General features: G+C 39.2%; 41 protein-coding genes. 35 read left to right on the plus strand and 6 right to left on the minus strand.

Features of this window, described 5'->3' with window-relative positions; all coding sequences use genetic code 11:
• Positions 1 to 85: 85 nt before the first annotated feature.
• Positions 86 to 565 carry an S-ribosylhomocysteine lyase gene (locus tag LI112_RS14315; RefSeq protein WP_005422460.1) on the minus strand — a complete coding sequence of 160 codons (480 nt, stop codon included), beginning with the start codon at positions 563 to 565 and terminating at the stop codon, positions 86 to 88.
• Positions 566 to 731: 166 nt separating this feature from the next.
• Between LI112_RS14315 and LI112_RS14320 the strand changes: the two genes are divergently transcribed.
• On the plus strand, positions 732 to 1,493 hold the full coding sequence (locus LI112_RS14320) for a peptidylprolyl isomerase (protein ID WP_117593616.1): 762 nt from the start codon (positions 732 to 734) through the stop codon (positions 1,491 to 1,493).
• A gap of 96 nt (positions 1,494 to 1,589) precedes the next feature.
• Here LI112_RS14320 and LI112_RS14325 read toward each other — a convergent pair whose 3' ends face one another.
• Positions 1,590 to 2,153 carry a class I SAM-dependent methyltransferase gene (locus tag LI112_RS14325; RefSeq protein WP_055065603.1) on the minus strand — a complete coding sequence of 188 codons (564 nt, stop codon included), beginning with the start codon at positions 2,151 to 2,153 and terminating at the stop codon, positions 1,590 to 1,592.
• 205 nt (positions 2,154 to 2,358) lie between these two features.
• On the opposite strand from LI112_RS14325, the gene coaBC reads away from it, so the two are divergent.
• The 3 genes from coaBC (at position 2,359) to LI112_RS14340 (ending at position 5,097) form a co-directional block, all read left to right on the plus strand.
• The gene (gene coaBC / locus LI112_RS14330; RefSeq protein ID WP_227190930.1) at positions 2,359 to 3,567 is read left to right on the plus strand and encodes a bifunctional phosphopantothenoylcysteine decarboxylase/phosphopantothenate--cysteine ligase CoaBC; all 1,209 of its coding nucleotides are present in this window, start codon (positions 2,359 to 2,361) and stop codon (positions 3,565 to 3,567) included.
• Positions 3,568 to 3,664: 97 nt separating this feature from the next.
• Entirely contained in the window at positions 3,665 to 4,303 is a 639-nt protein-coding gene (locus tag LI112_RS14335; protein WP_022388464.1) for an ECF transporter S component, read from the plus strand.
• Between the two features lie 26 nt (positions 4,304 to 4,329).
• Complete coding sequence (locus LI112_RS14340; protein ID WP_022388463.1) at positions 4,330 to 5,097, plus strand: type III pantothenate kinase; 768 nt, start codon at positions 4,330 to 4,332, stop codon at positions 5,095 to 5,097.
• A 60-nt stretch (positions 5,098 to 5,157) separates the two neighbouring features.
• Here LI112_RS14340 and LI112_RS14345 read toward each other — a convergent pair whose 3' ends face one another.
• Positions 5,158 to 6,039, minus strand: a complete 882-nt coding sequence (locus LI112_RS14345; protein WP_173904165.1) for an RluA family pseudouridine synthase — start codon at positions 6,037 to 6,039, stop codon at positions 5,158 to 5,160.
• Between the two features lie 211 nt (positions 6,040 to 6,250).
• Between LI112_RS14345 and gnpA the strand changes: the two genes are divergently transcribed.
• Both gnpA and LI112_RS14355 read left to right on the plus strand, forming a co-directional pair.
• The gene (gene gnpA / locus LI112_RS14350; protein WP_178529659.1) at positions 6,251 to 8,413 is read left to right on the plus strand and encodes a 1,3-beta-galactosyl-N-acetylhexosamine phosphorylase; all 2,163 of its coding nucleotides are present in this window, start codon (positions 6,251 to 6,253) and stop codon (positions 8,411 to 8,413) included.
• 20 nt (positions 8,414 to 8,433) lie between these two features.
• On the plus strand, positions 8,434 to 9,786 hold the full coding sequence (locus tag LI112_RS14355) for a PIG-L family deacetylase (RefSeq protein ID WP_227190931.1): 1,353 nt from the start codon (positions 8,434 to 8,436) through the stop codon (positions 9,784 to 9,786).
• Positions 9,787 to 9,814: 28 nt separating this feature from the next.
• Here LI112_RS14355 and LI112_RS14360 read toward each other — a convergent pair whose 3' ends face one another.
• Positions 9,815 to 12,196 (minus strand): YfhO family protein, encoded by a 2,382-nt coding sequence (locus LI112_RS14360; RefSeq protein WP_186290964.1) that lies wholly within the window; start codon positions 12,194 to 12,196, stop codon positions 9,815 to 9,817.
• A 145-nt stretch (positions 12,197 to 12,341) separates the two neighbouring features.
• On the opposite strand from LI112_RS14360, the gene LI112_RS14365 reads away from it, so the two are divergent.
• The gene (locus LI112_RS14365) at positions 12,342 to 14,480 is read left to right on the plus strand and encodes a glycosyltransferase (protein ID WP_179978716.1); all 2,139 of its coding nucleotides are present in this window, start codon (positions 12,342 to 12,344) and stop codon (positions 14,478 to 14,480) included.
• A 69-nt stretch (positions 14,481 to 14,549) separates the two neighbouring features.
• Here LI112_RS14365 and LI112_RS14370 read toward each other — a convergent pair whose 3' ends face one another.
• Entirely contained in the window at positions 14,550 to 15,857 is a 1,308-nt protein-coding gene (locus tag LI112_RS14370) for an OB-fold nucleic acid binding domain-containing protein (protein WP_173904160.1), read from the minus strand.
• A gap of 156 nt (positions 15,858 to 16,013) precedes the next feature.
• On the opposite strand from LI112_RS14370, the gene LI112_RS14375 reads away from it, so the two are divergent.
• The 16 genes from LI112_RS14375 (at position 16,014) to tagD (ending at position 32,656) form a co-directional block, all read left to right on the plus strand.
• On the plus strand, positions 16,014 to 16,664 hold the full coding sequence (locus LI112_RS14375) for a hypothetical protein (RefSeq protein ID WP_044924886.1): 651 nt from the start codon (positions 16,014 to 16,016) through the stop codon (positions 16,662 to 16,664).
• Positions 16,661 to 18,559, plus strand: coding sequence for a DUF2142 domain-containing protein (locus tag LI112_RS14380; protein ID WP_173908373.1), 1,899 nt, complete (start codon positions 16,661 to 16,663; stop codon positions 18,557 to 18,559). The genes LI112_RS14375 and LI112_RS14380 overlap by 4 nt, the downstream gene beginning before the upstream one ends.
• Entirely contained in the window at positions 18,556 to 19,977 is a 1,422-nt protein-coding gene (locus tag LI112_RS14385) for a lipopolysaccharide biosynthesis protein (RefSeq protein WP_227190932.1), read from the plus strand. Before LI112_RS14380 ends, LI112_RS14385 begins: the two co-directional genes overlap by 4 nt.
• A gap of 18 nt (positions 19,978 to 19,995) precedes the next feature.
• Positions 19,996 to 20,925, plus strand: coding sequence for a glycosyltransferase family 2 protein (locus LI112_RS14390; RefSeq protein ID WP_173908369.1), 930 nt, complete (start codon positions 19,996 to 19,998; stop codon positions 20,923 to 20,925).
• 41 nt (positions 20,926 to 20,966) lie between these two features.
• Positions 20,967 to 21,959: a glycosyltransferase family 8 protein gene (locus tag LI112_RS14395; RefSeq protein WP_129795842.1), complete on the plus strand. Its 993-nt coding sequence runs from the start codon at positions 20,967 to 20,969 to the stop codon at positions 21,957 to 21,959.
• 4 nt (positions 21,960 to 21,963) lie between these two features.
• Complete coding sequence (locus LI112_RS14400; RefSeq protein WP_173908367.1) at positions 21,964 to 22,668, plus strand: glycosyltransferase family 2 protein; 705 nt, start codon at positions 21,964 to 21,966, stop codon at positions 22,666 to 22,668.
• The gene (locus LI112_RS14405; protein ID WP_129795844.1) at positions 22,668 to 23,054 is read left to right on the plus strand and encodes a DUF2304 domain-containing protein; all 387 of its coding nucleotides are present in this window, start codon (positions 22,668 to 22,670) and stop codon (positions 23,052 to 23,054) included. Before LI112_RS14400 ends, LI112_RS14405 begins: the two co-directional genes overlap by 1 nt.
• Positions 23,051 to 23,854 carry a glycosyltransferase gene (locus LI112_RS14410; RefSeq protein ID WP_173908365.1) on the plus strand — a complete coding sequence of 268 codons (804 nt, stop codon included), beginning with the start codon at positions 23,051 to 23,053 and terminating at the stop codon, positions 23,852 to 23,854. The genes LI112_RS14405 and LI112_RS14410 overlap by 4 nt, the downstream gene beginning before the upstream one ends.
• 78 nt (positions 23,855 to 23,932) lie before the next feature.
• Positions 23,933 to 24,985, plus strand: a complete 1,053-nt coding sequence (locus tag LI112_RS14415; protein ID WP_173908363.1) for an acyltransferase family protein — start codon at positions 23,933 to 23,935, stop codon at positions 24,983 to 24,985.
• A 675-nt stretch (positions 24,986 to 25,660) separates the two neighbouring features.
• Positions 25,661 to 26,608, plus strand: coding sequence for a glycosyltransferase family 2 protein (locus tag LI112_RS14420; protein ID WP_005422527.1), 948 nt, complete (start codon positions 25,661 to 25,663; stop codon positions 26,606 to 26,608).
• Between the two features lie 172 nt (positions 26,609 to 26,780).
• Entirely contained in the window at positions 26,781 to 27,932 is a 1,152-nt protein-coding gene (locus LI112_RS14425) for an ATP/GTP-binding protein (RefSeq protein ID WP_227190933.1), read from the plus strand.
• On the plus strand, positions 27,925 to 28,323 hold the full coding sequence (locus LI112_RS14430; protein WP_227190934.1) for a hypothetical protein: 399 nt from the start codon (positions 27,925 to 27,927) through the stop codon (positions 28,321 to 28,323). Before LI112_RS14425 ends, LI112_RS14430 begins: the two co-directional genes overlap by 8 nt.
• Positions 28,324 to 28,385: 62 nt before the next feature.
• Positions 28,386 to 29,489 carry a glycosyltransferase gene (locus tag LI112_RS14435; protein ID WP_144369607.1) on the plus strand — a complete coding sequence of 368 codons (1,104 nt, stop codon included), beginning with the start codon at positions 28,386 to 28,388 and terminating at the stop codon, positions 29,487 to 29,489.
• 34 nt (positions 29,490 to 29,523) lie between these two features.
• Positions 29,524 to 30,648: a UDP-galactopyranose mutase gene (gene glf / locus LI112_RS14440; RefSeq protein WP_144369608.1), complete on the plus strand. Its 1,125-nt coding sequence runs from the start codon at positions 29,524 to 29,526 to the stop codon at positions 30,646 to 30,648.
• Between the two features lie 161 nt (positions 30,649 to 30,809).
• A complete protein-coding gene (locus LI112_RS14445; RefSeq protein ID WP_227190935.1) occupies positions 30,810 to 32,207 on the plus strand; it encodes an InlB B-repeat-containing protein in 1,398 nt (465 codons plus the stop codon).
• Positions 32,208 to 32,245: 38 nt separating this feature from the next.
• Positions 32,246 to 32,656 (plus strand): glycerol-3-phosphate cytidylyltransferase, encoded by a 411-nt coding sequence (gene tagD, locus LI112_RS14450; protein ID WP_055065621.1) that lies wholly within the window; start codon positions 32,246 to 32,248, stop codon positions 32,654 to 32,656.
• A 16-nt stretch (positions 32,657 to 32,672) separates the two neighbouring features.
• Here tagD and LI112_RS14455 read toward each other — a convergent pair whose 3' ends face one another.
• On the minus strand, positions 32,673 to 33,497 hold the full coding sequence (locus tag LI112_RS14455; protein ID WP_117627782.1) for a polysaccharide deacetylase family protein: 825 nt from the start codon (positions 33,495 to 33,497) through the stop codon (positions 32,673 to 32,675).
• Between the two features lie 537 nt (positions 33,498 to 34,034).
• Between LI112_RS14455 and eno the strand changes: the two genes are divergently transcribed.
• From eno to LI112_RS14515, 12 genes are all read left to right on the plus strand, one after another.
• The gene (gene eno / locus LI112_RS14460; protein ID WP_055055626.1) at positions 34,035 to 35,363 is read left to right on the plus strand and encodes a phosphopyruvate hydratase; all 1,329 of its coding nucleotides are present in this window, start codon (positions 34,035 to 34,037) and stop codon (positions 35,361 to 35,363) included.
• 137 nt (positions 35,364 to 35,500) lie between these two features.
• Positions 35,501 to 35,740: a preprotein translocase subunit SecG gene (secG, locus tag LI112_RS14465; protein ID WP_022389006.1), complete on the plus strand. Its 240-nt coding sequence runs from the start codon at positions 35,501 to 35,503 to the stop codon at positions 35,738 to 35,740.
• 70 nt (positions 35,741 to 35,810) lie between these two features.
• Positions 35,811 to 37,868 carry a ribonuclease R gene (rnr, locus tag LI112_RS14470; RefSeq protein ID WP_227190936.1) on the plus strand — a complete coding sequence of 686 codons (2,058 nt, stop codon included), beginning with the start codon at positions 35,811 to 35,813 and terminating at the stop codon, positions 37,866 to 37,868.
• Positions 37,869 to 37,881: 13 nt separating this feature from the next.
• Complete coding sequence (gene smpB, locus LI112_RS14475; RefSeq protein WP_022389004.1) at positions 37,882 to 38,349, plus strand: SsrA-binding protein SmpB; 468 nt, start codon at positions 37,882 to 37,884, stop codon at positions 38,347 to 38,349.
• Between the two features lie 144 nt (positions 38,350 to 38,493).
• Positions 38,494 to 39,459, plus strand: a complete 966-nt coding sequence (locus LI112_RS14480) for a hypothetical protein (RefSeq protein ID WP_022389003.1) — start codon at positions 38,494 to 38,496, stop codon at positions 39,457 to 39,459.
• Positions 39,460 to 39,502: 43 nt separating this feature from the next.
• Complete coding sequence (gene pyrH / locus LI112_RS14485) at positions 39,503 to 40,198, plus strand: UMP kinase (RefSeq protein WP_005422549.1); 696 nt, start codon at positions 39,503 to 39,505, stop codon at positions 40,196 to 40,198.
• Between the two features lie 47 nt (positions 40,199 to 40,245).
• Positions 40,246 to 40,797, plus strand: a complete 552-nt coding sequence (gene frr / locus LI112_RS14490) for a ribosome recycling factor (RefSeq protein ID WP_005422551.1) — start codon at positions 40,246 to 40,248, stop codon at positions 40,795 to 40,797.
• 85 nt (positions 40,798 to 40,882) lie between these two features.
• Positions 40,883 to 41,605 (plus strand): isoprenyl transferase, encoded by a 723-nt coding sequence (locus LI112_RS14495; protein WP_227190937.1) that lies wholly within the window; start codon positions 40,883 to 40,885, stop codon positions 41,603 to 41,605.
• A 3-nt stretch (positions 41,606 to 41,608) separates the two neighbouring features.
• The gene (locus tag LI112_RS14500; RefSeq protein WP_055055623.1) at positions 41,609 to 42,403 is read left to right on the plus strand and encodes a phosphatidate cytidylyltransferase; all 795 of its coding nucleotides are present in this window, start codon (positions 41,609 to 41,611) and stop codon (positions 42,401 to 42,403) included.
• Positions 42,404 to 42,416: 13 nt separating this feature from the next.
• Entirely contained in the window at positions 42,417 to 43,559 is a 1,143-nt protein-coding gene (gene dxr, locus LI112_RS14505) for a 1-deoxy-D-xylulose-5-phosphate reductoisomerase (RefSeq protein WP_055055622.1), read from the plus strand.
• Position 43,560: 1 nt separating this feature from the next.
• Entirely contained in the window at positions 43,561 to 44,850 is a 1,290-nt protein-coding gene (gene rseP, locus LI112_RS14510; protein ID WP_022389001.1) for an RIP metalloprotease RseP, read from the plus strand.
• 118 nt (positions 44,851 to 44,968) lie between these two features.
• The gene (locus tag LI112_RS14515) at positions 44,969 to 46,237 is read left to right on the plus strand and encodes a peptidoglycan-binding protein (RefSeq protein WP_022389000.1); all 1,269 of its coding nucleotides are present in this window, start codon (positions 44,969 to 44,971) and stop codon (positions 46,235 to 46,237) included.
• Positions 46,238 to 46,429 lie beyond the last annotated feature (192 nt).

Consider the following 46,429-nt stretch of genomic DNA (forward strand, 5'->3'; position numbering starts at 1 on the left):
TTTTTTGCACCAAAAAGAGGCTGCGCACTAATTACTTAGTGCGACAGCCCCTTTTTTTATGTTACTAAGTAACGATATTGAAAGATTATTCCGGATAAGTCAGACGTTCTGGCCTGATATCGTAAAGAACATTTTTCAGATATTTGTCAGCAAGATATTTTGCCATACCGAGATTCATATCCAGATAATTGCCGCAGTCCTTTGCGGAAGCACCCGGAATCTCACCTTCAAAATCCCGGATGAATTCAAACATCTCAGTCATGAGAGGGACGATATCTTTGGATTCATAATCGCCTGCCAGCAGAAGATAGTTTCCAGTGCGGCAGCCCATCGGACCCCAGTAAATTACTTTTGGACCGAATTCAGCATGATTGCGGAGAAACGTAGCTGCCAGATGTTCCATAGCGTGGAGTTCGGCTGTGTTCATGACTGGTTCCTCATTTGGGGAAGTCATGCGGATATCGAAAGTTGTAATGACCTGATCGCCGAGGTAATCTTTACGGGAAACGTAAATGCCAGGCTGCAGCTTGATGTGGTCTATGGTAAAACTTGCAATTTTTTTCATAATAAAAGTCCTTTCTTTTTTGCTTTTTATTGTAGCAGAGCTGAACGTCTGATACAAGTCAGGATTTGACTTTAAGTTTATAGGGTGTTACACTGTGAATACTATCAGAAAAAAGATGTTGCTGGGAATGAAGTGAACAGTAACAAAAAAACAGGAGGAACAGAACATGAAATCCAGAATTCTGGCAGTGCTTTTTGCCGTTGTGCTGACTGCAGGTACACTTGCAGGATGTGGCAGCAGCAAGAAAGCAGATGATACAAAAGCAGAAACTACAGATGAAAAATCAGAAGATAAAGCTTCTTCTGATGAAGATACGAAAGATGTAAATGTGGCAAGTGAAGAAGAAGCGGAAGAGGCCGGCTTCAGTGATGGTACTGATACAGATGGTGCGACTGTGGAAAATACAGTGCTTGATACCAGTCAGGAGCTGACAGGAATCCACCATGCGGATATCAGCATCCGTGATTATGGGGACATTAAAGTGGAACTCGATGCAGATACAGCACCGATCACTGTTACCAATTTCGTGAAACTGGCACAGGAAGGATTTTATGACGGACTTACATTCTGGCGTATTATAGATGGCTTTATGATGCAGGGTGGGGATCCGAAAGGAAATGGTACCGGAGGATCCGGAGAGACTATTAAGGGAGAATTCTCAAGTAATGGTGTAAAGAATGATATCTCTCATGTGAGAGGAATCATTTCCATGGCAAGATCTACGGATCCGGACAGCGCAAGTTCACAGTTTTTTATCGTCCAGTCAGACAGCACTTTCCTGGATGGCGATTACGCAGCATTTGGTAAAGTGACAGAAGGTATGGATATCGTTGATGAAATCTGCAAAAATGCCAACCCAACGGATGATAATGGAACAGTCAAAGCAGACGAACAGCCGGTGATCGACAGCATTCAGATCACAGACTGATAAAATAAAAATTTTATGTAACGTAAAAAAGACCGATGCAGCGTGAGGTGTGCGACATCGGTCTTTTACTTTGCAATAAAACATAGCGGACCTGTTTTACTGACGAATGATCAGAACCGGAATTGGCGGGTTGTTCGGACGGTTATAATAGTCACTGCGGATGACCAGATATTTATGTGGATTCAGTTCTTTTAACCAGGCAAGGACAGCATTACGTTCCTCAAAACCGGAATCACCACCACTGTAGATGCAGAGTGAGATCAGCCCGCCTTTTTGCAGAAGGTCCAGGCTTTTGGAAAGTGCGGCAATGCTGGTATCGGCGTGGGTTGCTTTGGTGTGGTCCCCACCCGGCAGATATCCAAGATTAAAGGTAATGCAGCTGACAGTACCCGGATCGACATAGTGCTCTATATTGGTGTGCGATTCCAGAAGAAGGGTATAATTCTGGGGTGCATCTGCTTCCATGAGCCTTTTACGTGTATTGATAAGTGCCGCTTCCTGAATATCAAAAGCAAAAACATGTCCGTCTTTTCCGCAGAGAGAACTGAGAAGAAGCGTATCATTTCCATTTCCCATGGTTGCATCTATACAGATATCTCCGGGCTGGACCTGTTCTCTGATAAAACGTGCACACCATCCTGTGATTTGAACTGCTTTCATATTGACCTCCTATCCTTTTATGGCCTTTTTGTGGAAAATAAAAAATTCTTTTTATTACAGATTACTATAGTACAGATTTTCATAGGGTTCAACAAAATGCTGTACAAAAAGTCAAACACTGGAAAAATACGTTGCAATTACAGAAGAGACTGTTATAATAAAACAGATGCAGGCACAGCATTGTCTGCCAGAGGAGGAGAACGATATGTTAAAAGGCAAAACAGTTCTTCTGGGAGTGACCGGAAGTATTGCGGCATATAAGATTGCGTATCTTGCAAGCGCACTGAAGAAGCTTCACGCGCAGGTACATGTACTGATGACGCAGAATGCTACGAATTTTATCAATCCAATTACTTTTGAAACTCTTACCGGAAATAAATGTCTGGTAGATACCTTTGACAGAAATTTTCAGTTCAGTGTAGAACATGTTTCCATCGCAAAGCAGGCGGATGTGGTGATGATCGCACCGGCAAGCGCAAATGTGATCGGCAAACTGGCGCATGGAATTGCAGATGATATGCTGACGACTACAATCATGGCGTGTAAATGTAAAAAGATCGTTTCACCTGCTATGAATACAAATATGTACGAAAACCCGATCGTTCAGGATAATCTCGCTATTTTGCAGCATTATGGTTATGAAGTGATCGAGCCGGCCAGTGGTTATCTGGCATGTGGCGATACAGGAGCCGGAAAGATGCCGGAACCGGAGATGCTTCTGGACTATATTCTGAGAGAAATTGCAAAAGAAAAAGATCTCCTTGGCCGTAAAGTCCTTGTGACTGCCGGACCGACACAGGAGGCAATCGATCCTGTACGCTATATTACGAACCATTCTTCCGGAAAGATGGGATATGCACTGGCAAAAGCAGCTATGCTCCGTGGGGCGGATGTAACACTGGTCAGCGGACCATGTGCAATCGAACCGCCACCGTTTGTAAAGCTTGTTCCGGTAGTGACGGCAAAGGAAATGTTTGAAGCAGTTACTTCTGTAAGCTTTGAGCAGGACATTATCATTAAAGCAGCAGCAGTCGCTGACTATCGTCCGGCCAATGTCTATGAGGACAAGGTAAAGAAGCATGAGGAACAGATGAGTATAAAACTGGAAAAGACAGACGATATCCTGGGATATCTGGGAGAACATCGTCTGCCGGGACAGTTTCTGTGTGGATTTTCAATGGAAACCCAGAATATGCTTGGTAATTCCAGAGCAAAACTTGGAAAAAAACATCTGGATATGGTTGCTGCCAATAATCTGAAGGTGGCAGGTGCCGGATTCCAGGGGGATACCAATGTTCTGACTCTGATTACACAGGATGAAGACGTATCACTCCAGCTTATGAGCAAGGAGGATGCAGCCAATGTCATCCTGGATAAAATTCTCTCTATTCAGAAAGAAAGGGAGGAACAGTAACCCGTTCACCAGGAAGCGGGTAAATAAAAACTTCATATGCCCGCAATTCCGCACCGTATTGTATCCCGTGTAAGGGAACGATAACAAGGAGGAAAACATGAAAACAAAGAAATTTACCACATCACAGCTGACCATTCTGGGCCTTATGGCAGGAATCCTTTTTCTGATGGCTTATACACCACTGGGATATCTGAATATCGGACCACTGGCAGTAACTTTTAACGTAATTCCGGTTGCAGTCTGCGCCATTGTACTTGGACCGACAGGCGGCGCAATCGCAGGAGCCGTTTTTGGACTGACCAGTTTTATGCAGGCAATAGGAATCGGCGGCGTAAGTGCCCTTGGATCTGCTCTGTTTCAGATCAATCCGTTTATGACGGCGGTACAGTGTTTTGGACCGCGTATTCTTGATGGTATCTGTATTGGATTCATTTACAGAGCTGTTCACAAAAAGGCAAATACGTATGTATCCTGTGCTGTTACCGGATTCTTTTCTGCATTTTTGAATACACTGTTCTTTATGACTGCGCTGATTGTGATGTTTGGAAATACAGAGCTGATCAGGAATCTGATGGGAGGTCACAATATTATTGTTGGATGCTGTCTTATGGTTGGCGTTAATGCAATCAGTGAGATGGTTTCTTCTACAATCATCACTGCAGCTGTAGGAACCGCGCTTTCAAAAGCACACCTGATTCCGGCAGTTCAGATTGTAAAAACAGATACTGCAGCATAAAAATCCTACAGACAGGAATGAGAAATATGATTTTAGCCATTGATATTGGAAATACCAACATAGTTGTTGGCTGTATTGATAAAGAAAAAATATATTTTACAGAACGTATATCCACGATACGGACGAAAACAGAACTGGAATATGCGATTGATATCAAAACAATTCTTGATATCCATCATATCAACCGTGCGGATATTGAAGGAGCAATTATCTCTTCTGTTGTTCCGCAGATTACATCAGCAGCCAGACTGGCTGTACAGAAAATTCTCAAAAAGGATGCAATGATTCTTGGACCAGGAGTGAAGACCGGACTGAATATCATGTTGGACAATCCGGGAGAAATGGGAGCGGATCGTGTTGCAGATGCAGTTGCGGCACTGGCACAGTATCCGGTTCCGCTGGTCATCATTGATATGGGAACAGCAACTACAATTTCTGTAGTGGATGATAAGAAACATTATATTGGCGGTATGATCATGCCAGGTGTGCAGATTTCACTGGATGCGCTGACAACAAGAGCTTCTCAGCTGAGTGGAATCAGTATTGAAGAACCAAAGAAGATCATCGGCAAGAATACAGTAGACTGTATGAAGAGTGGAATTCTTTATGGCAATGCGGCAGCAGTGGACGGTATCATTGACAGAATCGAGGAAGAACTCGGACAGAAGGTTACCGTGATCGCAACCGGAGGCATGTCCAGAAAAATCATTCCGCACTGTAAACGAAAGATGATTCTGGATGGAGATCTTCTCCTGAAAGGTCTGCAGATTGTTTACGAAAAAAATAAAGCATAATAAAGCAGCTGTTTTTCTGAAAGAAACCTTGTGGTTTCTAGGGAAAACAGCTGCTTTTTGCTAAAAAGCATTGCTCATATCTTCGGGAACAGGTGCCATAAGGCACATGGGAGTTCCTGTGATCGGATGGCAAAATTTCAACTGCAGAGAATGCAGAGGCTGGCGTTTGAAAGTATCGTATACAGGATTATACAGATAATCAGCGGGGAGTGGATGTCCAATATAACCCATGTGTACACGAATCTGATGTGTACGTCCGGTTTCGAGATGGATTTCAAGAAGTGAATGATTATTTTTTACTTCCAGCAGCTGATAATGTGTGATGGCCGATTCTCCATTCTCAAAATCAATACGACGTTCGATTACAGAATCAGCTGCGCGGCTGATTGGTGCAGAAATCGTTCCGCTCTGGCGGGGAATTCCTTCAACAATGGCCAGATAGGTACGGCTTATCTGACGATTTCGCATCTGAACAGAAAGAATCGCGGCACTGAGTGCATTTTTTGCCAGGATCAGTGCACCGGAGGTATCACGGTCAAGCCGGTTGATACAACGAAAAGGACAAGATTCTCCTTTTGTTTCCAGATAAGCGGCAACTCCGTTGGCAAGTGTGTTGGTATAATTGCCAAGGGAAGGATGAACCGGCATATCGGCGGGTTTGTTTACTACCAGAATATCTTCGTCTTCATAGAGTACGGGAATGTTCAGAGGCGTTGGGAGGATGCCGTCGGTGGGAACGGTTTCGAGAAGTCGGACTCGAAAATGATCACCGCAGGAAAGAACTGTCCGTCCGCCGGCTTTCTGTCCATTTAGAGAAAGTGCTTCTCTGTCAGCTTTCATTGCTGTGAGTATATGTCTGGAAAATCCCTGTTTACGCAGAAAATCCAGAACGATCATGCCTTCATCGGCAGCAGAAATAGTATAATTCAGAATACGTTCCATTATATAACTCCACAATCATATAAGATATATTTTACTGGAAGCCTATCACAGGAAGGATGGTCTGTCAAATATGAAATTGTCCCCAAAAAGCAATAGATTATGTAAAAAAACTCAAGAAAAGTGATTGCAATTACAGATTAAACAAAGTATGCTATAAATATGAAATTTTATAGTAAAGATAAAATATTATAAACATCGGGGGAGAAAAATAATGGATAACAACAGAGGGCGTGTGACGATTCCGACAGATCTCGACGTGATCAAAGAGACCTTGGATATTATGAAAGAATGGGGGGCAGATGCTATTCGCGATTGTGATGGAACAGAGTTTCCGCAGGAACTGAAGAACACCGGTGCCAAGATCTACGCGACCTATTATACGACAAGAAAAGACAATGCATGGGCGAAGGCGCATCCGGAAGAAATCCAGCAGATGTATATTATGACTTCTTTCCATACAGCTGTTGCGGAAAGACTGGAGATCCATCTGATGGATCATCTGTATCCGGATATGCTTGCGGTGAATACACGGGATGATATGAAAAGATGGTGGGAGGTCATTGACCGGACAACTGGTGAGACAGTAGAAACTGCTGACTGGTCATATGATGAAGCATCTGGTAATGTAGTGATTGAACCTGCGAAGAAATTCCATGAATATACAGTGAGTTTTCTGGCTTACATTATGTGGGATCCGGTTCACATGTACAATGCGGTTGTGAATGACTGGAAAGATGTGGAACCACAGATTACATTTGATGTCCGGCAGCCGGCTACAAGAGCTCATTCTCTGGAGCGACTTCGACGTTATCTGGAGAGTCATGAATATGTGAATGTGGTTCGTTTTACGACATTTTTCCATCAGTTTACGCTGATCTTTGATGAAATGGCCAGAGAAAAATATGTGGACTGGTTTGGCTATTCTGCATCAGTAAGTCCATATATTCTGGAACAGTTTGAAAAAGAAGTGGGATACAAGTTCCGTCCGGAGTTTATTATTGACCAGGGATATATGAACAATACTTATCGTATTCCATCAAAAGAATTCAAAGATTTCCAGGCGTTCCAGCGCCGTGAAGTAGCCAAACTGGCCAAAGAAATGGTAGATATTGTGCATGAATACGGTCGTGAGGCAATGATGTTCATGGGAGATCACTGGATCGGCATGGAACCATTTATGGATGAATTTGCAACCATCGGTCTGGATGCAGTGGTTGGAAGTGTGGGAAATGGAGCAACTTTACGACTCTTCAGTGACATCAAGCATGTAAAATATACCGAAGGAAGATTTTTGCCATATTTCTTTCCGGATACATTCCATGAGGGTGGTGATCCGGTCAAAGAAGCAAAGATCAACTGGGTAACAGCAAGAAGAGCAATCCTGCGCAGCCCGATTCAGAGAATTGGTTATGGGGGATATCTGAAACTTGCACTTCAGTTCCCTGATTTTGTAGAATATATCAAATCCGTTTGCGAAGAATTCCGTACACTGTATGAGAATATCCAGGGAACCACTCCGTATTGTGTGGAAAAAGTTGCCGTTCTGAACTGCTGGGGCAAAATGAGAGCCTGGGGCAATCATATGGTACATCATGCAATTTATTATAAACAAAATTATTCTTACTTCGGAATCATCGAGGCACTCAGCGGGGCTCCATTCGATGTGTCGTTTATCAGTTTTGATGATATCAGAGAAAATCCGCAGTTGCTGAAACAGTTTGACGTTGTGATCAATGTCGGCGATGCTGATACGGCACAGAGTGGTGGTGAGAACTGGATCGATGAGACTGTCATTACTGCGGTGAAGGAATTTGTATACAACGGCGGTGGATTTATCGGAGTAGGAGAACCGGCAGCGCATCAGTGGCAGGGACACTATTTTCAGCTGGATGATGTCCTTGGGGTAGAAGAAGAGAATGGATTCAACCTGAACAAAGACAAGTATAACTGGGAAGAACACAGAGACCACTTTATCCTGGCAGATGCAGAAGGAGAAGTTGATTTTGGTGAAGGCAAGAAAAATATCTATGCACTTGATGGAACGGAGATCCTGATCCAGAATGACCAGGAAGTGCAGGTGGCAGTCCGTCACTTCGGCAGAGGCCGTGGCGTTTATATCAGCGGTCTTCCGTATAGCTTCAAAAACAGTCGTATTCTGTACAGGGCAGTACTCTGGTCTGCGTCAGCAGAAGAAAAACTGAACTGCTGGTATTCCAGCAACTACAATGTAGAAGTACACGCATATGTAAAGAACGGCAAATACTGTGTTGTAAATAACACCTATGAGCCACAGGATACGACCGTTTACCGTGGGGACGGCAGCAGCTTCAACCTGCATATGGAAGCAAACGAAATTAAATGGTATGAGATCTGAAATTTGAAAGAGTGAATAAAGTGAAAAGTAAAATGAAAAAAAGTCTGTTTGTAACATTGATCATCTGTGTATTACTTGCAGTGTCAGCACTGTCTGTACAGGCTGCCGGAAAGACCGGCTGGGTTCGCAAGGGAACGACTTATAAGTATAAAGTAAACAATACCTATGTAAAGGATGAAGTAAAAAAAATAAAAAAGTATTATTACTACTTCGATAAGAAGGGTGTCCGCAAAACCGGCTGGGTGAAGTACAAGAAGGACAGATATTATTTTGACAGGAAGACTGCACGTGCCTATACAGGAAAGAAAGCAGTCAATAACAAACTTTATATCTTTGGCAAAGATGGCAGACTTGTAAAGAAAAAAGGCCTTTACAAATATGGAAAAACACAGGTTTATATCAATAAAAACGGAAGCCTGGCAACCGGACTGGTAAAAATAAAAGGCAAATGGTACTGGTTTGAAAATAACGGAGTGCTTTCCAGAAAAAGCGGCGTTCATAAATGGAAAAATAACACGTACTATTTGAATAAAGGCCAGTTTGTGACAGGATGGGCAACTGTTGGCAGCAATAAGTATTATTTTGGCACAGATGGCAAAATGGTCACAAATAAATATATACAGACTGGTGGACAGACTTATTATGTGGATGCCAGCGGACGTATGAAGAAGAACTGCTGGTATAACGGACAGTACTTTAACAACAAAGGTCAGTTGGAAAAGAATGCGACAAAATATGATTCTGAGACAACAGAAGGCCAGGTCACCAAAGAAATGCTGGATGAACTTCCTCTGTCCAACTGTACGAAACTTATGGTGGTTGCACATCCGGACGATGAGACTCTGTGGGGTGGCGCACATCTGACAGAAGGCGGCTGGTTTGTTGTATGTCTGACAAACGGTTATAATGAAGTGCGGAAGAATGAGTTTTATGAGGTGATAAAAGAGTTTGGTTGTGAGGGAATGATTTTATCATATCCAGATCTGTTGGCAAACGGACAAAGATCAACATGGACAACAGAATGCACCAGTATAGCAAAAGATCTGAATACAGTGTTGAAATATAAACACTGGGGAATGGTTGCCACACATAATCCAAATGGAGAATATGGGCATATTCATCACAAGATGACAAGTAAACTGGTGACGGAAGAATTTTACAAAACATATTGGGGAACAAATCTTTATTATTTTGGAAACTGGTATTCAGCGAGAAGACTGCCGATTATGGAAGACTCTTTAAGAAAAGTTCCGGAAGCTGCATTGGAAAAGAAACTGGAAGCATTAAAACTATATACATCACAGAAAGGCGCAGTTGCCTCGAATATTCATATGGCAGAATATGAGAACTGGATACGAGCTACAGACTGGTAAGACGTAAAAAAGAGTGATTCAAATCGAATCACTCTTTTTCTGATCTCCTGTAAAGATTCAGCCTGTTAAAGAAAATCAAACTGACACTATACAGCAAAATCCCACATATGGAAAAAAGAATTCCTTTTTTATAACCAGGAAGCCGGAATTTCATTTCAATAACATTTTTACCGGCTGACACATCAATTCCGGTAAAAATATGCTGGAGCTTATGCGCATCTGTTTTCTGACCATTGACATAAATCTGCCATCCACAATCATATGGTACAGTCAGAAGAAGCTGTTCACTTTCATCAGCAGTATATTCGCATTTAACATACCCGTCTTTTAATTCGGTGGTATGTACCTGATGCTGAGAAATCTCGTCAATAACATCCTGAAATTCTGCAAGATCAAGATAATAGAAAGTGCCGTCAATGTTATCGCGATTGACAGTGCCTCTCAATTCTACAGTGTGTTCAGCAGCATCGTTGGTACCAACCTGAAAAGTTTTGTAGGATGACCACTGAGAATAATAAGTGCGGAGATTACCATCAATGTACAGCTCCAGGTCATTCCCCTGTGCAGGAGCACAGTATCCGTAAATAATCGAATTCATCTGCGGTGAAGATACTTTCCAGGAATATCCGGATTCATTAGCTTCTTTTACAGAAGAACATGGTTTATAGCATTGTACATCGTGACCGACGATTCTGCTTAATAACACATTCTGATATTCAAAAGTATTATCAGCTTTGATGGAATCCTGTATAGAATCAGAAACTCTGTATCCAAGTTCAAGCGCATATGGATTGGTATAGACGGATTTTCCATTGTAGTTTTCCGAATCATTCTGTGTATAGCCCAAAGCGGCTATATCACCCAGAACATATTTGATACCAAGAAGCGTATCAGATGTGAGAATTGGCTCACACCATGTGATCAGACGATTGCAGCTGCTGTAACCGGAGCGGTTATAAAAATACATAATGCTGCGATTGTATGTGGAACTGTATGAAGAAAGAGGCATAAAACCATAGGCCATACCTTCATTAAAGTTGCCAAAAAAGTGCTGCGCGTTTGTACGCCAGCTGGAAGTCTGATCTGTACGGTAAAAGGTTTGTGCTTCGTTGTCCTGAATTGCTGTCACAGCACGCTGTTCTTCGGATGCATATTGATTAAAGGCCGCAGCACTGCCGCCATATCCTCCGGCAAAAGTCTGGTAAGAACCATAAAAAAGTTCGGCACAGGTAAAAATACAACAGCCGGTAACGAAAACGCAGTTTAATTTCCGGCGATTTATTACAAAAGAAGATAAAAATACAGCTGCCAGATAGATGATGAAAAAACTGACAACAAAGGAAAAACGGCAATAATAAGAAGCGACTTTACGAAAACCGTTCCATATGTTTTCCAGAGGAATAAATACTGTACAGAATATCAGAAAAATCAGATATCCCAGAGACCAGATTCGCTCTTTATATTTTCTTTTGCTGAAAAGAAAGTATCCAATCATGGATAAGAGAACAACTGAACCACAGAAAAAAGTAAGCCCCTGACCGGTATATGGAACAGTCAGAACAAAGCTGCCCTTCAGAATGTCTCTGATACCGGCATGAAATCCAATGATCCATCCTCCGGAAGTATCAACGCCCTTTCCCTGTAATAAATTGCGAATGACAGGAAAGAAAAAGAACATGGTTGTCAGAACCCCGGCGATCATGGTGATGCAATATTGAATAAAGAGCCTGAATTGTTGTTTGATTGTCTGCAGGAAATGAAAGTCATTTTGCTTTAATACCTCGTATGTAAAAAAGAAAAACGAAAACAGACAGATCATGTAGGCGGTATACCAGTTACTGATAATAGAAATAATCACGGAAAAATACAGCAGCAGAGTCTTTCCGGAAGAAATCAGTTTCCAGATTCCCAGCATAATAACAGGAAGCCAGATAACACCATCCAGCCACATGATATTACTTGCCTGACACAGATTATATCCCATAAGCCCGTAGGAAACAGAAAGAATCAGGTTCCATCCGTATGCAAGTGAGAATGGATAACAGGAAAGGAATATGGAGCATGTCAGAGCTGCTGATGCCATTTTTAATAATGTGACAAGTGTGATAAAAAAAGGAATATCGTCAGTAAAATACAGCAGCAGATTAAATGGACTGGACAGATAATAAGCAGTCAGACCAAATGTATTATCTCCGAGAGATTTCGAAAAGGAATAAAACATACTGGCCTGTCCGTGAAGAACACGATGCCACCATCTGAAAAAATCTGCATATTGTAATTCCATATCCCATTTAAGCAGAGATCTGTCACCAAAAGGATATACGCCGCTGACATAAAATACAATCAGTAAAATAAGCGAAGTCAGTGCGAAAGCAGATAAAGCGATTGTTAGTTGTTTGTTTTTCTTCATAAAAGCATCCTTTGAGTTTAGTATAGTCATTCACAGTATATTATTTTTTGAAAAGGCTTTCAAGAAAAATCTCTGGACTATCACAGAGGCAGAAGGTATAATTGTACGAGACAATAAGATAAAAAAGTAGTAAGGAGTATCGATCATGGCAAAAGTATCGGTAATCATTCCCGTATATAACGTAGAACCATATCTGAAGCAGTGCATGGACAGCGTGGTTGGACAGACTTTGAAGGACATAGAAATTATCTGTGTGGATGACGGATCCACAGACGGTTCACTTGATATATTGAAGGAATATGCCACGGAAGACAGTAGAATCCAGATTATTGAGCAGAAGAATGCCGGAGCCGGGGCGGCCCGAAATAATGGTATGCGTCATGCGACAGGCAAGTATCTGTCCTTCCTGGATTCAGATGATTTTTTTGAGCCGAGAATGCTGGAAAAGGCATATGATCTGGCAGAAAAAGATCAGGCAGATTTTGTAGCATACAAATCAGACCAGTATCATACAGAGAAGAAACAGTTTGTTTCAGCAGACTGGGTGATCCATGAGAATGAGATTCCACCGTATCATCCATTTAATCACAGGCAGATGACAGGCAATGTGTTCAAAGTGTTTGTCGGATGGGCATGGGACAAACTCTTCCTCAAAGAATTTGTGGATAAATACCATCTGACATTTCAGGAGCAGCGGACCAGCAATGATTTGCTTTTTGTGTTCAGTGCAGTAGTTCTGGCAAAAAAAATATCCGTTGTACCGATGGTTCTTGCTCATCAGCGACGCGATGCCAAGGATTCTCTGTCAAAAACAAGAGAGTATTCCTGGGATTGTTTCTATCGTGCTCTGATGGCACTTCGGGACAGACTCAGAGAGGAGGGCCTGTACGAAGAACTGGAAAGAGACTATATCAATTATGCACTGCATTTTTCACTGTGGAATTACAACACCCTGTCAGAACCGACAAAAACAAAACTGAAAGACAAGCTGAGAGGAGAATGGTTCAGAGAACTCGGTGTAGAAGGAAAGAGTAAAGATTATTTTTATAACAAACAGGAATTTGAACAGTGCCAAAAGATTATGGGAAATATGAAAAAGGAAAATGAAACGATGGGATTCAAACAGAAATTAAAAAGATTTTTACGTAAAATTGTTCCGGCTGGACGCACATATATAGATAAAAAATTTAAAGATCAGGAAAAATATATTAAAAAACAACTGAAAGAGCAGGAGAAGCTCATCAAACTCCAGCAGAAAAATATGCAGGAGATGCAGAAAAATCTGAAAGAGTATATTGAACAGGAATTTGTACGGAGAGAAAACTGGGCAAAGATGCCAGCAGAGATAAAACGTGCAGCAGACGGTCGCAAGGTATGGGTGATCAAGTGTCCTGCTACGGAAGGCGAAGCAAAATTTTTCTGGGGCGACTACTATTATGCAGTTGCATTGCAGAAATATCTGGAACGTCAGAATATCTATGCAATTATCGATAATCGTCAGGACTGGGGCTGTGATGAAGAGGCAGATGTGGTTCTTGTGTTGAGAGGAAAATATTTCTATCATCCGGATAGAAGGAATGAGAAATGTCTCTATATTATGTGGAATATCAGCCATCCGGATATGATTTCAAAAGCAGAATATGAACTGTACGATGTTGTATGTGTCGGATCCAGACATATGGCAGAAGAACTGAAAGATAAGATCAGTGTTCCGGTCGTGCCGCTCCTGCAGTGTACCGATACAGAAATCTTTTGTCCGGAAGGAGAGACAAAGAAACAGTATAATGGACAGTATATCTTTATTGGCAGTACCAGAGGGGTTATGAGAGATTGCGTATACTGGGCAGCAGATGCTGGTGTTCCACTTCATGTATGGGGAAGCGGCTGGTATGAGATGATGCCGGAGCACAAAGATGTGGTAGATGGTACATTTATGCCGAATGACAAACTTCCAGCACTGTATCGTTCGGCAAAAGTCACCCTCAATGATCACTGGAAGGATATGCTGGATAATCAAATTATCAACAATCGTATTTTTGATGCGCTTGCGTGTGGTTTGCCTGTGATTTCCGATGGCTGTGATGAAATGAAAGAAATCTTCCCGGATGCGGTACTCTATTATGATACAAAAGAAGAATTCGATGCCTGCATCAAAAAAGTAGAAAACGATTATGAGGCCGTAAAAGCCAAAGCTCTGGAGCAGTATGATATGATCAAAAAAGAATACTCCTTCGAGAGAAGAGTAGAAGAACTGCTGGAGATTGCGGAGAAATATAAAAAATAAAGTAATTAAAAATTCCTCACCAAACCGTGAGTGGTATGCATATCATACGGTGGATGGTGAGGATCTTTTTTATTCTGTAACTTCTGTAGCGGAGATCAACGGGTAGATAACATAACCAAGGCTCTTTGTTTCATCGTTATAATAGGGAACACGATGGGTGTTGCTCAGTTTCCCTGTAATATGTAGTTCTTTGTTGAGAATGGAATTAAAATTCTCTGCTTTGTAAGTAACTGCATAAACATTAGAAGTACCTTTTTCATTAATGAGGAGCGTCAATTTAGCGCTATCCGCATCAAAGTTTTCGTAAACAACAGTTCCGTCTAAAGAGATATCAGTATCTATATAATAGAAGGGATTGTCGCAGATCTCCTGATAAGTATTCTGGAGATTCATTGGGTCACAGTCATTTCCGATTACATCCGCAGTAACGGAGTTGAAAATTGGAAATATCTTTTCAAAATCAGGATCATTAACTTCGCTCATTTTCAGAAGAGCAGAGAGGGTCTCATCGTTTTCGGTATCCTTTTGGCTGAGTTTATCCATTGCTTCAATAAAATCATTGTTTTGGATATCTTTTTTTAACGAATCAAGGTTGTAATCAGAACCGGACATATGTTCATACAGATGCAGGGTAGAATCTTCAGGATTTTGTATGTTGGAGAAGATTCCGGTGATGCTCAGTCTGTCACCTTCAGAAAGAGAAGGTATATTGGCAGATGCAAAATTATTGACATCTTCTGACTGATAATAAAAAAGGTAAACATTTCCATCATCATCTTTGAGCTTTATATCGGTATGATTATTGGAATCTTCATAAATAGCCTCCACAGTTCCTTTTACAGTAAAAGGAAGGTCTATATATTCGTAAGGCGTTTCCATAAGAGTATCATAATCCACGGTATCAGCGTCTGATTTCCAGGTACTCATAAGTGTACATTTGTAGTACCAGTCAATAGCAGTCAATTCATCAGAGGATGAAAAAGTGCGTAGAGCTTTATACGGTTTTCCGGATGCAGCTGAGAAAGTCTGATAAGAGCTATCTGGAAAATCAGTTCGGATATCGCCCTGAATCAGTCCTTTTTTGTTATATTCAATGGACTGAGAGGAACCATCGGAATAAGCAATTGTACAGTCCTGAGTAAATGCAGATGTATTGGTATCCCATTTCCCTGTGATTGTAAATTGATTATCGCTTTCTGGAACAGTAGTAAAAACAGAACTTTTGCCATCCTTTGCAGTAGTCAGTGTGCCATAATATACACTTCCAAAGACATCTACGTGCACATAGTCAGATGAATCATCTGCACAGACAGTTGTGCCTGGCAAAAGCGTTGCGGCCAATGAGAGTGCCAGAAACTTAAAAAATTTATTTTTCATGTTTTATATTCTCCTTATAAACTTATATTATCATACTATATGCTACGTAGTTCGTCAAATGGGGAATATGAGTGGGATGGAAATATGACTTGTTTTTATAGAGAGGATTTGTTATCATAAAATGTAATGAGTAAAAATAAGTCGAGGTTATAGAGTGTGAAAAAAATAAGAAATATTTTGATATGCATAAATCTGATATTTGTATTATGTTTTCTGGCGGCGCTGTTTGTACCGGTTGAGCGGAAAGATACCTTGTATTCCAGCACTGATGCGAGTATATATGATAAGAAATATATGATTCCGAAACTTGGTGCGATTACAGATTCTCGTGATGCGGAGATTCGATTTGATTTATATGATAAACAAATATATGGGATCGGTCTGTATTTTTGTGTAGATGGAACAGATGAAGAGGGAGAAATTAAGTGCACATTGAAATTAGATGATCAGGTTGTGGCTGAAGATACTGTAACAATCAGGGAATTGATATCAATGCAGAGCAATGCGTCAATCAATGAAACAGAGTTATATTTGAAAACGAGTGAGAAGCAATCTGGTAAATATACATTATTGTTGCAGGGAAAAAATATATCACCGGAAACAAGAGTGGCTTTATACGGAAGCAGAAATGCAGATCATATGCTGAGTTATGTAAATGCCAATTCAGATAATGTCGCAGATATTTTTTATTCCCTGGAAGTGATGGAACCACAGCATCCATATATATGGATGGCGGCAATGATTTTATCTATGAGTTTGTTATTCAGCTACCTTATTTACAGTGATCTGAAGGAGAAAAAACAGTGATTGGAGCAATAAAGAAACATAAACGAATTGTAGCAGCGGTTGTAATCCTTATTTTGACTGCGGTAATAGAGCTTGTGTGTAATTTACCGGCAATCAGAGGTGGGTATGATAATCTTGATCTGACAAAGTATATTACTGTAGAAAAAGAGGGGAATAAGGAAAAATATGTGATCAGCTATTCCTCATCGCAGAAATTTTATATAAAAGAATTAAAATTATCAGGAAGCTTTCCAAAAGAATATTCTTATACAATAAAAACAAAGGAATATAATTCCTTTGACAAAGAATCCGAAGAGTATTATTCTGACACAGTGAATTCATGGTTCTCAGATTTTTATACAAACCTGAACAAGAAAGTAACTTCCATAGAAATTACCCTGAATAAAGTAGAAGACGCAGAACTGACAGCAGTGTCCTGCTCAAACAGATTTGAAGTTAATAATTATAGAGTATTATTTTTCTTAGTGGCATTTTCATTATTATATTGCCTGTTATTTGAAAAGAAGATTTATAAAAAATTGGAATGGCTGTTTGTTGTGTATGCATTGATTTTTGGTTTGTTGTTGATCTTTTATGCGCAGCCAGTAAAAAATTCGTGGGATGAACAGATCCATTTTGGAAATGCATATTCATTAGCATTTGGGAGAAATGTAGAATGGACAGAGGCAGCAGAACTGACAAAAAACGGTGAAACTGTAACGTGCAATACAAAAGCAGAATTTGCAGAATTGCGAGCTTATTTGAATGAAAAAAATGATACTGTGGTATATACAGAACAGAAAGAGAGTCTGATTCCAGCGTATTCTTCATTAGCATATATTCCACAGGCAATTTTTATCAATATTGCGTCAATTTTGAAGACTTCTTTTAGTGTACTTTATGCATTGGGTAAAATTGGAAATTTGTTAATATATATTTTAGTAATGTTTTGGGCAATTAAATTAGCAAAGAGAAAAAAGCTTTTCTTAATATTTGTTGCATTAATGCCAACGCCATTATTTTTGGCTGCATCGTATACGTATGATACTATTGTATTTAGTTTTATAACATTGGCATGTGTGCTGTGGGCAAATGAATTATATAATGAAAGTATAAATATTAGGAAAATAATAGGGATGGTATTATTGTTTGCTATTGGATGTTTTTCTAAAGCGGTATATATACCAATGATACTGATAATGTTGATTCTACCGATTGCATCTACCAAAAAAAAGAAAGACAGAATAATAGTATGGACAATGATTTTGTGTATAACATGTCTTGTTATGCTAACATTTGTTTTGCCGACATTAACAAGTACTATGGCAGGTGATTTATCTTTTGGAGGGGATTCGCGGGGTGGTGCCACTAGTGTCGTAGGGCAGTTAGTATCTATGGTTAAACATCCAATGGCAAGTATAAAATTAATGGTAAAAAGTATTTTTGAATTGGATAATTTTAGAAATTTAGGTTATCCAGAAGCTGATAATTATTTCTTTGGCAATTTGATGTTCCTTAATTTTGCAAATTTGGGAATACTCACTGACAAATGGAGTTGCGTTATAATTGTATTAGCAGGTATGCTATTATTAACGCCGGATCAACAAAATATAAGATATGAAAGAAAATTATCAATAATGGATAAAATAATTATAGCAATAGCTGTAATAGGAACGATTGGATTCATTTGGCTGGCACTGTATTTAAGCTTTACACCTGTGGGTGAAACGCATATTTCAGGTGTACAAGCCAGATATTATTTACCGTTGTTATATTTAGGTGCATTAATATTTAACGGAAAACGAATATCATTAAAATGTGATTATTGTAAGCTCAGTAGGGCAACGTTTGTTATATCCTGTTGCTTAGGCGCTATAATGATATATCAATGCAAATTGATAGGAAGATTTTTTTGAAAGGTGATAGATTGAAAGATAAAAATACAGTTGTAAATAATTTGATGTATTCTATTGTTGCCAACTTGCTTTCTATGTTTGTAAGTGCTATTTTGTTATTGGTTTTACCAAATTTATTGGGTGAAACGGAATATGGGTATTGGCAATTGTATCTATTTTATACATCATATGTTGGCTTTTTTCACTTGGGGTTAGTTGATGGTATTTATTTAAGAATTGGCGGAAAAGATTTTGATGATTTAGATGGACATATATATGCAACACAATTTTTGATACTTACAATTTTTGAAATAATTATAAGTGTTGTGATTATAAACATTGCACGATTTTTTGTTCCGGATGTAAATAAAGTACATGTTATTTTTTTGACATGTATCTGTATGGTAATATATATTGCAAACAATTTTACAACATATGTTTTACAGGCTACTAATAGAATAAAACCATATGCAACTGTGGTGATGCTTGAGAAGGCTTTTTTCGCAATCATGGTTATTGGCTGCTGGTTTTTGGGCGTCAAAAGATTTGAGATAATTGCGTGTGGTGATATTGCTGGAAAAATAGTAGCAATGCTGTTGGCATTAAAATATTGTAAAAATATTATTTTTTGTAAATTAGCAAATTTTAAAAGTGCTGTATCTGAAATGTGGATTAATCTTTCTATTGGCAGTAAATTAGTGCTTGCAAATGTTGCAAGCATGTTAATTACGGGAATTGTTAGATTAGCCATTGAAAATTATTGGAGCATTGAAGTTTTTGGTAAAATTTCACTTGCGATGAGTATTTCTAGTATGCTTATGGTTTTCGTGAATGCAGTTAGTGTAGTTGTTTTTCCGATGCTTAAAAGAATGGAAAATGATAAATTAAGTGACACTTATGAAAAAATACGCGATTTTTTGATGTTTGTTTTGCTTGGCGCGTTTGTTTTTTATTATCCATTAAAGATAATTTTGACTGGAATTTTACCTGGCTATGCAGAGAGCATCCGTTATATGGCATTGATGTTTCCTGTATGTATATTCGATAGTAAAATTTCTTTGCTTGTGAATACATATTTGAAGGCATTAAGAAAAGAAAAAGCGATATTGATAATAAATGTTCTTTCGGTAGCTATTAGTGTTGGAATGACTGGAATTACGGTTTATTTAGTACATTCATTGGAATTGGCAGTAGTCAGTATTGTGGTTTTATTGGCATTTAAATGTGATATTGCAGAAATTTATTTATCAAGGTGCATGGAAATTGCTGTCGTGAAAGATATTATCATTGAATCGGGGTTGGTTGCAATATTTATTGTTGCAAGTTGGTTTTTAGATAACTGGTATTCAATGGGAATCTATTTCGTTGCATTTGTTGTATATTGCTTTATTAAAAGAGATAGAATAAAAAAATTATTGAATAGTGTAACAAAAAAATGAGTTTATAAGGAGTGTAAAGTGGACAAACCTAAAATTCATATCTTATTATCAACCTATAATGGTGAAAAGTATTTAAAAGCGCAGTTAGATAGTATTTTTGAACAAACTTATAAAAATTTTGTTTTATTTATAAGGGATGATGGGTCCAGTGATCATACTGTAGAAATCATTCAAAATTATAGGAAACAAAATGATTTCATTGCAAGTAGAATCAGGTTTGTAAAAGGAAAAAATGTAGGATGGCAACGTAGCTTTTGGCTTTTATTAGAACAAAGTAAAGGCGCTAAATACTATGCATTTTGTGATCAGGATGATGTGTGGCTTCCTCAGAAGTTAGAAGCGGCAATTGACATGCTGGAAAAAGAGGACAATATTAAGCCTATATTATATTATGCAAATTATAGTTATTGTGATGAAAAATTAAATATGCTTCATGAAGCACCAAAGCCCAAAATGCCTTTAACATTTCGAAATGTTATGTTGTATACTCCGGCGTTTGGATTTGCTATTGTGATTAATGAAAGTTTGCGCCACAAAGCACTTGAAACTTCTGACAAAACTGGATTGGCACATGATGGATGGGTACAGAAAATAGCAGCAGCATTGGGCATAATTATATTTGATGAAAAAAGCAGGGCTTTGTATAGGCGACACGGTAATGCTGTCACAGCAGGCAATGCTGGAATTGGGGCAAGTATATCTTATTGGATTAGAAATGAGATTTTGGGAGATAAAATGAAACAAGAACTACATTATCCATTAGATAGATTCCTTCAAGAATATGGAACCCAGATGAATGAAAGGGATAGAAGATTGATTACTGTTTTTGCTGGAAAGACAAAGAATCCTGTTCGTTGGGTAAAACGGTTATGTTATCCCAAAAGACTACGCCCTTCGATAGGAGGGGAACTTGCTTTGAGAGTTGGCTTTTTGTTAAATAGGTATTAACTATACAGTTGTATAGGATGGTCTTCAAAAGGAGTGGGAAATTGAATATAGTATATACAACAAATGAGGCATTTGTAGCTAAGGTTGCAGCGAGTATTTGCTCCGTCTTTGAAAACAATAAAGAAATAGATGAAATTCGTGTATTTATAGTTGGACAGGGGATTTCAAAAGAAAGCAAAAATAAATTCTTAGAATTGGCTGATAAGTATAATAGAATAATTGAAATCATTCCACTGCAAAGTATAGATACATATATTGATTTTGAATTTGATACAGGTGGATGGAATCCAATTGTTTTGGCTAGATTGGTATTAGACAAGTTGTTGCCAGAAGAAGTGGAGAAAGTGTTATATTTGGATGGTGATACGATTAATTTAGCACCTCTAGATGAAGTATGGAATACAGATTTAGAAGAAAAAGTGTTAGGGGCTTGTATAGAAGCAACGGTAAATAAAAAACAAAAAGAAAATCTTGGTATGTTATATTTGCCGTATATTAACGCTGGAGTATTGTTGATTAATCTTGAATTGTGGAAAAAAAACAAAATAGGTCAGAAAATTCTAAATTATTACAAAGACAATAGGGGGAGTTTATTTGCAAATGATCAGGATGCAATAAATGGTACATTAAAGAAAGAGATTTTCTATCTTAATCCAAGATATAATTTTTATAATATTTATTGGTTTTATCCATATAAGACATTGAAACAATTAATGGGCGATGCTTATTATTATACAAAAACAGAAGTGGAATATGCTATCAAAAATCCAGCAATTATACACTATTTGGGGGAGGAACGTCCATGGAGAAAAGGCAATAAACATAAATTCAAAATTCAATATGAAAAATATTTGTCCATGACACCATGGAGTAATGACAAACCAGAAGAGGGATGGGAAACATATTTTAAGCTATGGAATGTATTTAATATAGTAATGACCCCATTTCCTAAATTAAGATATCATATTATAAATACGATGATACCATATATGATGAAGTGGCGTAAAAAACAGTTGAAAAAAGCGAATAGGTGAAAAAATGAAACTACTTATAATTATTCCAGCCTATAATGAGGCAGAAAATATAGAAAGAGTTGTAAATAATTTGATTGAGAATTATCCCCAGTACGATTATGTGATTGTGAATGATGGTTCTACAGATGCTACAAGAAAAATATGTGCTAAAAACAATTATAATTTATTAGATCTTCCGATAAATGTAGGATTATCAGGTGCTATCCGAAGTGGGATTCGCTATGCAAATTATCATGGGTATGATTATGCAGTACAGCTAGATGGAGATGGACAGCATGATCCGAAATACATTGCAGATATGTTTGAAACAATGAAAAAGGATAATGCAGATATAGTTATTGGTTCACGGTTTAAAACCGTAAAAAAACCGTCTTCAATGCGAATGATTGGAAGTAATTTGATTTCTTTTGCGATTCGAGTGACCACAGGTGGGAAAAAAATTGAAGATGTAACATCAGGAATGCGTCTGTTCAATAAGAAAATGATTAAACGTTTTGGCTATAATATGCATTACAGTCCAGAACCAGATACATTGGCTTATCTTCTAAACTGTGGTGTCAAAATTGAAGAAGTTCAGGTAGAGATGCATGATAGAATTGCAGGTGTAAGCTACTTGAATTTCAAAAATTCAATTTGGTATATGATAAAGATGTTTTTCTCTATTTTTGTCTTTCAGTGGGTACGAGTACGTGAAAGGGAGGATGTATAATGTCTGCTATTTTAAGAATTTTACTCATAATTGCATCGATATGTCTTATGTGTTGGATTTTACATAAGATAAAAAAACTTAAAGTAAAAATGGAAAGTGCTATTTATTGGATAGTTTTTAGTTTCTGTTTACTTATACTTGCGATTTTTCCACAGATTTCATTTGCATTGTCAGATCTGTTTGGGGTCATGTCGCCTTCAAATCTTGTGTTTTTGGTTATCATTTTTGCTTTACTAATTAAGGTTTTTACTTTATCAACAGCCGTTTCTCAGTTGGAAGAAAAAATTTCTGTATTGGCAGCTGAAATTGCAGTAAGATCACAAGCACAGCAAAAGCAGATTGATTCATTGGAAAGTAATGAAGAACAGAGGAAAGCAAATAAATGAAAGTAGATATTTCAAGGGAACATACTTTTGTAGTATGTGCATATAAAGAAAGCCAGTATTTGGAAGAGTGTATACAATCAGTGTTGAATCAAAATATAAAAAGTAATGTGATTATATCTACAGGTACTCCAAATTCTTACATAAAAGAAGTTGCGGAAAAATATAAATTACAATTGTTTGTTAATCCAAATCCATCAAGTTTAGCAAGTGATTGGAACTTTGCTATGGGCTGTGCAAAAACGGAATTGGTTACTTTAGCACATCAGGATGATGTGTATGAAAAAGATTATTCAGAGAATATATGGAAAGCATATAATAAAAGCAAAAATCCTATTATCCTATTTTCAGATTATGCAGAATTAAGGAATGGAAAAAGAGTTTTAAAGAATAAATTACTTACAATTAAAAGAGTGATGCTATCACCATTGAAAATTCCGGCATTTTGGAATAGTAAGTTTATAAGAAGAAGAATTTTATCATTTGGATCAGCAATCTGCTGTCCAGCTGTTACAATGGTAAAAAGTATGATGCCATCAAATTTATTTGAAGATAATATGAAAAGCAATATTGATTGGCAGGCCTGGGAAAGACTCTCTAAAAAGACGGGAGCTTTTGTTTATGTTCCAACACCTCTTATGGAACATAGAATTCATGAAGAATCTACAACGTCCGATTTATTGAAGGATAGCGCACGGAGAGATGAAGATTTAATAGTTTTTCGAAAGTTTTGGCCAAGACCAGTAGCATTATTGATTGAACGTGTATACCAAAAAGGAGAAAAATCCAATCAATTAAAGTGATTTATGACAATTGTTTTTAGGGCAATTTAAAATAGAGAAAATTTATGGAATATTGCATATGAAAAAGGAAGAAAAATTGTGAAAAGAGACACAACGATTGATCTGTTAAAGGGAATAGGAATTACTTCGATTGTAATAGGACATGTTAGAGGCTATCTACCAGGGGGATTTCCGATAGTGGCTTATGTGTATACATATCATATCATGGTATTTTTGTTTGTTGCGGGAATGTGTTTTAAACCGCAGAATAATACTCCTCCATATATGCAAATTGGAAAGCGCTTAGGAGGACTTTTACCTTTATATACGATATATAGTATCTTTTTTGTGGCATGTCATAATTTGTTTAGAAAAGTACATATATTAAGTAATGATATTCCTAAATATGGAAAACGAGAAATAATACAAAATATTTTAAATTCGTTATCATTTGGAACTTCAGAGAGATTATTGGGCGCATTTTGGTTTGTACCAATGTTTTTTATGGCAGTTTCTTTTTTTATAATTATATTTTATAAAATGGAACAAATAAAAAAAACAATATGGGGTCATATATTGGCCATGTTTGTATGTAGTATAGTTGGAATAGTACTTAATTATAAAGAAGTATATTTGAATTATCATATACAAACATCTATATTAGGAATCAGTATAATTTATTTAGGGTGTTTTTATAAGAAGTACCGTATGAAGTTCGAAAAATATTTGAAATGGTGGTATGCTCCCATATTAGGAACTATGATATGGGGAATTTTATCATTGAAAATTGGAATGATTGAATTATCAGTAAATCAAATTATGCATCCGGCGTTGTTTTATCCGGTGACATTAATTGGAATTCTGTTTTGTTTATGTTTGGCAGAAGGCATAAAAAAAGTTAGACCATTCTGTAAAATGTTTGCAACTATAGGAAAAAATAGTTATCATATTATGGCACTGCATTTTCTTGCTTTTAAATGTGTTGACTTAGTTGCTGTGAGAATTTTTAAAGATGGAAATGATGTGCTTGGAAAATTTACAGTCTCTTATGAAAATTTATGGTGGATATATTATATTGCGGGGATTGCTATTCCAATTGCAGTTATATATGCATTGAAATATATTAGAAATAAACTTTCTAAATTAAATTGAATGAAAAGCCTAATCCCCCAGCTATGCTGGGGAGAATGGAGTAGGCGGAAGCGGTGAGGATAACAAAATAAAGCCTCCTGTGATATGATGAGAATGGTGTCCCAAGCCAAACTCAAAATCAAAGGAGGCGGTTCAAATGGACAATAAAAGTCTATCACATACTCGCTGGAAATGCCAGTATCATAAAGAGTAGTTGATGATAGTAATATTAAAATTTTTTATGCTTTAGGTATTTTGGGGTATATAATTACAGTTTGGGGAGAAACATATTTAACTACTTTTGTTAATCCAAATGATTTATCTGCTGGTTTTGTATTGTTTACGGTTGCCAGCTACCTTTTTATGGAAAAGCATATGGAAGTTAAAGGTGAACTCGGTAAAAAGATTGTTTGCTTTTTAGGAAAATATTCATTTATGGCATATATGGTTCATTACGCGATCTTGACGGAGTTTGTAGGATTAAAAATTAATAGTCAAGTAAGTATGTTAAATTATGTGATGTCTGTGAGTGTTACGTTTGGTTTATCATATTTGGTTTCTATAGTGCTATTTAATATAGTAATTAGACCAGTACAATTTGTATTAAGAAAATTAAGAAACAGAATATCCATTGAGTTTTAGATAATTTGGCTTACTTATGAAATGATGAAATGTATTTTGGATAAGGAGCAAAAGATGGAAACTTTAGCAATTATTGTACCGTGTTACAATGAACAGGAAGCGCTGCCATTGTTTTATAAAGAAGCATCAAAAGTTCTGGAAAAACTGGACTATGACTATAAGCTTCTTTTGATCAATGACGGATCGAAAGATAATACACTGAGTATTATGAAATCAATTGCGGAGAAGGATGAGCATGTAAAATACTTGTCTTTTTCCAGGAATTTTGGTAAAGAGGCAGCCATGTATGCGGGATTTTGCAATGCAAATGCGGACTATGTCTGTGTAATGGATGCAGACATGCAGGACCCACCGAGTCTGTTGCCTGAAATGCTGGAGATCTTACATACACAGGATTATGATTCGGTGGCTACCAGAAGAAAGAACCGTGAAGGGGAACCACCGATCAGAAGCTGGTTTGCACACAGATTTTATGAGATCATCAATAAAATATCGGATGCAGATATCGTTGATGGTGCAAGGGATTTTCGCCTGATGAAAAGGGAAATGGTGGAAGCGATTGTCAGCATGACAGAATACAATCGATTTTCCAAAGGAATTTTTGGCTGGATCGGGTTCAAAACATATTGGTTATCCTATGATAATATTGAACGTGTGGCAGGTGAAACCAAATGGAATTTCTGGAAGCTTACAAAATATGCGATTGATGGAATCATTAATTTCTCTCAGGCACCGTTGAGTGCTGTTTCGGGCTTTGGAGTGCTGATGACAGTTGTTTCTTTTTTGATGTTAGTTGTGGTCGTCGGACGTAAACTGATTTACGGTGATCCTGTTGCCGGATGGGCATCAACGATCTGTGTGATCATATTTATTGGTGGTCTGCAGCTGTTTTGTCTGGGCGTGATCGGACATTATATTGCAAAGATGTATTTGGAGACGAAGCAGAGACCGCATTTTATTATTTCAGAAACAAACGATGAAGATGCGGTGAAACTTAAATAAGGAAAATAGACAATAAAGCAGGAGAATTTTGCAAATCGCGTGTAAAATTCTCCTGTTTGTCGATATATGCCGTAATTTTTTTACAGCATATTGTTGCGGAAAAATATAAAACTGGTTATACTGTAAGAAATAATTGAGATGTTAATTACTCTTTGAGAGGACGGTATATTATATGCTAAAAAAATTCACATTGAGGAATTATAAGAATTTTAAAAATGAAATAAGTATAGATTTTGAAAATATTGCCGGTTATCAATTTAATATGGATTGTCTGTATGAAGGGACAATTGGAAAAATGTTGATATATGGACGTAATGCAACAGGAAAGACAAATTTGGGAAATGCATTGCTTGATATTGTTGCGACGATGTTTGGAAGACGGAGATATACAAGAAACGAGGTTTTTCTTAATGCAGATTCGACAGAGAATGTAGCAACATTTAGTTATGAGTTTGAGTTTAATGGTACAGATGTGTCATATAAGTATTCGCGAGTGTCGGATGAGAAACTGCAGGATGAAGCATTATTTGTAAATGGCATCAGAATTTTTTTCTGTGATTTTTCAAAAGAAAACTATAATTTTGACAATTTGAATTATATTGAGGCAGAAACTATAAATGTTGAGCGGTATTTGCAATCTTCAGGGATAGATGACGATATAGAAATCAGCAATACGAAAATTCCCTTTTTACGTTGGTTGCTTAGCAATGCTGTATTTAAAAATAATTCAGTTTTAATTTCATTGTCTAATTATGTTGAAAGAATGCAGATGATTACTGTTGGTAGTGGAATGAGATTTCTTGCAGGAAGATCGAACCAGTTTTTTTATGAATTATTAGAAAAAAGAGCTTTGCTAACAGACCTTGAAGAATTTTTGAATGTAATGGGAATTGAATGCAGTCTGGCTTTAAAAGAATTGCCGGATGGACAGAAAGAATTATATTTTGTTCATAAACAGATGGTCCCTTTTTATGAGAATGCGTCAAGTGGTACATTGGCGCTGTTTGATCTGTATCGTAGACTGATTGTGAAAATTGGGGGTTCGTCATTCGTTTATTTAGATGAATTCGATGCGTTTTATCATTATGAAATGGCAGAAAAAGTGATTGGATTTTTCAAAAGAAAATATCCAAAATGTCAGATGATTATGACATCACATAATACTAATCTGATGACGAACAGAATTATGCGTCCGGATTGTTTGCTTATTTTGTCGAGAAGGGGAACATTAACGTCCCTTTGCAATGCAACAGAACGGGAATTGAGAGAAGGACATAATCTCGAAAAGATGTATATCAGCGGGGAGTTTGAACGTTATGAATAATTATGCGACAGAAGCCAGAAGAAGAGGCCGAAGTTTGCTGGTTGTGGAGGGAGATCATGAGAAAAATAAGCTGTTTTGGCTTGTTTTCAAATGTTACCCGGAATTGCATGTTGATATGGAGAACATATGGATTTATGGGACGAATATTTATATGTTATATGAAGATATTATAAGAGAATATGGGGATGACTGGGAAAATGAATGGACAGATATTGACCTTCCGTTTGTAATCAGTAAAAAGAAAAATTTGGAAAATCTTTGTTACAAAAATGATTTTACAAATATTATACTTGTTTTTGATTATGAACGTCATGATCCACAGTTTTCAGCTGATAAAATTTTACGTTTACAAAATTATTTCAGTGATGCTAATTTCAGATTAATTGCTTAGATAATCTGAAATGCGAAATCATATAGAATGATGTTATCAAAAGTCAAAAGCGAGGAAAGAAAATGGCAAAAGTATCAATTATCATACCGACATATAATGTGGAAATGTTTCTGGATGAATGTCTGGAAAGTATTCAGCGTCAGACATTGCAGGATATAGAGATTATCTGTGTGAACGATGGATCGACAGATCATTCTCTGGAAATCATTAAAAAATATGCGGAGAATGATCCACGTTTTGTGATCGTTGACAAGGAAAATGGCGGTTATGGAAAGGCTATGAATGTCGGTCTGGACAAAGCTACGGGAGAATATATCGGTATTGTGGAACCGGATGATTATGTACCGCTTGCGATGTATGAGGATCTTTACAAGATAGCGAAAGAGAACGATCTTGATATGGTGAAGGCAGATTTTTACCGTTTTACAAGAAATCCTGAAAATGGGAATATGAATCTGGTATATAACCATCTGGATTTAACAGGAAAATGGTACGGAAAGCTCTTTGATCCTAGTGAAGAACCGGAGACATTACGTTTTATCATGAATACCTGGAGTGGTATTTACAAAAGAGAGTTTTTGGAGCAGCATCACATCAGACATAACGAAACTCCTGGAGCATCTTTCCAGGACAATGGTTTTTATTTCCAGACTTTTGTTTATGCAAAGCGTGCGATGATCGTGGATAAGCCGTACTATATGAATCGTCGTGATAATCCGAATTCCTCTGTCAATAACAGGGAAAAAGTCTACTGCTGTAATGTAGAGTATGATTATATCCGTGAGATATTGATGAAAGATCCGGAAATCTGGAGCCGCTTTAAATATATGTATTCTTTGAAGAAATTTCATACTTATAATTTTACGCTGCAGCGGATTGGAGAGCAGTTTAAGAGGGAATATGTTCAGCGGATCAGTCAGGAATTCAAAAGAGCAAAAGAAAACGGAGAATTGAAACAGGGAGCGTTCTATCCTGTTGAATGGGATGATATGATGCTGCTGATCCAAGATCCGGATGCTTACTACTTCAAGATATGTCTGAAGAATAAGCAGATCCGTTCTCTGGAAAAGAAAGTAGCATCATTGGAGAATTCCACAACTATGAAGGTTGGGCGTGTAATCATGTTTATTCCGTTAAAGATAAAAAAGCTTTTTAAGAAAAAATAAAATGAGTAAAGAACAGAAAGATAAAGGAGTCATTATGAGTAAAAAATATGATTATCTGGTAGTTGGTGCAGGTTTATACGGAGCAGTATTTGCGCATGAAGCAAAAGAAGCTGGAAAGTCAGTGCTGGTGATTGATAAACGCCCGAATATTGCTGGAAATGTGTTTACAGAGGATGTAGAGGGAATTCATGTGCATAAATATGGCGCGCATATTTTCCATACAAATAATAAAAAAGTATGGAATTATATTACTCGTTTTGCAGAGTTTAACCGTTTCACAAACAGCCCGGTTGCAAATTATCATGGTGAGTTATATTCTCTGCCATTTAATATGTATACATTCAATAAGATGTGGGGAGTAGTAACCCCGGAAGAAGCAGCAGCCAAGATTGAAGAACAGAAAAAAGAGGCTGGTATCGCAGAGCCGAAGAACCTGGAAGAACAGGCAATTTCCCTGGTAGGAAGAGATATTTTTGAAAAGCTGATCAAGGGCTATACAGAGAAGCAGTGGGGTCGTGACTGCAAAGATCTCCCGGCTTTTATCATCAAGAGACTTCCGGTTCGTCTTACATTTGATAACAATTATTTTAACGCATTGTATCAGGGAATTCCGGTTGGCGGATATACCAAAATGGTTGCCAATATGCTAGACGGAGTGGAAGTTCGCCTTGGAGAGGATTATCTAGAGAAAAAAGCAGAATACGATGCACTTGCTGAAAAAGTGATCTATACGGGTCCGATCGATGCATATTTTGATTACCAGATGGGATATCTGGAGTATCGTTCGGTACGTTTTGAGACAGAACTTCTGGATAAGCCGAATTTCCAGGGAAATGCAGCAGTCAATTATACAGACAGAGAGACTCCATGGACAAGGATCATTGAGCATAAATGGTTTGAATTTGGAAAAGATGATGAAGGAAATGATCTTCCGAAGACAGTGATCAGCCGTGAGTATAGTTCTGAGTGGAAACCGGGAGATGAACCGTATTATCCGGTGAATGATGAGAAGAACGGCGCTCTTTACAGCAAATACAGAGAGCTTGCCCAAAAAGAGAAAAAGGTTGTATTTGGCGGCCGTCTGGGAGAGTATAAGTATTATGACATGGATGCGGTGATCGCATCAGCACTGGACATGTGCGAAAAGGAACTTGGCTAAGGATTGATTTGTCAAAATGTGACAAAAATGTAAAATTTGATTTAAAAATACATTGCATTGCAGGAAGAAAACTGTTATAGTGGATTCATAGAGCGTTTGTGCTCTGTGAGTTGTTATTATGCAGAAACAAAATGGAGAGTTTAATTACGAGGAGTATCTTTATGAAAAGAATTACAGCAATCTGGAAACATGCCTTTCTTCTGATCGTGATATTGTCAGCTGTCTGTCTTTTGGGGAATACACAGAAAGTATCAGCTGCATCTTACAGTGAAACGACCTGCAAAGTGATTTTTGCAAATGCAAAAGGACAGACTGCAGGTTTTTATCATAATCTTGCCAAAACTGTTGAGGAAGGAACAGTAATTCAGCTTCCGGAGATAAACAGGGATGGATATCAGGCTTACTGGGTAACAAAGATTGAAGGAAAAGAATATAAATATAAAGCCGGACAGAAAGTGACGATCAATCAGACAACAAAGTTCTGCCTGAATTTATATAAAGAATATACGGTCCGATTCTACACGGCAAATGGCAGAAATGAATATACAAGTCTTCGCAAGACGGTTGTAGCGGGCAGCAGAATCAAGATGCCAATTGGTAATTCAAATGGAAACTACAGCTTTGCCGGATGGGCAACCAAAGTTGGAGGAGAGGTTGCGAAGAAACAGCATGCAACAGTAAAAGTTAAAAGCAACCTGAAGTTTTATGCAGTGCAGCAGAAAACAGATACATCAGGTATAAGATTATATAAATATGATGGAAGCTACTGGAAGACGATCAAAAATACAAATGGTAAAGCAACTTTTCCGGCAGTAAATCTGGGCTCAGCTAATATAGTTCTTGGGTGGTCGAAGACACAGGGAAAGAATGCACTGTCCAGTTCCGATTACAAAGCCGGAGACCGTATTCCATCCAAAAACGGCAGATATTATATGGTTGTTTTTGGAACATCCATGGATCGCGCACCGGCTACGATTACAACACCGACAAAATTTGACAGGGTTTATTGTGTGGGAGATTCCAGAACTGTTTATGCACAAGTTGCTTTAGGTGCATCAGCGCCGTCAAATGTTGAGTTTATTGCAAAATCAGGAGAAGGATTAGACTGGTTTAAGAGCTCAGGTTATAAAACTCTGTATCGCTCTGTGGCCAAGCGTCCACGGACAGAAAAAAAGGCAGTTATTATTAATCTTGGAGTCAATGATTTAAAGAACAGTGCTTCTTATGTCAAATATATGAAGAAAGCAGCAGCTAATCTGAAAAAATATAACTGTAAAATGTATTATCTTTCTGTAAATCCGGTAAACAGTGCAATGATCAAAAGCGTTAATGGAAAGGCAAGAACAGAAGCACAGGTCGCAGCTTTTAATAAAGCAATCTACAGGGGACTGTGTTCTGGCAGAAAAAGAAGCTTTACTTACATCAATACATGTACGAACCTGCAGATGAAGGGCTGGATCAGTAAGAAGTCTGGAACAGATATTTATGATGGATTGCATTATTCAAATCAGACATATCTGAGGATATTTGATTATTGTATGAGATATCTGAATCGCTGAAATGTGGAGTATTCAGAATAAAGAGAGGAACTATGTAAATGAAACGTGTTATCACATATGGAACGTTTGACCTGCTTCATTACGGACATATCAATCTTTTGAGACGGGCACGCCAGATGGGCGATTATCTGATCGTGGGGCTTTCAACAGATGAATTCAACTGGAATGAAAAACAGAAGAAGTGTTATTTTTCTTACGAAAAACGTAAACAGCTTCTGGAAGCTATACGTTATGTCGATCTGGTGATTCCGGAAGAAAACTGGGAGCAGAAGAGAACGGATGTGAAAGAGTATCATGTGGATACTTTTGTAATGGGAGATGACTGGAAGGGAAAATTTGATTTTCTGAAAGAAGAAGGATGCGAGGTGGTATATCTGCCACGTACTCCGGAGATTTCCAGCTCACAGATTAAAGAAGATCTCCATACAAAAGAAAGTAAAAACGATTGATAAACTGGCCGGGGTATTAAGCCCCGGTCAGTTCCTTTAATGAGCAAAAACGATAGCCCATTTCTTCCCATTTTGTAAGCAGGTCATCCAGGATCAGGCCATTTGTAGAGGAAGTATTGTGCAGAAGGACAATGGCACCGGGATGAATGCGCGCGAGAAGCTTTTGAAAGGCTTCTTCCCTGGAAGGCTGCTGATCCTGAATCCAGTCTACATATGCAAGGCTCCAGAAAAAGGTGGAATATCCCAGCTCTTTGGCCATGGTCAGGTTTGTGGTACTGTAGATTCCCTGCGGTGGACGGTAAAATTTTGTCATCTGTTCACCGGTGACAGATTCATACAGCTTTTCTACGCCGTCCAATTGTTTCTGAAAATCATCTTTTGAAGAAATGCCTGACATATCAGGGTGCGTCATTGTGTGATTGCCAACTGTATGCCCTTCAGAAACCATGCGCCGGATCAGATCAGGATTGTCTGAAATGAAATTACCTACAACAAAAAATGTGGCAGGGGCCTGATGCTTTTTCAGTGCATCGAGGATGCGTGGAGTGTTTCCGTTTTCGTATCCGGCATCAAAAGTGAGGTAAATTTTTTTTTCATTGGTATCTTCAGCATAGTAGGCATGATACTTGCCGAGATCGTTGATCGTGGCATTCCCGACAGGGCGTTCTCCCTCTTTTTGGAAACTGAGTCCCCAACTGGTGGATTCGGATAAGAGAGAAGCAGATGCTGCCTGAGATTTCTGCCAGGAATGCAATTTACCTGCCTGCCCACCCAGAATAAAGGCGCCGGCAAGAAGGAAGAGCAATTTGGGAATGAGTGGATAATGATGAGAAGAAGACATAGTATCTCCAATAGAAGATCTTGAAAGAATATATGCGAAAAGGCAAAAATTTAGAGCCATCAGATGATTATTTTCTGGTGGCTCTTTTAATGTTCATTGTCCAATGGAACTTACCTCCTGAGTTGATTTAAAACATTTGGAATTAAATGATTACGTTCTTGGTGGTCCGTACCTCTCTTTCATAAATTATAAAGGAAATTCATTTCGTTTCTGGTGGTCTGTACCTCGCTTTCCTGAATTATGGGAAATCACTTATGTTTTCGGTGGTTTCACGCTCCTTTTATTTATTTTGTAGTTCCTTTTGTTTTATGAATTTAATATAACAGATAATAAACAATATGTCAATAAGAAAATTGAAAAAATAAAAATATTAAATAATAAATTGTAAAGTTGCATAATAATATAAAAAATTTACAGAAAATAATGAAAAAGAAAGTATGGTATAGAAACAGACGAAAGGGAGAAAATAAAGAGTATCAGTTGGTGTGAAGATACTGAGGAATGATAACAATAATCAAATATGAAGGAGGTAAGTGCATGTTTCGTTATCTGCCTGTTCGAAAGATTCAAGCAAGACAAGTGTTGGATTCCAGAGGAAATCCGACCGTAGAGGTAGAAGTTACTGTAGGAGAAGGAATTGTTGGGATAAATGGATATACAGCGAGAGCGATAGTGCCGTCAGGTGCATCGACCGGGAAATTTGAGGCAGTGGAACTTCGCGATGGAAAAAAAGGCTATTATACAGGTTTGAGTGTGGAGAAGGCGGTAGAAAATGTAAATACGAAACTGGCAGAAGCAGTTATTGGAGAAAATGCACTGGATCAGAATCGGATTGATCAGATTCTGATTGATACGGATGGCACAGACAATAAGAGTAATGTAGGAGCAAATGCAGCACTTGGCGTTTCGATGGCGGTTGCAAGAGCGGCTGCGATGGCACTCAGAATTCCGCTTTATCAGTATCTGGGAGGCTGCCACAGTAAAAAAATGCCGGTACCGATGATGAATATTCTGAATGGGGGAAAACATGCAGATAATACAGTAGACCTTCAGGAATTTATGATCATGCCGGTGGGCGCGGAAAAGTTTGAGGAGGGAATTCGCATGTGTGTGGAAATCTACCAGATACTGCGAATTATTTTGAAAGAAAGGTCCCTGTCTACTGCGGTAGGAGATGAAGGCGGATTTGCACCGGATCTGGCAGACAGTCAGGAGGTTCTGGCATTAATTGTCCAGGCTGTGGAAAAAGCAGGATATAAACCGGGAGAAGATATTCTGATTGCGATAGATGCAGCGGCAAGTGAATTGTATGACGAGAATCTGAACTGCTATTATTTTCCGGGTGAGAGCCAGATGAAAGGAAAAGAGGTTTTAAGAGACAGCGGTGAAATGATTGCATATTATGAAGAACTTGTCAGGAAATTCCCGATAATCTCCATTGAAGACGGACTTCATGAGGATGACTGGGAAGGCTGGAAAGAGATGACCGAACGGCTGGGAAAAACGGTACAGCTTGTAGGGGATGATCTTTTTGTTACAAATATCAAACGACTGAAATGTGGGATACAGCTTCATGCGGCGAATGCAATTCTTGTCAAGGTGAACCAGATCGGCACGTTGAGTGAAGCTATGGATGCAGTAGAAATGGCACAGAATGCAGGATATCGTGCAGTAATCTCACACAGATCCGGTGAGACAGAAGATGCATTTATCGCAGATTTGGCAGTTGCAACCGGTGCAGGCCAGATCAAAACCGGAGCACCCTGCAGATCGGATCGAAATGCAAAATACAATCAACTGCTCAGGATTGCAGAACAGCTTGAAAAACAGGCAGTTTATGAGAATCCGTTTGGCAGGGAAGGGTGAAAGAGCGGGCTGTTTACATGCAGCCCGCAAATTGTTTTTTTGAAGTGGAAATTTGAAATGGAAATGACTAAAAACAGTTGAAATCGAAGAATGGTTATGATAGAATGAATTCTAGTTGATTAGGAGGTGTAACCGAAGTGCAGATTTTAAGAACTATTCTCACTGTTATTTTTGCCATAGATTGTATTGCGCTTACTGTTGTTGTACTTATGCAGGAAGGAAAGCAGCAGGGACTTGGTGGAGCGATTTCCGGAGCAGCGGATTCCTACTGGGGAAAGAACAAGGGTCGTTCTATGGAGGGTGGACTTGTTAAAGCTACCACAATTATGGCAGTGTTATTTTTTGTACTGGCAGCAGTTTTGAATATGAATTTTTAAGAATTGTCAGAAGGAAACACTCTTGTATAAACACAAGAGTGCTTTTTTTTCTCATAGCAAAGGAGTATACGTGAGTAAGAAGAAAATCTGGGAAAAGAAAAAAAAGAAAAAATTTTCCAAAGAGAAAATATCTGTAAAACCAAAGAAAAGGGATATAAAAGCCCTCAGTAAGCTGGGACTGATCAAAGAAGGAACTTTTATCGGTAATCATAAGGGCTTTGGTTTTGTAGAACTGGAAGAGGAAGAAGATGATATCTTTATCCCGGCAGATCATACAGGGACTGCAATGCATATGGACCGTGTCCGGGTACTCCTCAAAAATGAAGCCAAAACAGGGAAACGCAGAGAAGGTACTGTAATAGAGATTCTGGAACGTGTAAATAAAGAAATCGTTGGTACATTCCAGAGGGAGAGGGATTACGGTTTTATTCTGTGCGATAATCAGAAGTTCTCAAAGGATATCTACATTTCGCCTAAGAATTCCAAAGGGGTTCGCGATGGAGACAAAGTTGTTGCAGAGATTATAGATTATGGGAACGACAGGAGAAAACCGGAAGGTAAAATCGTAGAGAATCTTGGAAGTATGAATGCACCGGGAACGGACATTCTTGCAATCGTTAAAAGCTTCAATATTCCATCAGAGTTTCCTGTAAAAGTTATGAATCAGGCCATGCGGGTACCGGATCATGTGCAGGAGGCTGACCGGGATGGCAGAACGGATCTGACACAGCTTATGACAGTTACAATCGATGGTGAAGATGCAAAAGATCTGGATGATGCAGTTTCTCTTACAAAAGAGGAAAATATATATCATCTGGGTGTGCATATTGCAGATGTGAGTAATTATGTACAGGGAGGAAGTGCACTGGACAAAGAAGCACTGAAAAGGGGCACCAGTGTATATCTTGCTGACAGAGTCATTCCAATGCTTCCGGAACGGCTGTCTAACGGAATCTGTTCATTGAATCAGGGGCAGGACCGCCTGACTTTAAGCTGCCTTATGGATATTGATGAGAATGGTACAGTAGTTGCTCATCGGATTGCAGAGACGGTTATTCGAGTGGATCGTCGTATGAGTTATAATCAGGTCAGATGTATTCTTGAAGATGGAGACACTGAGACAAGCAGAGAGTATAAGGAATTTGTGCCAATGTTTTTCCTTATGAAAGAATTATCGGCACTTTTGAGAAGCAAGAGACATAACAGAGGTTCTATTGATTTCGATTTTCCTGAAAGCAAGATCATTCTGAACGGGGCAGGACGGGCAATTGATGTGAAGCCATACGAACAGAATGTTGCTACACAGATCATAGAAGATTTTATGCTGATGGCAAATGAAACAGTGGCAAAAGAATACTGCCAGGGAGAATATCCGTTTGTTTACCGTACGCATGACAATCCGGATCCGGAAAGAGTGGAAAGCCTTCTTACGCTTCTGAGACACCAGGGGATTCAGGTGCAGAAAGCATGTGAGGAAATCACACCAAAGGAAATTCAGGAGATTCTTGAGCAGATTCAGGGAATGCCGAATGAAATGATGATCAGCAGACTGATGTTGAGAACGATGAAACAGGCACGATATACAACAGAGTGCAGCGGACACTTTGGGCTTGCAGCGAAATATTACTGTCATTTTACCTCTCCGATCAGAAGATATCCGGATTTACAGATCCACCGTATCATTCGTGATAATATAAGAGGCAGATTACAGCGAGAAGGAAAAACAGAACATTACAGGGAAATACTGGAACATGTGGCAGAACAGTCCAGCGTATGCGAAAGACGTGCACAGGAGGCGGAGAGAGAGTCTGACCGTCTGAAAAAAGCAGAGTATATGTCCTATCATCTGGGAGAAATTTTCGATGGAATTATTTCGGGAGTTACTGCTTATGGATTTTATGTGGAACTTCCGAATACAGTGGAAGGCCTCGTTCATATTACGGCACTGTCAGATGATTATTATGAATTCGATGAGGAAAACTATGAACTTCGTGGAGAGCTTACGAAGAAAGTTTACCATCTGGGGCAGAAAGTTACGGTCAGAGTGGCTGATGCAGATGCACTGAAACGAACGGTGGATTTTTCAGTAGTTGAAAACACTGTAGATGAGATGAGTCTGAACGAATAAAGGAGGTGTTTTTATGGCAAAAAAATCCGGGATGAAATTGATCGCAAATAATAAAAAAGCTTTTCATGACTATTTTATAGAGGATACTTATGAAGCAGGGATCGCACTTGTCGGCACTGAGGTGAAGTCGCTCAGAGCAGGTAAATGCAGTGTGAAGGAATCGTTTATTCGTGTGGAAAACGGGGAAGTATACATTTACGGGATGCATATCAGTCCTTATGAGAAGGGAAACATTTTTAACAAAGATCCCATGAGAGTCCGTAAATTACTTCTTCACAGATATGAGATCAACAAAATCGAAGGAAGTCTTCAGGAAAAAGGCCTGACTCTTGTACCACTGAAAGTATATTTCAAGGACAGTCTTGTGAAACTTGAAATAGGAGTTGCACGCGGTAAAAAGTTGTATGACAAGAGACAGGATATTGCGAAGAAAGATCAGCGGAGAGAGGCAGAAAGAGAATTCAAAGTCAAAAATCTGTAACTTTAAAAAAAGTATGAATTCGCAGACAATTAGTTGACAAGAATTTGATACTCTGTATAATTAAACTAAAAGATGACTATTCTGGTTACTGTGAACGGAGTGAACAGTAACCTATTCCGCGACTAGAATTAGGAGGAAATATATATGATCAGGAAAAGATATCTGGCAGCAGCCGGACTGTTGACACTGGCTGTTGTGGCAGCAGGATGCGGTAAGAAAAATGATGCAGGTTCTGTAGTACAGACAACACCAACTCCGACCGAAGAAACTTCAGTATCCCCGACTCCGACGCCGGAGATGGTAAATATGGAAGAAACTGTTGAAAAGAATATCATGGGTGAGAAGACATCCACAGCATCAAAGGTGACTATTGTAAATCAGACAGGATCTGAGATTGCAGCGATCTATATCAGAGAGACTCCGTCTGATGACGCAGATGAAGACACCGCAGATGAGTGGGGTGATGATCTGGTAAACGGTATGTTTACACTGAAGAGTGGAGACAATGCAGTTTATTATTATGAAAAACCACAGTCAGCGTCAACCATATATGATATCAGAATTACGTACACAGATGAAGAAAAAAATGAATGTTTCTTCAGAAAACTGCCGCTTACAACGATTAAACAGATCACACTTCGTATGGATGGAAAAGATGAAGATGCGATTCCGTATGCAACCTATATGACGGCAAACAGTACGAAGGAAATCTCAACACTGAATGATGTTAAGAAGAGACTCGGTCTGGAAACAGATGAGGACAGTGATTCTGTGACACCGACTCCGACAGAGGCACCGGATGATTCCAATAATTCTAATAATTCCAATACAGATAATCCGGATCCGACGACGGCACCATCGGATAACAATGGCAACAGCAGCAATAATAATCCAAGCAGCGATGATCCTACAAATTCCACGATTCAGACAGCAGAGAAATATATCGGTATGTCTATTGATGACCTTGTCGGAGCCGTAGGGGATTCCCAGTCTTCCGAGTATGACGATGACTCTGCTACCGGAACAACTGGATATTACTATTATCCGGATTTCACAGTTTCCACATCCGTAGATGAAGAAGGAAATGAAATCGTTACAGGAGTTTGGTAGAGATAAACAATGCTGTGGCATTGCGGGAAAGGATAAATGATCTATGAAAAGAATATTACTGAAATTAAGTGGAGAAGCTCTTGCCGGAGCCGAAAAAAAAGGATTTGACGAGGCAACGGTTATTGCTGTTGCAAAACAGATCCGTGCGGTTGCGGAAGAAGGAACACAGATTGGTATTGTGATCGGTGGAGGCAACTTCTGGAGAGGTCGTACAAGCGAGACGATCAATCGTAACAAAGCAGACCAGATCGGCATGCTTGCTACTGTGATGAATTGTATTTATGTATCTGATATCTGCAGATATCTGGGACTTAAGACGGAAATCTTTACACCATTTGTGTGTGGCGCATTCACAAAGCTTTACTCAAAAGATGCAGTAGAAGAGGCATTTGCAGAAGGCAAGATTCTCTTCTTTGCGGGAGGTACAGGTCATCCGTATTTCTCAACAGATACAGCTACAGTTCTGCGTGCTGTTGAGATCGAAGCAGAAGCAATCCTTCTTGCAAAGGCAGTAGACGGTATTTATGACAGCGATCCAAAACTGAATCCGAATGCTGTGAAATACGATGAGATTTCTATTGAAGAAGTTGTTGATAAAAAACTTGCAGCAATGGATCTTACTGCATCTATTATGTGCCTTGAACAGAAGATGCCGATGCTGGTATTTGGCCTTGAAGAAGAAAACAGTATTGTAAATGCTGTACATGGTAAATTTACAGGAACAAAAGTAACTGTATAAGAGAATTCTAAAAAATAAAATATAACCGGAGAAGGAGAATTCGACAAATGGATGAAAGAGTTCAGAAATATGAGCAGAAAATGACAAAAACACTGGATGGCTTTGAGGCAGAGCTGACTACGATTCGTGCAGGACGTGCAAATCCGCATATCCTTGACAAGATCACAGTAGATTATTATGGTAGCCCGACACCACTTCAGCAGGTTGCGAACATTACTGTACCGGAAGCAAGAATGATTCAGATCCAGCCATGGGAATCCAGCCTGATCAAAGGCATTGAGAAAGCGATCCTTACTTCAGATCTTGGACTGAATCCGAGCAACGATGGTAAGATCGTGCGCCTGGTTCTGCCGGAACTGACGGAAGAACGTCGTAAAGATCTTGTAAAAGACGTAAAGAAAAAAGGAGAAGCAGCCAAGGTTGCTGTTCGTAATATTCGCCGTGATGCAAATGATGCATTTAAGAAGCTGACCAAACAGGATGTTTCTGAAGATGAAGTAAAAGATCTGGAAGATGCAGTACAGAAGCTTACAGATAAGTTCATCAAGAAGATTGATGCTGCGGTTGAGGTGAAATCAAAAGAAATCCTGACAGTATAAGAATTGTGCAATTGTCAGATTGGAGGGAGAGGGAGAGCCGGAAAGGGCTCTCTTTCTGTTCGCTCTGCAGGATGAGAGGAGAAACATAAATATGGAAAATATGAAAGTTCCGAATCATATTGCGATTATTCTCGATGGAAACGGCAGATGGGCAAAAGCCAAAGGGATGCCGCGAGGATATGGACATATCAAAGGATGTGCAAATCTTGAGTCTATCTGTGATGACATTAAAGATCTCGGCGTAAAATATCTTACAGTGTATGCTTTTTCTACAGAAAACTGGAAGCGTTCCAGAGAAGAAGTCGAAGGTCTGATGAAACTGTTCCGCAGTTATCTCAAAAAATGTATGAAGAGTGCAGAAAAGAATCATATGCGTGTGAAAATCATCGGAGATCCGACTGCGTTTGATCAGGATATACAGGACAAGATCAGGAAACTCGAAGAATTTTCAAAAGATTACGATGAATTATATTTTCAGCTTGCATTAAATTACGGAAGCCGTGATGAGATTACCCGTGGAATGCGTAAACTTGCACAGGATGCAGCTGATGGAAGATTGAATCCGCAGGAAATTACGGAGGACACGATTTCGGGGTATCTCGATACAGCAGGTGTTCCGGACCCGGATCTGTTGATCAGAACCAGCGGAGAACAGAGACTGTCCAATTTCCTTATGTGGCAGCTGGCATATACAGAGTTTTATTTTACAGATGTTGCATGGCCGGATTTTCATAAAGAGGATCTGATCAGAGCAATCGAAAAATACAATGGAAGAGACCGACGCTATGGAGGCGTGAAGGAGGAATAAAATATGTTTAAGACACGACTCATAAGTGGCATTCTGCTTGTAATCGCTGCGCTTCTTACGATCATAAGCGGAAACTATGTGCTGTTTGTGACATTGCTCTGCGTTTCTCTGCTTGGAATGCAGGAACTTTATAAGGCAATGGGGGTACATAAAGATCAGACGGAATTTCTGGAACTGGCGGGATATCTTGGTGCGATTCTGTATTATGTATCTCTGTTGCTGGGATTTGAACGTTATGGAACGATGGCGATTCTGATCGCTCTGATCCTGATCATGTTTGTGTATGTTTTTTCGTATCCGAAATACAATGCAAATCAGGTCATGGCAACATTTTTCGGAGTAGTTTATGTAGCGGTAATGCTTTCTTTTATTCTTCTGACAAGAAATCTTCCGGATGGTAAATTTATCGTATGGCTGATCTTCCTCTGTTCCTGGGGATGCGATACCTGTGCATATTGTGTGGGTATGCTGATCGGCAAACATAAGATGGCACCGGTGCTCAGCCCGAAGAAATCAATAGAGGGAGCTGTGGGAGGCGTTGTCGGTGCTGCACTTCTTGGCGTGATCTATGCGGCAGCAACACATGGAGCAATGCTTGAATATGCAGTTATTTGCGGCGTTGGAGCACTGATCTCAATGGTTGGGGATCTTGCTGCTTCTGCAATCAAAAGAAATCAGGGAATCAAGGATTATGGAAAGCTGATTCCGGGGCATGGTGGAATTCTTGACCGTTTTGACAGCGTAATCTTTACGGCACCGGTCATTTATTATCTGGCAAAAATGATTCTTGGTCTCTAAAAAGGAGAAGGGCATGAAAAAAATTGCAATATTAGGATCCACAGGATCTATCGGAACACAGACACTGGATGTTGTGCGTGCCAATGGTGATATTGAGGTTCTTGGAATCAGTGCAGGAAAAAATATTCAGAAACTGGAAGAACAGGTAAGAGAATTTTCTCCACGTCTGGTTGCTGTCTGGGATGAGAATGCGGCACAGGAACTTGCACAGAAGATTCAGGATACGGATACGAAGGTTGTCGCAGGAATGGATGGCCTTCTGGAGCTGGCTGCCATGCCGGATACAGAAATTCTGGTTACTGCAATCGTGGGAATGCTTGGGATTCGCCCGACGATCGAGGCGATCCGTGCAGGAAAGGACATTGCACTTGCCAATAAGGAAACTCTGGTAACTGCAGGGCATCTGATCATTCCAATGGCAAAAGAATATGGAGTAAAGATTCTTCCTGTAGACAGTGAACACAGTGCTGTTTTTCAATCCTTGAATGGAGAACATAAAGAAGAAGTCCATAAGCTGCTGATCACTGCATCGGGTGGACCTTTTCGCGGAAAAACAAGAAAAGACCTGGAGTCAGTGACGCTGGAAGATACTTTGAAACATCCGAACTGGGTGATGGGACAGAAGATTACCGTGGATTCTGCGACACTGGTGAATAAAGGCCTTGAAGTGATGGAGGCCAGATGGCTGTTTGATGTGAGCCTGGATCAGATCCAGGTTGTTGTACAGCCACAAAGTGTGATACATTCCATGGTGGAATTTAAAGATGGAGGGATCATTGCACAGCTTGGAACACCGGATATGCGGCTTCCAATTCAGTATGCACTGTATTATCCGCACAGAAGATATCTGAATGGAGACAGACTTGACTTTGCCAAATTGGGTCAGATTACCTTTGAAGAACCGGATATGGATACGTTCCTGGGTCTTCCGATGGCAATTCAGGCGGCAAAAGCAGGCGGTTCCATGCCGACAGTATTTAATGCGGCAAATGAACTTGCAGTAAGTAAATTCCTTCACAAAAAAATTCGTTTCCTGGATATTTATAACATTATAGGACAGTCTATGGAACGCCATAAAGTTGTTGAGAATCCTGGACTTGAAGAAATACTGGAAACAGAGAGTGATACATATCAATGGATTGAAAGCAGGTGGTAGATTGAAGATTCTGATTGCGATTATTATTTTCAGTGCAATCATATTGTTTCATGAATTTGGACATTTTTTATTTGCCAAATTAAACGGAATCAGTGTAACTGAGTTTTCTCTTGGAATGGGACCGAGACTGTGGAGTTTTCAGAAGGGAGAGACCAGATATTCATTGAAATTGCTTCCGCTTGGTGGCTCATGTGCCATGGTGGGTGAAGATACTGCCGAGGAGGAAATTCCGGGCTCCTTTAATGCGGCATCTGTATGGGGCAGGATTTCTGTCGTTGCGGCCGGTCCGATATTTAACTTTATTCTGGCGTTTGTGCTTGCAGTGATCATTGTAGGTTTTGTGGGATATGATCCGGCTGAAGTGCTGGAAGTGGATAAAAATTCAGCAGCTGCAGAGGCAGGGCTTCAGAATGGAGACATTATTACAGAATATGACGGATATCATGTGGATCTTGCAAAAGATCTGTATGTATATATGTATCTGAATGATCTGAAGGAGGGCGACACAGTTACCCTGAAGGTCAGAAGAGATGGCAGGACAGAAACGATTTCATACACACCTGATGTATCGGTAAGATACCTGCTGGGATTTAACAGATCAGATGCATCTTCTATGACAGTGGAATCTCTGATTGACGGAATGCCACTCCAGGAGGCAGGATTGCAGCCGGGGGATACGATCACGGCAATCAATGGTGTGGAGATTGCGGACGGTGAGGCATATGATGCATATCTTGCAGAACATCCGCTTTCGAGTGAATCGGTAGAGATTACGTATGACAGAGATGGCCTGGATTATACAGCGACAATTACTCCGAAAGAGTATCGTACACCACAGCTTGGATTTTCTTATAACCTTGGTTATACAAAGACCTCCGGCCTGCGGATACTGAAATACGGTGCACTGGAAATAAAATATATGATCAGGACGACTCTGCTGAGTCTGAAAGAACTGGTTACGGGACAGCTTGGATTCCAGAATCTCAGCGGCCCGGTAGGTGTCGTAGATGCGATTGGTACAACTTATGAAGAAAGTAAGAGTGAAGGTACTCTGATGCTCTGGATGAACATGCTGAATATGGCAGTACTGTTGTCGGCAAACCTTGGTGTTATGAATCTGCTTCCTCTTCCGGCACTGGATGGCGGAAGACTTGTTTTTCTGATCATTGAGGCAATTCGGAAGAAACCGATCAATCGAGAAATTGAGGGCAGGATTCATTTTGCAGGGCTGATGGCACTTATGGTGCTGATGGTAGTAGTTATGTACAATGATATTCTGAAAATCTTCTGAAAATAGAAAGTAGCAGATGGCAGACAGAAGGACGGATGCGAATATGCATCTGTCTTTTTGTGTTATACGGGATACATGATGCATAGAATATACGGAGAGCTCTTGGCAGGAGAAGCAGGTGGAATTTTATAATAAAGTAAAAAGTCAGCAGGATCAGCCGGATCAGGGCGAGCTGAAGGTAAGTGTTTTTACGGAAGATGGTACGCGACCGGTGGAAAATGCATTGGTGAGGATCTCTTATACCGGAGAGAGTGGACAGACGGTGGAAGAAGTACGTACGGATTCATCCGGGCAGACACCGACTCTTGAGTTAAAAACACCACCTCTGGAATATAGTATGGAACCAGTGGAAGAACAGCCTTATGCGGAGTATACGATTCAGGTGCAGGCGGAAGGATTTGAAAATACAGAAATTGCAGGAACACAGGTATTACCAGGCGTGGTGGCGCAGCAATCGATAAAAATGGCATTTCAGGCAGAAGCATCTTTTGAAAGACTTGTGATCGGACCCCATACGTTATTTGCAGAATATCCGCCAAAGATAGAAGAAGCTGAGATAAAGCCGGTGAATGAAAGTGGAGAGATCGTTTTGAGCAGAGTAGTCATACCGGAATATATCGTGGTTCATGATGGATCGGTAAATGATACAACAGCGCCGGATTATTATGAACGGTACAAAGATTATATAAAAAATGTTGCGAGCAGTGAAATTTACGCTACCTGGCCGGATGATACGATTCGAGCAAATATACTGGCAATCATGTCATTTACCTTAAACAGGGTCTACACAGAATGGTACCGGAATAAAGGAAAAGATTTTACTATTACATCTTCGACTGCATATGATCACAAATGGATTCGTGGAAGAAATGTATTTGACAGCATATCGAGAATCACAGACGAACTTTTTGAAAACTATCTGTCCAGACCGAATGTGCGTCAGCCAATTCTGACACAGTATTGTGATGGAAGAAGGGTGCAGTGCAGGAATAGAGGGTGGATGACACAGTGGGGAAGCAAATCACTGGGAGATCAGGGATATTCACCAATCGAGATCCTGAGGTATTTTTATGGCAATGATATGTATATCAATGTAGCAGAAGAAATTTCCGGTATTCCGTCTTCCTGGCCGGGATATGATCTGAATATTGGAGCTACAGGAGAGAAGGTCAGACAGCTTCAGGAACAGCTTAATGTGATCGCGGGAGCATATCCGGCAATTCCGAAAGTGGGTGAAGATGGGATTTATGGGGAACGGACCAGTGAATCTGTACGTAAATTTCAAAATGTTTTTGGCCTTCCGGAAACCGGAATCACAGATTACCCAACCTGGTATAAAATACAGGAAATCTATGTTGCAGTGAGCAGAATCGCGGAACTGAATTAGAAAATATCCGACCATAAAATCACCAAATTGAATGAAAAATATAAAATATATAAAAAACTTCAAAAAAGGTGTTGACTTTGTGAATGGACTCTGATATTATATCATTTGTCGCGAGGAGTTAACTCCTGCGAAACAGAATATGCGGAAGTGTCGGAACTGGCAGACGAGCAAGACTAAGGATCTTGTGAGCAT

This window comes from Blautia sp. 210820-DFI.6.14 (genome assembly GCF_020558815.1).
In the GTDB taxonomy this organism is placed as follows: Bacteria; Bacillota; Clostridia; order Lachnospirales; family Lachnospiraceae; genus Blautia_A; species Blautia_A obeum.

Excerpts from the sequence above, each read along its gene's own strand:
- tagD (WP_055065621.1), top strand. The coding sequence starts at position 32,246 with ATGAAACGTGTTATCACATATGGAACGTTTGACCTGCTTCATTACGGA.
- LI112_RS14500 (WP_055055623.1), top strand. The coding sequence starts at position 41,609 with ATGTTTAAGACACGACTCATAAGTGGCATTCTGCTTGTAATCGCTGCG.
- LI112_RS14320 (WP_117593616.1), top strand. The coding sequence starts at position 732 with ATGAAATCCAGAATTCTGGCAGTGCTTTTTGCCGTTGTGCTGACTGCA.
- LI112_RS14430 (WP_227190934.1), top strand. The coding sequence starts at position 27,925 with ATGAATAATTATGCGACAGAAGCCAGAAGAAGAGGCCGAAGTTTGCTG.
- frr (WP_005422551.1), top strand. The coding sequence starts at position 40,246 with ATGGATGAAAGAGTTCAGAAATATGAGCAGAAAATGACAAAAACACTG.
- LI112_RS14340 (WP_022388463.1), top strand. The coding sequence starts at position 4,330 with ATGATTTTAGCCATTGATATTGGAAATACCAACATAGTTGTTGGCTGT.
- LI112_RS14370 (WP_173904160.1), bottom strand. The coding sequence starts at position 15,857 with ATGAAAAATAAATTTTTTAAGTTTCTGGCACTCTCATTGGCCGCAACG.
- LI112_RS14420 (WP_005422527.1), top strand. The coding sequence starts at position 25,661 with ATGGAAACTTTAGCAATTATTGTACCGTGTTACAATGAACAGGAAGCG.
- coaBC (WP_227190930.1), top strand. The coding sequence starts at position 2,359 with ATGTTAAAAGGCAAAACAGTTCTTCTGGGAGTGACCGGAAGTATTGCG.
- smpB (WP_022389004.1), top strand. The coding sequence starts at position 37,882 with ATGGCAAAAAAATCCGGGATGAAATTGATCGCAAATAATAAAAAAGCT.
- LI112_RS14410 (WP_173908365.1), top strand. The coding sequence starts at position 23,051 with ATGAAAGTAGATATTTCAAGGGAACATACTTTTGTAGTATGTGCATAT.
- LI112_RS14445 (WP_227190935.1), top strand. The coding sequence starts at position 30,810 with ATGAAAAGAATTACAGCAATCTGGAAACATGCCTTTCTTCTGATCGTG.
- LI112_RS14435 (WP_144369607.1), top strand. The coding sequence starts at position 28,386 with ATGGCAAAAGTATCAATTATCATACCGACATATAATGTGGAAATGTTT.
- LI112_RS14360 (WP_186290964.1), bottom strand. The coding sequence starts at position 12,196 with ATGAAGAAAAACAAACAACTAACAATCGCTTTATCTGCTTTCGCACTG.
- LI112_RS14325 (WP_055065603.1), bottom strand. The coding sequence starts at position 2,153 with ATGAAAGCAGTTCAAATCACAGGATGGTGTGCACGTTTTATCAGAGAA.
- LI112_RS14315 (WP_005422460.1), bottom strand. The coding sequence starts at position 565 with ATGAAAAAAATTGCAAGTTTTACCATAGACCACATCAAGCTGCAGCCT.
- LI112_RS14400 (WP_173908367.1), top strand. The coding sequence starts at position 21,964 with ATGAAACTACTTATAATTATTCCAGCCTATAATGAGGCAGAAAATATA.
- eno (WP_055055626.1), top strand. The coding sequence starts at position 34,035 with ATGTTTCGTTATCTGCCTGTTCGAAAGATTCAAGCAAGACAAGTGTTG.
- LI112_RS14455 (WP_117627782.1), bottom strand. The coding sequence starts at position 33,497 with ATGTCTTCTTCTCATCATTATCCACTCATTCCCAAATTGCTCTTCCTT.
- pyrH (WP_005422549.1), top strand. The coding sequence starts at position 39,503 with ATGAAAAGAATATTACTGAAATTAAGTGGAGAAGCTCTTGCCGGAGCC.
- glf (WP_144369608.1), top strand. The coding sequence starts at position 29,524 with ATGAGTAAAAAATATGATTATCTGGTAGTTGGTGCAGGTTTATACGGA.
- LI112_RS14425 (WP_227190933.1), top strand. The coding sequence starts at position 26,781 with ATGCTAAAAAAATTCACATTGAGGAATTATAAGAATTTTAAAAATGAA.
- LI112_RS14365 (WP_179978716.1), top strand. The coding sequence starts at position 12,342 with ATGGCAAAAGTATCGGTAATCATTCCCGTATATAACGTAGAACCATAT.
- dxr (WP_055055622.1), top strand. The coding sequence starts at position 42,417 with ATGAAAAAAATTGCAATATTAGGATCCACAGGATCTATCGGAACACAG.
- gnpA (WP_178529659.1), top strand. The coding sequence starts at position 6,251 with ATGGATAACAACAGAGGGCGTGTGACGATTCCGACAGATCTCGACGTG.
- LI112_RS14405 (WP_129795844.1), top strand. The coding sequence starts at position 22,668 with ATGTCTGCTATTTTAAGAATTTTACTCATAATTGCATCGATATGTCTT.
- LI112_RS14480 (WP_022389003.1), top strand. The coding sequence starts at position 38,494 with ATGATCAGGAAAAGATATCTGGCAGCAGCCGGACTGTTGACACTGGCT.
- LI112_RS14335 (WP_022388464.1), top strand. The coding sequence starts at position 3,665 with ATGAAAACAAAGAAATTTACCACATCACAGCTGACCATTCTGGGCCTT.
- LI112_RS14345 (WP_173904165.1), bottom strand. The coding sequence starts at position 6,039 with ATGGAACGTATTCTGAATTATACTATTTCTGCTGCCGATGAAGGCATG.